General features: G+C 51.1%; 49 protein-coding genes and 1 other annotated feature (2 of these 50 only partly in view). Of the genes, 9 read left to right on the forward strand and 40 right to left on the reverse strand.

Annotated features, from left to right (window positions below; translation table 11 throughout):
• Window positions 1-965, reverse strand: the 5' portion of a protein-coding gene (locus tag NYE70_RS09115; RefSeq protein ID WP_341045726.1) for a class I SAM-dependent rRNA methyltransferase. The gene continues 412 nt to the left of window position 1, outside the view; the window shows 965 of its 1,377 coding nt (coding positions 1-965); it begins with the start codon at window positions 963-965; its stop codon lies beyond the left edge, outside the window.
• Between the two features lie 202 nt (window positions 966-1,167).
• Between NYE70_RS09115 and NYE70_RS09120 the strand changes: the two genes are divergently transcribed.
• On the forward strand, window positions 1,168-2,181 hold the full coding sequence (locus tag NYE70_RS09120) for a Na/Pi cotransporter family protein (protein WP_341045727.1): 1,014 nt from the start codon (window positions 1,168-1,170) through the stop codon (window positions 2,179-2,181).
• 17 nt (window positions 2,182-2,198) lie between these two features.
• Here the strand turns inward: NYE70_RS09120 and NYE70_RS09125 are convergent, their stop codons facing one another.
• From NYE70_RS09125 to NYE70_RS09175, 11 genes are all read right to left on the reverse strand, one after another.
• Window positions 2,199-2,630 (reverse strand): NUDIX hydrolase, encoded by a 432-nt coding sequence (locus NYE70_RS09125; protein ID WP_211019854.1) that lies wholly within the window; start codon window positions 2,628-2,630, stop codon window positions 2,199-2,201.
• Between the two features lie 122 nt (window positions 2,631-2,752).
• Window positions 2,753-4,093: a tRNA (N(6)-L-threonylcarbamoyladenosine(37)-C(2))-methylthiotransferase MtaB gene (mtaB, locus tag NYE70_RS09130; protein ID WP_211019855.1), complete on the reverse strand. Its 1,341-nt coding sequence runs from the start codon at window positions 4,091-4,093 to the stop codon at window positions 2,753-2,755.
• A gap of 2 nt (window positions 4,094-4,095) precedes the next feature.
• Window positions 4,096-4,860 (reverse strand): 16S rRNA (uracil(1498)-N(3))-methyltransferase, encoded by a 765-nt coding sequence (locus NYE70_RS09135; RefSeq protein ID WP_341045728.1) that lies wholly within the window; start codon window positions 4,858-4,860, stop codon window positions 4,096-4,098.
• A 112-nt stretch (window positions 4,861-4,972) separates the two neighbouring features.
• Window positions 4,973-5,659: a site-2 protease family protein gene (locus NYE70_RS09140; RefSeq protein WP_213653815.1), complete on the reverse strand. Its 687-nt coding sequence runs from the start codon at window positions 5,657-5,659 to the stop codon at window positions 4,973-4,975.
• A gap of 3 nt (window positions 5,660-5,662) precedes the next feature.
• Window positions 5,663-6,631: a 50S ribosomal protein L11 methyltransferase gene (gene prmA / locus NYE70_RS09145; protein WP_211019858.1), complete on the reverse strand. Its 969-nt coding sequence runs from the start codon at window positions 6,629-6,631 to the stop codon at window positions 5,663-5,665.
• Between the two features lie 162 nt (window positions 6,632-6,793).
• Window positions 6,794-7,915 (reverse strand): ROK family transcriptional regulator, encoded by a 1,122-nt coding sequence (locus tag NYE70_RS09150; protein ID WP_341045729.1) that lies wholly within the window; start codon window positions 7,913-7,915, stop codon window positions 6,794-6,796.
• Between the two features lie 40 nt (window positions 7,916-7,955).
• Window positions 7,956-9,179, reverse strand: coding sequence for an MFS transporter (locus NYE70_RS09155; RefSeq protein ID WP_211019860.1), 1,224 nt, complete (start codon window positions 9,177-9,179; stop codon window positions 7,956-7,958).
• Between the two features lie 58 nt (window positions 9,180-9,237).
• Window positions 9,238-10,365 (reverse strand): Gfo/Idh/MocA family protein, encoded by a 1,128-nt coding sequence (locus NYE70_RS09160; RefSeq protein ID WP_341045730.1) that lies wholly within the window; start codon window positions 10,363-10,365, stop codon window positions 9,238-9,240.
• Between the two features lie 30 nt (window positions 10,366-10,395).
• Window positions 10,396-11,190, reverse strand: coding sequence for a sugar phosphate isomerase/epimerase family protein (locus NYE70_RS09165; RefSeq protein WP_211019862.1), 795 nt, complete (start codon window positions 11,188-11,190; stop codon window positions 10,396-10,398).
• Between the two features lie 198 nt (window positions 11,191-11,388).
• Window positions 11,389-11,580, reverse strand: coding sequence for a YfhD family protein (locus NYE70_RS09170; protein WP_211019863.1), 192 nt, complete (start codon window positions 11,578-11,580; stop codon window positions 11,389-11,391).
• A gap of 59 nt (window positions 11,581-11,639) precedes the next feature.
• Window positions 11,640-12,008, reverse strand: coding sequence for a hypothetical protein (locus NYE70_RS09175; RefSeq protein ID WP_211019864.1), 369 nt, complete (start codon window positions 12,006-12,008; stop codon window positions 11,640-11,642).
• Window positions 12,009-12,198: 190 nt separating this feature from the next.
• Here NYE70_RS09175 and NYE70_RS09180 point away from each other — a divergent pair, with 190 nt between their 5' ends.
• Both NYE70_RS09180 and NYE70_RS09185 read left to right on the forward strand, forming a co-directional pair.
• Entirely contained in the window at window positions 12,199-12,642 is a 444-nt protein-coding gene (locus NYE70_RS09180; RefSeq protein WP_211019865.1) for a hypothetical protein, read from the forward strand.
• 3 nt (window positions 12,643-12,645) lie between these two features.
• The gene (locus tag NYE70_RS09185; RefSeq protein WP_211019866.1) at window positions 12,646-12,924 is read left to right on the forward strand and encodes a YxcD family protein; all 279 of its coding nucleotides are present in this window, start codon (window positions 12,646-12,648) and stop codon (window positions 12,922-12,924) included.
• A 74-nt stretch (window positions 12,925-12,998) separates the two neighbouring features.
• Here NYE70_RS09185 and dnaJ read toward each other — a convergent pair whose 3' ends face one another.
• The 16 genes from dnaJ to NYE70_RS09265 form a co-directional block, all read right to left on the reverse strand.
• Window positions 12,999-14,120 carry a molecular chaperone DnaJ gene (gene dnaJ, locus NYE70_RS09190; RefSeq protein WP_341045732.1) on the reverse strand — a complete coding sequence of 374 codons (1,122 nt, stop codon included), beginning with the start codon at window positions 14,118-14,120 and terminating at the stop codon, window positions 12,999-13,001.
• A gap of 156 nt (window positions 14,121-14,276) precedes the next feature.
• Entirely contained in the window at window positions 14,277-16,121 is a 1,845-nt protein-coding gene (gene dnaK / locus NYE70_RS09195; protein WP_341045733.1) for a molecular chaperone DnaK, read from the reverse strand.
• Between the two features lie 54 nt (window positions 16,122-16,175).
• A complete protein-coding gene (gene grpE / locus NYE70_RS09200) occupies window positions 16,176-16,772 on the reverse strand; it encodes a nucleotide exchange factor GrpE (RefSeq protein WP_341045734.1) in 597 nt (198 codons plus the stop codon).
• A 67-nt stretch (window positions 16,773-16,839) separates the two neighbouring features.
• Window positions 16,840-17,871 carry a heat-inducible transcriptional repressor HrcA gene (gene hrcA, locus NYE70_RS09205; protein ID WP_211019870.1) on the reverse strand — a complete coding sequence of 344 codons (1,032 nt, stop codon included), beginning with the start codon at window positions 17,869-17,871 and terminating at the stop codon, window positions 16,840-16,842.
• 105 nt (window positions 17,872-17,976) lie between these two features.
• Window positions 17,977-18,444 carry an N-acetyltransferase gene (locus NYE70_RS09210; RefSeq protein ID WP_211019871.1) on the reverse strand — a complete coding sequence of 156 codons (468 nt, stop codon included), beginning with the start codon at window positions 18,442-18,444 and terminating at the stop codon, window positions 17,977-17,979.
• Window positions 18,445-18,576: 132 nt separating this feature from the next.
• Window positions 18,577-19,758, reverse strand: a complete 1,182-nt coding sequence (gene hemW / locus NYE70_RS09215) for a radical SAM family heme chaperone HemW (RefSeq protein ID WP_247681548.1) — start codon at window positions 19,756-19,758, stop codon at window positions 18,577-18,579.
• A gap of 25 nt (window positions 19,759-19,783) precedes the next feature.
• Complete coding sequence (locus NYE70_RS09220) at window positions 19,784-20,110, reverse strand: hypothetical protein (protein ID WP_341045736.1); 327 nt, start codon at window positions 20,108-20,110, stop codon at window positions 19,784-19,786.
• Between the two features lie 90 nt (window positions 20,111-20,200).
• On the reverse strand, window positions 20,201-22,018 hold the full coding sequence (gene lepA / locus NYE70_RS09225; RefSeq protein ID WP_211019874.1) for a translation elongation factor 4: 1,818 nt from the start codon (window positions 22,016-22,018) through the stop codon (window positions 20,201-20,203).
• A 102-nt stretch (window positions 22,019-22,120) separates the two neighbouring features.
• On the reverse strand, window positions 22,121-23,176 hold the full coding sequence (locus tag NYE70_RS09230) for a LacI family DNA-binding transcriptional regulator (protein WP_341045737.1): 1,056 nt from the start codon (window positions 23,174-23,176) through the stop codon (window positions 22,121-22,123).
• Window positions 23,177-23,344: 168 nt separating this feature from the next.
• Complete coding sequence (locus tag NYE70_RS09235; RefSeq protein ID WP_341045738.1) at window positions 23,345-28,171, reverse strand: glycosyl hydrolase; 4,827 nt, start codon at window positions 28,169-28,171, stop codon at window positions 23,345-23,347.
• Window positions 28,172-28,370: 199 nt separating this feature from the next.
• Window positions 28,371-30,455 (reverse strand): methyl-accepting chemotaxis protein, encoded by a 2,085-nt coding sequence (locus NYE70_RS09240; RefSeq protein WP_341045739.1) that lies wholly within the window; start codon window positions 30,453-30,455, stop codon window positions 28,371-28,373.
• A 49-nt stretch (window positions 30,456-30,504) separates the two neighbouring features.
• Complete coding sequence (locus NYE70_RS09245; RefSeq protein ID WP_341045741.1) at window positions 30,505-31,464, reverse strand: acetylxylan esterase; 960 nt, start codon at window positions 31,462-31,464, stop codon at window positions 30,505-30,507.
• An 88-nt stretch (window positions 31,465-31,552) separates the two neighbouring features.
• Complete coding sequence (locus NYE70_RS09250; protein WP_341045743.1) at window positions 31,553-32,575, reverse strand: glycoside hydrolase family 130 protein; 1,023 nt, start codon at window positions 32,573-32,575, stop codon at window positions 31,553-31,555.
• A gap of 35 nt (window positions 32,576-32,610) precedes the next feature.
• Window positions 32,611-33,444, reverse strand: coding sequence for a carbohydrate ABC transporter permease (locus NYE70_RS09255; RefSeq protein ID WP_211019880.1), 834 nt, complete (start codon window positions 33,442-33,444; stop codon window positions 32,611-32,613).
• Between the two features lie 2 nt (window positions 33,445-33,446).
• Entirely contained in the window at window positions 33,447-34,322 is an 876-nt protein-coding gene (locus NYE70_RS09260; RefSeq protein ID WP_211019881.1) for a carbohydrate ABC transporter permease, read from the reverse strand.
• A 125-nt stretch (window positions 34,323-34,447) separates the two neighbouring features.
• Complete coding sequence (locus NYE70_RS09265; protein WP_341045745.1) at window positions 34,448-35,800, reverse strand: ABC transporter substrate-binding protein; 1,353 nt, start codon at window positions 35,798-35,800, stop codon at window positions 34,448-34,450.
• A gap of 251 nt (window positions 35,801-36,051) precedes the next feature.
• Between NYE70_RS09265 and NYE70_RS09270 the strand changes: the two genes are divergently transcribed.
• The 4 genes from NYE70_RS09270 (at window position 36,052) to NYE70_RS09285 (ending at window position 40,697) form a co-directional block, all read left to right on the forward strand.
• The gene (locus tag NYE70_RS09270) at window positions 36,052-37,092 is read left to right on the forward strand and encodes a LacI family DNA-binding transcriptional regulator (protein ID WP_341047558.1); all 1,041 of its coding nucleotides are present in this window, start codon (window positions 36,052-36,054) and stop codon (window positions 37,090-37,092) included.
• Window positions 37,093-37,301: 209 nt separating this feature from the next.
• Window positions 37,302-38,261 carry a glycoside hydrolase family 113 gene (locus NYE70_RS09275; RefSeq protein ID WP_341045747.1) on the forward strand — a complete coding sequence of 320 codons (960 nt, stop codon included), beginning with the start codon at window positions 37,302-37,304 and terminating at the stop codon, window positions 38,259-38,261.
• A 14-nt stretch (window positions 38,262-38,275) separates the two neighbouring features.
• Window positions 38,276-39,469, forward strand: a complete 1,194-nt coding sequence (locus tag NYE70_RS09280) for an AGE family epimerase/isomerase (protein WP_341045749.1) — start codon at window positions 38,276-38,278, stop codon at window positions 39,467-39,469.
• Between the two features lie 55 nt (window positions 39,470-39,524).
• Window positions 39,525-40,697 (forward strand): glycoside hydrolase family 130 protein, encoded by a 1,173-nt coding sequence (locus tag NYE70_RS09285; protein WP_341045751.1) that lies wholly within the window; start codon window positions 39,525-39,527, stop codon window positions 40,695-40,697.
• A 90-nt stretch (window positions 40,698-40,787) separates the two neighbouring features.
• Here the strand turns inward: NYE70_RS09285 and NYE70_RS09290 are convergent, their stop codons facing one another.
• The 4 genes from NYE70_RS09290 to gpr all read right to left on the reverse strand — a co-directional run bounded on the left by NYE70_RS09290 (window position 40,788) and on the right by gpr (window position 45,036).
• Window positions 40,788-41,852, reverse strand: coding sequence for a LacI family DNA-binding transcriptional regulator (locus NYE70_RS09290; protein WP_247681495.1), 1,065 nt, complete (start codon window positions 41,850-41,852; stop codon window positions 40,788-40,790).
• Between the two features lie 102 nt (window positions 41,853-41,954).
• Window positions 41,955-42,494 (reverse strand): hypothetical protein, encoded by a 540-nt coding sequence (locus NYE70_RS09295; protein WP_213653794.1) that lies wholly within the window; start codon window positions 42,492-42,494, stop codon window positions 41,955-41,957.
• 26 nt (window positions 42,495-42,520) lie between these two features.
• A complete protein-coding gene (locus NYE70_RS09300) occupies window positions 42,521-43,855 on the reverse strand; it encodes a stage II sporulation protein P (RefSeq protein ID WP_213653793.1) in 1,335 nt (444 codons plus the stop codon).
• 164 nt (window positions 43,856-44,019) lie between these two features.
• The gene (gpr, locus tag NYE70_RS09305; protein ID WP_290407747.1) at window positions 44,020-45,036 is read right to left on the reverse strand and encodes a GPR endopeptidase; all 1,017 of its coding nucleotides are present in this window, start codon (window positions 45,034-45,036) and stop codon (window positions 44,020-44,022) included.
• A gap of 176 nt (window positions 45,037-45,212) precedes the next feature.
• Between gpr and rpsT the strand changes: the two genes are divergently transcribed.
• Window positions 45,213-45,485, forward strand: coding sequence for a 30S ribosomal protein S20 (gene rpsT / locus NYE70_RS09310; protein ID WP_211019889.1), 273 nt, complete (start codon window positions 45,213-45,215; stop codon window positions 45,483-45,485).
• Between the two features lie 767 nt (window positions 45,486-46,252).
• On the opposite strand, the gene holA is transcribed toward rpsT, so the two are convergent.
• The 6 genes from holA to NYE70_RS09340 all read right to left on the reverse strand — a co-directional run bounded on the left by holA (window position 46,253) and on the right by NYE70_RS09340 (window position 53,638).
• On the reverse strand, window positions 46,253-47,272 hold the full coding sequence (gene holA, locus NYE70_RS09315; RefSeq protein WP_341047560.1) for a DNA polymerase III subunit delta: 1,020 nt from the start codon (window positions 47,270-47,272) through the stop codon (window positions 46,253-46,255).
• A gap of 364 nt (window positions 47,273-47,636) precedes the next feature.
• Window positions 47,637-48,851 (reverse strand): zf-HC2 domain-containing protein, encoded by a 1,215-nt coding sequence (locus NYE70_RS09320; protein ID WP_341045754.1) that lies wholly within the window; start codon window positions 48,849-48,851, stop codon window positions 47,637-47,639.
• Window positions 48,848-49,396: an RNA polymerase sigma factor gene (locus tag NYE70_RS09325; protein WP_211019892.1), complete on the reverse strand. Its 549-nt coding sequence runs from the start codon at window positions 49,394-49,396 to the stop codon at window positions 48,848-48,850. Before NYE70_RS09325 ends, NYE70_RS09320 begins: the two co-directional genes overlap by 4 nt.
• Before the next feature lie 241 nt (window positions 49,397-49,637).
• On the reverse strand, window positions 49,638-52,367 hold the full coding sequence (locus tag NYE70_RS09330) for a ComEC/Rec2 family competence protein (RefSeq protein ID WP_341045755.1): 2,730 nt from the start codon (window positions 52,365-52,367) through the stop codon (window positions 49,638-49,640).
• Between the two features lie 140 nt (window positions 52,368-52,507).
• Window positions 52,508-53,026, reverse strand: a complete 519-nt coding sequence (locus tag NYE70_RS09335) for a deoxycytidylate deaminase (RefSeq protein ID WP_211019894.1) — start codon at window positions 53,024-53,026, stop codon at window positions 52,508-52,510.
• Window positions 53,027-53,044: 18 nt separating this feature from the next.
• A complete protein-coding gene (locus NYE70_RS09340) occupies window positions 53,045-53,638 on the reverse strand; it encodes a ComEA family DNA-binding protein (RefSeq protein ID WP_341045756.1) in 594 nt (197 codons plus the stop codon).
• 119 nt (window positions 53,639-53,757) lie between these two features.
• Here NYE70_RS09340 and comER point away from each other — a divergent pair, with 119 nt between their 5' ends.
• A complete protein-coding gene (comER, locus tag NYE70_RS09345; protein ID WP_341045757.1) occupies window positions 53,758-54,615 on the forward strand; it encodes a late competence protein ComER in 858 nt (285 codons plus the stop codon).
• Here comER and leuS read toward each other — a convergent pair.
• Both leuS and NYE70_RS09355 read right to left on the reverse strand, forming a co-directional pair.
• A complete protein-coding gene (gene leuS, locus NYE70_RS09350; RefSeq protein ID WP_341045758.1) occupies window positions 54,612-57,053 on the reverse strand; it encodes a leucine--tRNA ligase in 2,442 nt (813 codons plus the stop codon). The two genes, comER and leuS, sit on opposite strands and share 4 nt — an antisense overlap.
• Window positions 57,054-57,132: 79 nt before the next feature.
• Window positions 57,133-57,349, reverse strand: a binding site (T-box leader).
• An 82-nt stretch (window positions 57,350-57,431) separates the two neighbouring features.
• Window positions 57,432-57,671, reverse strand: the 3' portion of a protein-coding gene (locus NYE70_RS09355; protein ID WP_211019898.1) for a helix-turn-helix domain-containing protein. 24 nt of this gene lie beyond the right edge of the window; the window shows 240 of its 264 coding nt (coding positions 25-264); its start codon lies off the right edge, out of view; the stop codon is at window positions 57,432-57,434.

The raw sequence follows: 57,671 nt of genomic DNA on the forward strand, positions 1-57,671 counted from the left end.
CCTTTGACTTGGCTGCGCAGGTAGTCAAATGCATCCGCAACTACAAATTCAACACGGTCCTCGAAACCGTTCAGCTCCACATTGCTCTTTGCACTCTCGATCGCATGCTCGGAAATATCCAGGCAGGTTACTTTTTTTGCCCCGTATTGGCACGCATGCAGCGTAAAGCTGCCCGTATGGGAAAAGCATTCCAATACCGTCGCTCCATCCCAATAAGGGAAAGTCACTTCCTTGCCTTTGCGGTTGACCGGAACCCGGCGGGTCCCTCCCTCTTCATCCGGTATTTCCTGCAGCTCTATGCCGCTGCGCGCTCCCCATCCGGTCATGAGCGGCTTGATGGAAGCACGGTTTTCGCGCTGATCAAAGAAATATCCGGTCTTTTGACCCTGCTCAATGTCGACCTTGATCTTCAAACCGTTCTCCGTAACCGTAACATGCCGCGGCGGGTTCCCGAATAACGGTCCTTTAACCTGCTCCAAACCCTCCATTTCCCGAATGGAAACGTCGCTTCGCTCATAAATGCCGACCGGCTGCAGTACAGTAACCAACGCTTCGACAATAGCGTCTCTGCATAGATCCATGCCCAAGGTCAGCAATTGGACCACCAGCACTTCGCCGAAACGGTCAACGATCAAGCCCGGCAAAAAGTCGGCTTCTCCGTACACAAACCGGTAAGCATTCTCATGAACGAAACGCTCCCGGTGCTTGAGGCATTCTTGAAACCGCTCCACGAAAAAGGCGGTATCCATCTTTTCCAACATGACGAAGGAAACGGCCCGAACCGTAATTTGCGATGCGGGATTATAATACCCGGTGGCCAGAAACCGGCGCCGATGATCCAGTACCTGTACCAGACTGCCCGCCGCCGGCTCTCCTTCCACACTCTCAATTTCACTCTTGTAAACCCAGGGATGGCCCTGTTCCAGACGCTTCTTGCGGCTGCGCGATAAAATAACGGATCCCACGATAATCACTCAACTCCTTAACTAGTTTGTTCGTTCAAATTGCTACAGTACTGCCGTTCCTATTCCTGTGGCTGTCATCAGCTTTCTCATCGCCACTATAAGTCTGTACCGTACCCCGCATGGACTTCTGCCAAGAGGCATATATGTAACTTGTATAGGTTGTTCGATAAATGACGGAGCATAAAAAAGGAGGTCTTTACCGATGTTTCACGCCATCGTTTTTCCTGTCACTTTCGGACTGGCCCTCTTTCTGTTCGGCATGAAGGTGATGGAGTCCGCCCTTCATGCCTGGGCCGGCCCTAAGCTGATCCGGGTGCTGCATCTCACAACGAGAACGCCCTGGACCGGACTGCTGTCCAGCACCGTCGTATCCGCAGTCCTTCAGAGCAGTACAGCTCTCACAGTAATGACGATCGGGCTCGTGAACGCCGGGTTGTTGTCCTATGCCCGCACGCTGGGCATCATTCTCGGCGGCAACATCGGAACCTGCCTGACCACCGAACTGATCGCCCTGGATATTTCCAGTATTGGCGTTCCGCTCCTCTTTATATCCTTTCTGGTATGGGCCGCGGCCGTCACTCTATTGGAAATGCTCCCCGGTTGGAGGTCCGCCAAATGGTCCGGCCTGCTCATGCCGCTCCAATTCGGCGCGCTGGCGACCGCCGGATTCAGCCTCATCATGATTGCAATCCGCTGGATGCAATCGACCGGGCCTGCGCTCAAAACCTACGGCATCATCGACTGGCTGCTCGGCCATGCGGGAGACAGCCTGCTTTGGGGCGCGCTCGCCGGAGCTGTGCTAACCGCACTGATCCACAGCAGCGCAGCCACGATCGCAATGACGATGGGCCTGGTCGGCACCGGTGCCCTGCCGCTTGAGCTCGGCATCGCGATGGTGATCGGCTCCAATGTCGGCACCTGCGTCACCGCGCTGATCGCTTCCATCGGCGGAACGCGCTCTGGCAGCTTTGTCGCCTGGTCGCATGTCGTGCTCAATGTGCTGGGCGCAGTGGTGTTTCTCCCGCTGACGCCGCTGCTGGGAACAGCCTCGGCCTGGTTGTCCTCCGATCCGGCGGCACAGATCGCCCATTCACAAACGATATTCAATGTGGTCTGCTCACTTACGGCCCTGCCAATCTGCTATCTTCCGTTTTGGACGCGCCTGGACCGTCCGCCAACGTCTCATAGCACTCCCATTGCACCCCAAAGAACATAATAGGGGTTGTACTAAAACTAAACTTCCAGCTTTAGCATCCGCAGCGCTTTTTCCAAAATAAAATCATTGTTGTCATACCCGGATTTCAGCTGCTTTTCCCAAGCGTCCTTCGGTTCGTACCACGCCACGCTGCGGATTTCTTCCAGTTGGGGCCGGAGCTGGCCGCCCCGGCTTTCTACGAGGTAATAATGAACCTCTTTATCTACGGCTCCGTGAACGGGATGATTGTACGTATAGGCGATAATATCGATAAGGTCATCGATATTGCCGACTATGCCGGTCTCCTCCCGTATTTCCCGAAGCGCCGTTTCCTCTACCGTCTCCCCGGGCTCGCTTTTTCCCTTGGCAAAAGAAAGTCTGCCGTACCTGTCCGTAATAAGCTGAATCTGCAGCCGGCCGGCATTTTTGCGGTAAACAACGCCTCCGGCGGATATTTCCTTGTCCGGCATAATCCTCGCCTCCTTACCCCGTATTACCCCGATTCAAAACAAGGACTTCAACCCCGGCGGGGTGAAATCCCTGTTTATGTCCCATCCTATGTTCCACGGGTCAACCCGCTAACCTCTTAAATCTACGCCAACGCCTGCGCTGTTTCATCCAGAACGCGAACCAATTGGCCCTCGCTCGTATTCGCATCGGCCTTCGTCATCTTGACGCGGCAAATTTTGCCGGCCAGGTCGTGGGAACCGTCGAATTTGATTTGCAGATAGTTGTCGCTGAAGCCGGTTACGAAGCCTTCTCCCCAAACGCCCTTCTCATCGCGCTCGGGAATTACGTCCAGCACCTGTCCGACAAACTTCTCGGCATAAGCCTGTTGCATTTGCTCGGACAAATCGATCAATTCCTGCACTCTTGCATGCTTGATCTCTTCATCGACCTGGTCTTCCATGCGCGCTGCAGGCGTTCCGGTCCGTTTCGAATAAGGGAAGACGTGCATTTCCGAGAACCCGATCCGCTTAATCGCTTCGAAGCCTTCCCGGAACAGCTCATCGGTCTCTCCAGGGAAGCCGACGATAATGTCGGTAGTGATCGCCACATCCGGCATGAATTCGCGGATCTTCTTGATCTTCCCTTCGAATTCCTCGATCGTATATTTCCGTCTCATCCGCTTCAGCACTTCATTACTGCCCGCTTGCAGCGGAATGTGGAAGTGGCGGCACATCTTCGAGGAGCCTTTCAGCACCTCAAGCATACGGTCGTCAATCTGGCTCGCCTCAATAGAACTGATACGAATGCGTCCCAGGCCCTCCACCTTGTCCAATTCCCAAAGTAGGTCGGACAGTCTGTAGTTGTCCAGATCATCGCCGTAACCGCCGGTGTGGATCCCGGTCAACACGATTTCGTTATAACCCGCGGCCACCAATTGGCGAGCCTGAGCTACGACGCTTTGCGGATCCCGGCTGCGGGACAGCCCGCGGGACCACGGAATGATGCAGAATGTGCAGAAGTTATTGCAGCCCTCCTGAATTTTCAAAAAGGCGCGAGTATGATCCGCGAAATCGGGAACGTCCAGTTCCTCGAATTCCCGGGTCTTCATAATGTTGCGAACGGCGTTGATCGGTTTTCGCTGAGCTTGAATTTCATTGACGTACGGAATGATTTTCTCGCGATCCTGCGTCCCGATTACCAGATCTACGCCCGGAATATCCAGAATCTCAGCCGGAGATGTCTGGGCATAGCAACCCGTCACCGCCACGATCGCGTCCGGATTGCGCCGAACGGCACGGCGAATAATTTGCCGGCTCTTCTTGTCCCCCGTATTAGTTACCGTACAAGTATTAATCAAATAAACGTCGGCCGTCTGTTCGAAATCGACCTGTTCATACCCTTCGTTTTTAAATAGCTGCCAGATCGCTTCTGTATCGTAAAAGTTCACTTTGCAGCCGAGCGTGTAAAATGCAACGGATGGCATCCTCACATTCCCCCCATTTCTCCAGATTCATACATGATGCAAGTCAGGGCGGCCATGGCGGCCGTCTCCGTCCGCAGGATACGCCTGCCCAGGCCGATGGATACAGCCCCCGCGGCTTCCGCTTCCGACACCTCGTTCTCGGATAAACCGCCCTCCGGTCCGACGATGACGGCGATGCTGCACGGTTGTCCGGCCGGATGCTTGCCGACGAACGGCTTAAGCACGTCGCGAAGCTGCTGGCCGTGCTCCTTTTCGTAACATAAGCATACCAGATCATAAGCGGACAAGCCCTTCAACAGCTCGCGCCAGGATACCGGAGAATCCACGGCTGGCACGCGGCTGCGATGCGCTTGTTCGGCAGCTTCCTTGGCGATTTTACGCCAACGCGCCGTACGCTTTTCTTCTTTTTTTCCATCATATTGAACAACGGTACGTTCCGACAAAAAGGGTAAAAACGAGGCGGCTCCGATCTCCGTACACTTCTGGATCACGGTCTCCATCTTGTCCCCCTTCGGCAGACTTTGCGCCACCGTCACCCGAAACCACGGCTCTCCCGAAGGTTCGAGCGTTTCTATGATTTCCGCCGTCACTTCCTGCGGATCTATCGCAATAATCGCGGCGAGCGCATCGCGGGATTCCCCGTCGCTGACGATCAGTTTATCCCCCGGCTTGGAGCGCATCACTCTGCCGATATGCTTCGCATCATCGCCGGTAATGGTAACCGTCTTCTCCCCGAACTGTGCGGGCTCTATAAAATATCGCTGCATTCGTCATCATTCCTTGAAATCGAACTAAAAATCACCAAAGACCATCATACAACTTTTGATTTGCGCTTTCCAGTACCTGATCCCGGTAAAAATATCTTATCTCTTCAGTCCCTTAAGCCCCGAATAAAGTGCGGAAGAAAATCAGAAAGTGTGCCGCCAACGAATGGGCCGCATTATACAGCGGAGCAATCGTATATCTTTGAAATCCCGGTACGATTAAGATAATCAAGAAAATGAGCACCGACCACTGTTCAAACTGCTGAAGCTTGCCCAGTACGCGGCGCGGCACCACATCTTCAAGAATCCGGTAACCGTCAAGCGGAGGGAGCGGAATAAGGTTAAATAAGCATAAGAAAAAGTTCATGACGATGAACAAGCTGAAGAAAATATGAACGGCTTGCGATAGTTTATCGTCGCCCATTAAAGGCGAAACAACGCCAAATTGCAGCAATGCCGCATAAATCGCGGCCCCCACGACCGCCAGCAGCAAATTGCTCAAAGGGCCGGCTACGGAGACGATTACGCCCATCAGGCGCGGCCTGCTGAAATTGTCCCGGTTGACGGGCACAGGCCGTGCCCAGCCGAATCCCGCAATCAGCAGCAGAATGATCCCGAGCAAATCGAAATGCACCGCAGGATTCAAAGTGACCCGGCCAAGCAGCTTGGCCGTCGGGTCACCGAATTTGTTAGCGAAGTAAGCATGAGAGAACTCATGAAGCGTAAACGCAATAACCAGCGTGATCAAATAAAAAGGAAGCTGGCTTAGCGGAACGCGCAATATACTATCCAGAAAATCCATCGATTACCTCTTTCTCGCTACGAAAGCGACCCAGTCTTCATCCCGAGCCGTCTGTGCAATTTCAAATCCTGCCGCCACCAAGGCTTCCTCGACGGCTTGTTCCTTGTTCTTATATATTCCGGAGGCGATATAATAACCGCCAGGCTGCAAGGCTTCATACACGTCTTCAATAAACAGCAAAATAATCTCCGCCAAAATATTGGCGACGACGACGCGCACCGGAAGCTGCACATTTACCTGGGCATCGCCTTCTTTTTTAAGGACGGACAGCAGGTCGCTCTCCACCACCAGAATTTGCTCTTCCAACCGGTTCAGCCGCGTGTTCTCCATCGCACTGGACACTGCGACCGGATCGAGGTCCAGCGCCAGTACCCGGGAAGCGCCAAGCTGGCATGCGCCGATCGCCAAAATGCCCGATCCGGTGCCGACATCGATGACTTCGTCTCCCTCGCGGATAACGCCTTCCAGAGTTCGAAGGCAGAGTGAGGTGGTCGGATGCGTCCCCGTACCGAAGGCCATTCCGGGATCAAGTTCAATAATGCGCTCCTCTGGAGACTCAGGCTCATACTGCTCCCAGGTCGGCTTAATGGTCAAGCGGTTGGAAACGCGGATTGGTTTGAAATACTGCTTCCAGTTGTTCGCCCAATCGTCCTCGCTGACATCTCTTACCGTGATCACCGGATTTCCGGGATCGATATCGTATTCCCGAAGCTCTTCGGTCCGTTCCTTCACCTGGGAGACTACTTCCTCCATATCGATTCCTTCGGGGAAATAGCCGCTGATCTTCGCCTCGCCTTCGGGAATATCGTTAGGCGGAATTTCAAACCATTGCCCCAGGGATGTGTCGCGCGGCTTGTCGTTATCGACGTGCTCTTCGATCGTCACGCCCCCCGCCCCCGCTTCATGCAGGAAATTGGAGATCATCTCCACCGCTTCCTCGGTTGTATGTATAGTCAGTTCTTTCCATATCATCGTAAGTTTTCCTCCTTGAATTCGTGCATAAAATCTATTGTACTATAGAATGAAAAGAGTGACAAAAGATGCCCCAATAAACAAAATCAAAAGCGGCCGGGCCAGTGATTGTCTGGCCTGGTCGCTTTATCTTTTCATTGCTTCGCTTCATTAAAGTCAAAATCAATCGATCATCATCATCCGGAACATTTCGTGCAGACCCAGTGTGGCTGCGCCTACGGCCGCTCCGTTCGTCTTCCAGTGGGCGGCCTGCACCGGAGTGGGCTCGGGAACCCCGTGCTCCAGCTCCTGAATGCGAGCCGCCAGCTTGGCGAACAATGCATCTTCCTCTGCAATCCATCCGCTTAGAATAACGGCTTCCGGGTTCATCAAATTCAACATTCTGTTGCAGTCCGCAGCAATGTCATTCACTAGACGTTCCAGTTCATCAGAGACCGGGCTTGTCCCCGACATGCCGAGCCGGGTAAATTCCTGCAAGGTTTGCTCCGGTGTGGCCGTTTCCGCAAAATGTTCAGGGAACTGCAGCTTCAGGCTCTCCGCATAGCGGATCATGCTGAATTGCCCGAGCTCCGGTGTTCTTCCCGCCCGGCCGCTGCTTCCCCGATAAATGTGGTTGTCGATGACCAGCCCCGCTCCAACGCCGTAGTCGATCAGGATATATAAAATGGTACTCAATCCCTGCGCCGTTCCGTTATACCGTTCGGCAAAACCGGCAGCGTCGATGTCGTTCACCAGTTGTACCGGCGCTCCGAGCGCTTCTTCCATGATCGCCCCGAGCTCCAGGCGGTCCAACCCGATCGGGATCGCACCGATTACCGTTTGCTTACTCTCATCGATTCTGCCGGGCACGGAAATACCGATACGCCGCACCTGCTCCAGTCCGATGTCGTGATGCTCCAAAAACGACATCACCGTCCCCGCAAGCTCATCACGGATCTGCTCAGCGCCTAACAGTCGCGGAATTTTTTGCACGGCCTTTAGTTCGCCTTTCATGTCGAGCAAGACGCAGCGCGGATTGGACAGGTCGATGCCTACCACATACCCGCTGTCCGCCTTGATCTCCAGCATTGTCATTTTGCGTCCGACCCCGCTGCCGCTGGTCCCTGTTTCGTGAACAAGTCCTTCTCTGATGACTTCGTCAACCAGAATCGATACGGTCGAAGGACTGAGCTTGGTTTCCCTGGACAGTTCGACCCTGGACACCGGTCCCCGCTCATGGATCAGGTGCAGCAGCAGCGCTTTGTTGATTTCCCGGAGCATTTGTTGATTCCCGATTTTATTCATTACCTTATCTCCTGCCGCTGTTATTCATTTCCCCATTATATCATTTGCCTACGGTTCCGGCTTTGGATTCCAGGGCGGAATCCCCGAACGACTTTCGCGTCAGCCCCAACATGAACAAAAATCCGAAGGCCCCCATCAAGGTTACCAGGGAACTGATCCTGTAAAGCGTGACGGGACCCAAATATTCGAACATCCAGCCGCCGGCCAGACCGGCAATGACGCCTGATATTCCGCCCCAGGTCAGCCCGTACACAGCTTGCCCGGTGGACCGGAACGAATCGGGCACGAGCAGCGAAGTCAGCTGTGTCCCGATATAGTAGTAAGCTCCGAAAGTAACGCAGTGCATCAGTTGAATCCAAACGATTCCGCCGGCCGTTTCCACCGAACTCATCAACAGCCATCTCAGCGAGTAAAGACCGCTGACTACGACCATCCAGGCGATCATCTTGTGCGGAGAAGGCTTCAGAAAACGATCCAGAAGCAGAAAGACGGGAGCCTCCAAAATAGCCGTCGCAAATATCGACCAGCCGACGATCGACGCCGATCCGCCTAAATCCGAAATATAGATGGCTACAAACGTGTTATTGACCGAATTGGGCACGGAAACCAAGATGCCGATCAGGACCAGCAGCATAAAGGGCCGGTTCACGAACACCTGGCGGTAGCCGCTGTTGGAAAACACGTCTTTCCGCTTCCCTTCTCCTCCGGTCGGCAGTAAAAAGGCAAACACCAATGCCAACAGCATCATGGCGTCAAATACGATCCAGAGCCGGTTGATTCCTATCCACCCGATGACAGGACCAAAAGCCGCGGCGCTAAGCGCCCAGCCCAATGAACCCCACAGGCGGAAGGCTCCGAATTTCAGCCCTGTACCTTGGATCGAATTCAGAATCAGGCTGTTGCTTTGCGTATACAGAGGGCTTTGGAAAAGAAAAAACGCAAGCAAGGTTCCATATATGACCGGCTCATTGTGCGTCAAAAAAACGAACTGCATTACGATCAGCGCCGCCGTCAGCGTAATAATCAGAATCAGCCGATTGTTGCGAAGCCGATCCGCCCAATAGGCCCAAAACGGGTTGGCGATCAGGGACACAACCGGGCCGCCCGCCAGGATGGCCCCGATCGCGATATTAGAAACTCCGAGATTCCTCAGGTATAAAGCGAAGAACGTTCCGAAAATGGCCAAGGCACCGTACAAAACAAAATTGAATACTTTTAGCATCAGGTACGCGTTGCGGTGAATCCCGCCGGTACTTTCCGACATCCGGATTGCCCCCTCTCCACGTAAAAACTCCTCTTTTTATACCGCTGCCTAACCGTTTTTACAAAGAAATGGAGCAAGAGACCGAGCGTTGTTTCACTTCGTCCACCGAAACTTCGCGCCCCAGCTCATGGGAAAGGAACAACCCCTCGCTGATCAGCATGGTATTTAACGCAATCTGCGCTGTCGGCAGGAGCGGAACCTGGCCCGACAAAGCTGCGATCCAATGGTGCTGCGACGAAGCGTACGCATCCGGATAAGGACTAAGCCGCTGATGCCGAAGCGCGGCCAATTCCAGATTCACTGTACAGTCCATGTCCAGATCCGCGATCGTAGTATGATAAGAGAAACGGTTCGGCTCCTTCTCGGAGACCGCGCCGGAAAACCTGATCCCGCCCTCCGATCCGACGAGTGAGCTGCCCTCCAGCCCGCCAAGATGAAGGGACCAGGACTCGATAATATCCAAGGTGATCCCTCCGTCCATTTTCACGAACCCTGCACCCATCTCCTCGACGTTAAACCCGCTGGCCGCCCTGCGTTCCTCATTCATGGCCATCTCCTGATACACTTGCCCGGAGATCCGCTGTACTTGCGGGTTTCCTAACAGGTACAGCATCCGGGAGATGTGATAGACACCCATATCGTACATGGCTCCCCCGCCTGCCGTTTCCTTCCGCGTAAAAGATGCGGTGCCGTAGCCGTCCACGAAAGGACGATTGCGCCGCCGGAAGCCGGTTGAGCGGGCGTGATACAGCTTACCCAGCTTTCCTTCGTCTATGAGACGCTTTGCCGCCCATGTCTCCGTGTCGTACAATTTTCCGAGTTGAATATGCAGCATTCGTCCGAATCGTTCCGCATCCTCGACCATACGGAGTCCGTCCGTGTAAGAGCCGGCGATCGGCTTCTCGCAATAGACATGTTTACCGGCTTCCAATGCCGCGGAGGTCACCGGCTGGTGCAGATTATTATGCAGGCACACGTCCACGGCTACCAGATCCTCCTGGGCCAGAAGCTCGCGAAAATCGCTATATACGTTCCGAATCCCGTATTTCTCCGCTACTTGTCTCGCCTCCTCGGCATTAACGTCGCATACGGCTGCCACTTCTACTCCCGGAATGTTCTTGTATTGATCCAAATGCATTTTTCCGATCTGTCCCGCACCTATAAGTCCTATTTTTACATTCTGCATTCTGTTCCTCCTGTTTGTCTCTGCCGCGAATCAGTTATCCGCTTCCGCCAGTCGTTTTTTTACTTGCGCTATGACATGCTCGATTTCAATATATGGATTTGACTGTGCATTATACTCGATTGAATAGTGGCCCTCATAACCGTAACGTCGGAGCATCCGGACGATGTCGGGCGCCTCCTCCGATCCCGCGGTGTTGGCGTCAAAATGGGTATGAATGACCCAAGGGGCCACGATTTCGTTGCCGTCTTCCCTGTCCTGGTCCCATCGGTTTAAATGAACCAAAATTCCGAAATTCGGTTCATCCACCGCTTGAGCGATCCGAGCTAACTGCTTCGGTATAAGGGAGGGACCCATGTGGTTTTCAGGCCCGATCTTTATACCATAGTCGCTGCAAATCCGGCAATATTCCCGGTACTTGGTGACAATCCAATGAAACGCCTCCTCCGAGAATTCTTGTTCACCGTAGCCTCCTGTATCGATCCGGACAGTTTCGGCTCCCAAAATAACCGCCGCCTTTAAATGATTCAATGCGCTCTGGTAAAGCGCCTCACGCATCTCAGGGTCCGGGTCCCATAAATGAGCTGTATCCACGGCAAGATTAATCAGTCTCAATTCTTTCTCATCCAGCGCTTCGCGGACCTTACGCAAGTAGCTCTCATCCGCCAGGGTAAGAATCGGTGTCGTACGCTCTGCAATCTGGGCGTTCCACAAATCAACCGCATCCAGCCTGTAACGGTATTTAACCGTTTCCAGATAACCGAATACATCCATTTTCCCTTCCAAAAACAATTGATTGAATGAATACCCGCCCAACGAGATTTTCATGGGTTATGCCTCCTAGGTAATTAATTATTTCGATGAAAAAATTAATTAACTTCAACATATTATGTTTCCTAGGGACTGTCAAGATCCACTTTAAACTTGATCATAACAAAAACCGCCGGAGCCTTCTCCGACGGCTTGCTTGTCTAATGAGTCTGTTTCCGTGATGAATTTGTAGAGATAGATTAGAGAGTTGCGAAATTATCGCCCGGGCCAGGAGCTGTGCTGGCCCTGCTGCCGTGCATCCGCCCGTTCACTGCGTTCAATGGCTTCCCAATCCTCTTGATCCGCCAGTTCATCCGAAAATTCGACGTCCTCGTTATGTCCGATCGAGAGCCGGGATGATTTTGCCGTTTGTCTTTTCGTCACGCGATCCAAATTCTTTTCGCTCATAAATAAACTCTCTCCTTCCATGGTTTCAGATTTCAATTGTCATTCAATGATATTTCCGGCTACATCAGTCCGCCGGCTTCTTCCACGATTCGCAGCGCTTGGTGGTGGATCCCCTCGTCCACAACAGCTGTAAGTAATATGTCATGACCCGTTGGCCCGCCTTGACCGCCATGGCTCATACCGCTGGCTGCCGGGTCCGCTGCGGCCAATATCCCTGCCGAGGTGTTGGTTATCATTGCATCCTGGGTAATTGCCGCCAGACTGCTCACCTTCCCCGTGATCGGGTTCATCGGATCATAGCCTTCGCCTGCATATCGGCTGAAACGGTCGACAGATACCTCAACGGCCCGCAGCGCATTCAGCTTTCTGGCTACGCCTTCCGCTTCTTCCGGGCTTTTGAAATAAGCCAAAATATTTTTTTCACCCATTCTGATCCCCTGCCTTTCCTAGCTGAAACGTCAAGTGAACCCCTTTGGTGCGGTTCTTTCGTTTAGAATGCTATCTTTTATCCCGGTTTATTCTGTGTGTCTTTAAAATTTGAAACGCTTTGGCAGCTAGTCCGTATTACAGTTATGGCATTAGATCATACTAAAATTCATAGGAGGGTTACCACATCAAATGCTAAAGAAATTAACGATGATCGTGATGGCGTTTACGCTGATTTTCGCCTTCACTTCACCAGCCTTGGTCGATGCAAAACGCGGCGGAGGATTTAAATCCGGCCCACGTTCTTACACGCCGGCCCCCAAAAAGTCGACGACCAGCGATTATCAGAAATCCGGCGATACTTCCAGTACTAAAAAGTCCGGCGCCACGACGGGAAATAATTCTGGCCGCGGATTCTTCAGCGGAGGAGGCTTCATGAAGGGCTTAATGATCGGCGGTTTGGCCGGCATGCTCTTCGGCGGACTATTCGGAGGAATGGGCTTCCTCGGCAACTTGCTCGGTCTCGCAGTAAACCTGCTAGCCATATATGCAGTCATCGCCGTTGTCGTTTGGCTGTTCCGCCGATTTAAGAAGCGACCGCAACCTGATGATTACAACCGCGGAGGACGATATTAAGCTATGGTTCTCAGCATGGACGAAATCATAAACGCAATCTGCATTCATACCGCCGAGCGTACAGGACTTCGTCCTACCGACGTTCAAGTGGAGCTCAGCTGGGATGAAGACACCGGCTATACCGGAGAGCTTTGGGCGGGCGGCAGAAGCCGATATATCGTCGAATCCAATATTCTGGAAGCGATTATGCAGTATGTATATAAGGAATACGGTATCCGTGCTTTTCGCGATGATATCACGCTGGATTTGGATGAAGAAATCACCGCATTTGTCCGGCAGTAATATTCCTTAAAAGGCCCTAAACAAAAAAGCAGCAGTTCGAAGGTTTCCCTTCGACTGCTGCTTTTATATTACGGTCAATCTCCACGGAACGCCCGTTTCATCCGATCAAAAAACGATTGTTCATGCTCGTGCGTATGCTCGCCATCGAGCGCCGCGAACTGCCGCATCAAATCTTTTTGTTCCTCGCTCAGCTTGCTAGGAGTTACAACCACGACCTTGATATGCTGATCGCCTTGTCCGATGCCGCGAAGCTTCGGTACCCCTTTGCCTTTGAGACGGAAATAAGTTCCGGTTTGCGTTCCTGCCGGAATCTTCAGCTTGACTTTCTCCGTCAAGGTCGGAATCTCGATTTCATCGCCAAGCGCCGCCTGCGCAAATGTCAGAGGCACCTCGCAATAAATATCATCACCTTCACGCTCGAAGAAGTCATGCGATTTCACGCGGATAACAATATACAGATCGCCTGCAGGTCCCCCGCGCAATCCGCCTTCGCCTTCGCCAGACATCCGGAGCTGAGCCCCATCGTCTACGCCGGCAGGAATGCGGACATGAATTTTCCGCTGCTTCTTCACTTTGCCGCTGCCGGAGCAGGTAGGACATTTTTCCTTGATGATTTGGCCTTTGCCGCCGCAGTTGCTGCACGCGCGACGGTTGACCATCCGGCCGAACGGCGTGTTCTGCACGACCTCCTGTTGTCCGGAGCCGTGGCAGACGGAGCAGGTTTCCGGCTTAGTTCCGGGTTTTGCTCCCGAACCGAAGCAGGTATCGCAATTTTCAGTCCGCGGGATCGTAATGTCAGTCTCTTTACCGAACACCGCTTCTTTAAATTCGATGGTCATCGTGTACTGCAGATCATTTCCCCGCTGCGGGGCATTCGGATCCCGTCGACCGCCACCGCCTCCGAAAAACATATCGAAAATATCGCCGAAACCGCCGAAATCGCCGCCGTTAAAGCCGCCGCCCATCCCTTGGTTCGGATCGACATGTCCATACTGATCATAGCGTGCGCGTTTGCCCGAATCGCTCAGGACATCATACGCTTCCTTAACTTCCTTAAACTTGGTCTCCGCATCATCCGCCTTGTTTACATCCGGGTGATATTGACGCGCAAGCTTGCGGTAAGCCTTTTTGATCTCTTCATCCGAAGCGCTCTTGCCGAGGCCCAGCACTTCGTAATAGTCCCGTTTTTCAGCCATCCTTCCACCCCCGTTATGACTTGCTTGGCGTGCCGGAACAAAGTCTCCTTAATCCGGCAAAAGGAAAGTCAAAGCACGGAAACAGCCCGCACTTTGACCTTCCCAGTTCACCTAAGTCTATTCACCGGTCAAGTAACCTGTGATTTAGCCCAGTTCTTAGTCCTGCTTCTTGTCCTCATCCACAACTTCGTATTCGGCGTCGACTACATTGTCTTTACCGCCTGCCGCCGATGCTCCTTGAGCGCCTTCAGCCTGTTGTTGATCCTGTGCCGCTTGCTCGTACAGCTTAACGGACAACTGTTGTACGATCTCGGTCAACTTTTCGGATGCCGAGTTGATACTTTCTAGGTTATCGCTTTCCAGCGCTTTTTTCAATTCTTCTTTCGCTGCGTTCGCTTTCTCTGTTTCAGCCGCATCGACTTTATCGCCAAGTTCCTTCAGCGTCTTGTCAACGCTGTAGATCAGTTGGTCGCCGTTATTTTTGGCTTCAACCAGTTCTTTGCGCTTCTTGTCTTCTTCGGCATGAAGCTCGGCGTCTTTCATCATGCGTTCCACTTCGTCATCGCTCAAGCCGCTGGAGGAAGTGATCGTGATCTTCTGACTCTTGCCAGTGCCTTTGTCGGTAGCCGACACGTTGACAATCCCGTTGGCATCGATATCGAAGCTGACTTCGATTTGCGGCACGCCGCGTGGAGCCAAAGGAATGTCGCCCAGCATAAAGCGTCCGAGGGTCTTGTTGCCTGCAGCCATTTCGCGTTCCCCTTGAAGTACGTGGATTTCAACGCTTGGTTGATTATCCGCATAGGTCGAGAAGACTTGCGATTTGCTTGTAGGGATCGTTGTGTTGCGCTCGATCATTTTCGTAAACACGCCGCCAGCGGTTTCAATCCCCAGCGACAACGGAGTTACGTCAAGCAATACGACATCTTTGACGTCGCCGGTCAGAACGCCCGCTTGTACGGCTGCGCCCAAGGCAACAACTTCGTCAGGGTTCACGCCTTTATGAGGCTCTTTACCGGTCAGTTTCTTGATGGCTTCCTGTACGGCAGGAATCCGGGTAGATCCGCCCACCAGCACGACTTTGTTAATGTCGGCAGGAGTCATGCCGGCATCGCTGAGCGCGCGGCGAGTAGGTCCCAAAGTCCGTTCAACCAGATCTGCGGACAATTCTTCGAATTTAGCGCGGGTCAGGTTCAATTCCAAGTGCTGAGGAACGCCGTCAGCAACGGTGATGAATGGAAGAGAAATGGTCGTCGTAAGAACGCCGGACAATTCCTTTTTCGCTTTTTCAGCAGCATCTTTCAAACGTTGTACAGCCGCTTTGTCTTTGCTCAGATCAATGCCTTGGTCTTTCTTGAATTCTGCTACCAGATAATCGATGATGACTTGGTCAAAGTCGTCGCCGCCGAGACGGTTGTCCCCGCTAGTGGCTTTAACCTCAAAGAAGCCGTCGCCGAGTTCCAGAATCGATACGTCGAAGGTACCGCCGCCAAGGTCATATACGAGAATCGTTTGATCTTCGGATTTCTCCATACCGTAAGCCAATGCCGCAGCAGTCGGCTCGTTGACGATGCGCAATACTTCAAGACCGGCGATTTTACCGGCATCTTTGGTAGCTTGGCGCTGGCTGTCGTTAAAGTAAGCAGGCACCGTAATTACCGCCTGTGTTACAGGCTGGCCAAGATAGGCTTCGGCGTCCGATTTCAATTTTTGCAAAATAATTGCGGAAATTTCTTGCGGCGTGAAGTCTTTGCCGTCAATGCTTTCCTTATGGTTCGTACCCATATGTCTTTTGATCGAAATGATCGTGCGGTCCGGATTCGTGATCGCCTGACGTTTTGCCGTTTCACCGACAACGCGCTCGCCGTCTTTCTTAAAGCCTACAACCGAAGGGGTTGTACGCGCGCCTTCCGGGTTCGGAATTACGACAGCTTCGCCGCCTTCCATAACCGCAACGCAAGAGTTTGTGGTTCCAAGGTCAATACCGATTACTTTACTCATAGGAAATTATCCTCCTTAATTGGTTGCTGTTTCATAATTTCTGTTCGGTTCAATTTAACCGCTGACTTTAACCATCGCCGGACGAAGCACTTTATCTTTCAGCAGGTAACCCTTCTGAACTTCTTCCACAACGATACCTTCCTCATATTCATCGCTTTCGACCTGCATGATCGCCTGATGAAACTCGGGATTAAACGGCGTGCCCACCGACTCCATCGGAGTCAAGCCTTCCGCTTTTAATACACCTTCAAACTGGCGGAAAATCATTTCCACCCCTTTGGCGTAAGAAGAAACATCTGCATTCTCCGACACCGTGCCCAAAGCGCGTTCAAAGTTATCAATGACCGGCAGCAATTCGACGATAAGTTTGGAGGAAGCATATTTACCAAGCTCTTCCTTCTCCTTCACCGTGCGGCGGCGGAAATTATCAAAATCGGCCTGCGTACGGAGCAAACGCTGTTTGTGGTCCTCCGCTTCAGCCCGCAACTGGTCCAGCTCGGCTTGCCCTGCAGATCCAGTCTCCTGAACCTCTTCTGCGGACACCTCGGGCTCTTCCACCCGGTTCGGGTCCTGATTCTCAGTACCGTTCACATTAAACTCTTCTTCCACACCCGTCTGGATGTTATCCTGAATCGGCTTTTGTTCCTTCAAGATGTCACCTCCTTAGCTATAAATGTTGCCATGTTGTCTGGTACGCTTAGTTTGCTCATTTTCATTATTAATGCAGCCGGGATAAAAACTTGGTCAAGTCTTTAGATAATATATCCAAAATCCCGATCACCCGGGCATATTCCATACGGGTCGGTCCCAAAATCCCGATCGTCCCTACGGCTTCGCCTTCGATGGCGTAAGTCGCCGTAATCAGGCTGCAGTTAGCGAAAGCCTGGTGGTCGTTCTCAGTCCCGATCCTTACTTGAATGCCGGTGCCCGTCGACGCTGAAATCATCATTTTCATTAAGGTCGGCGTTTCTTCGAATAGGTCGAGTATGCTCTTCACTTTATCGATATCCCTGAACTCGGGCTGATTCAGCATATTTGTCGTTCCGCTGAGAAACAGACGCTGTCCGTCCTGACCGCCATCCAGCGCTTCATCCAGCACGTTCATCAGTTCCTCGAAATGTTCGACATGCCGCTGCATCTCTTGCCCGATTTCGTTGTATAGAGCCGTCTTCAGCTTATAAATAGGTACCCCTGTAAGCTTCCGGTTAAGCAAATTCACAACCTTTTCCATATCGGACACGGAAACTCCAGACGGGATCGAAACCGTTTTGTTTTCGACCTGGCCCGTGCTTGTCACAATAATGGCAACCGCCGTGTTCTCGCCGAGCGGAAGCAGCTGAAAATGCCGCAGAGACGTATGAAAAACTTCCGGCCCAAGCAGGATGGAAGTGTAATTCGTCATATGGGACAGTATCGTTCCGGCATGCTGCACAACCTGTTCGATGGCATTCAATTTTTCCGCGAAGAAAGTCTTCATCATCTTGAACTCGTTTGGCTCAAGCAGATTTAGTGGAGCCAAGTGATCCACATAGTACCGGTATCCCTTATGGGAAGGAATGCGTCCGGCCGAAGTATGCGGCTGCTCCAGAAATCCGAGTTCCTCCAGATCGGCCATCTCGTTGCGGATGGTAGCCGGGCTATACCCGACGTCCCCCCGTTTGGAGATGCTTCGGGATCCCACGGGTTCCGCCGATCGAATATAGTCATCTACAATAGCCGTCAGAATCATTCTTTGGCGTTCCGTCAACATGGAAATCCCTCCTGTTTACTGAATGTTTGAAGCTCGTTAGCACTCTAGTCTGTTGAGTGCTAATCACTAATACAAAAATACCAAACCAACCTGACGATTGTCAAGTCAGTTCAGTATCTTAAGTACGGCTATTTCATCGCAAGCATGCTGCTTGGCGCAGTTTACGCAATCCGTCCAAACCTTTTCGGGAAAAATTTCTTTTTCCACTACGGTAAATCCGTTCTTCAAGAAGAAAGAAACTTCATAGGTCAAAGCCATTACCTTGAAAAGCGAGCGTTTCTTAGCTTCATGCACAAGCTGCTCAACGAGCATGGATCCGAGTCCCCGGCCCTTATAACCTTCCGCAATGCCAAGCGACCGGATTTCCACCAGTTCTTCACCCAGCTTGCATAACGAACCGCAGCCTACGACGATGCCGTCAATTTCAGCGACGACAAAATCGTGGATCTGCCGTTCCAGCACGGCGCGGGAGCGCGGCAGCATAATCCCTTGACGGCTGTAATTCTCAATCATTATATAAAGCGGCTCGACATCTTCAATTGTCGCTTGTCTGCACACGGCTACGGCCTGCATAGTCTCTCCCCCTCGAACCCATCCTAAAAACTGATATGAATAAATATACATGATGGCGTATAAAAGTTCAAGAGAGAAAATGCGTAATTATCTGCACAAGCTCACAATTCCAATGCAGAGCCGATCACCCGATTACGTCGTCAATGCGCCGATAAACTCGGCAAACACCTCATTGCCGAACAGAACTCCTTTTTCGCTGAGACGATAACCGCCATGATCTTCATGCATCTCCAACAAACCCGCCGAGGTCATCTTATGCAACTGATTATGGAACGTTTCCTCCAGCGTAACCCCGAATTGGGCGGTAAAATCGGCCATGCGGATTCCATCCAGCATGCGAAGGCCGACCATCACGAAATCTTCCATGGCCTCTTCCTTAGATACGGGGAATTGGTCCAGTCTCGGGAGCTTTTGCTTGGCAGCTTCGACATACGGATTGACGCCCTTGATATTCATATGGCGCTGCCGTTTGACATAACCGTGGGCTCCGGCGCCCAGCCCATAATAATCCTCATTTCGCCAATAAGTAATGTTATGTCGGCTCTCATAGCCCGGCTTGGCAAAATTGCTGATCTCATACTGCTTGTATCCGGCGGCCTTCATGCGCTCCATAAGCAGAAGGTACATTTTCAGTTCATCTTCCTCACCCGGAAGCGGGAGCTGATTTTTTTGGAAAAGCGTATGGAACAGCGTGTTTTCCTCCACCTTCAGGCTGTAGATCGAATAATGCGGCAGCCCCAATTCCAGCGCCCGGCCCACGCTGTACTCCAGCATTTCGACCGTCTGGTTCGGCAGACCGAACATCAGGTCGATCGACAAATTATGGAGTCCCGCCTCGCGGGCATTCTCCAGGCTGCGGTAAACATCGTCCGTATTATGAATCCGGCCGATTCCCGAGAGCAGCTCATTTTGGAACGCCTGAACGCCGAAGCTGACCCGGTTGACGCCGCCGGCCTTCATGACCGCCAGTTTTTCGGCATCCGTCGTTCCCGGATTGGCTTCCATCGTAAACTCGATGTCCTCCGCCCAGTCCGGAAAGTTTTTGCGGACCGATTTCAGGAAGAACTCCATCTCCTGCGGGTTAAGCACCGTCGGTGTACCTCCGCCGACAAAAATCGTCTTGATTTCACCGGGAGGGGTTGCCTGTACGGTCAACTCCATCTCTCGATCCAACGCCCGCAAATAATCCATCACGGGCTGATCCTTCAGCACGTACGAATTGAAGTCACAATAAAAGCACTTGTTCGTGCAAAAAGGAATGTGTATATAAACCGCCTTGGGAGCGGCATTGTTTTCTTTCCCAAGCTCAGGCATTCCCTGGCCCTGCTGATCTGTGATCTCATTCATGGTAATGCCTCCTAAATATTGCTTCGCTACATTTAATGCAGCTCTTGGTATAGCCTTTTTCCATAGCGTTTAGCTGTGGATCTTCATCTATAGTGGTTAAGTGGCTGACTTCTTCTTCCCGCACCTGGGCCCATTGGATATTTCCAATGAAAATAGAGATCCATTGGCCAATTTGCCCTTTGGAATGGATATTTCCAATGGAGATCCCTAATTTCACGCCCAAAAGGGGAATTTCATAAATTTCATTGGAATTTTCCAATGAAACCCGCCAATGGGCTAAATTAAGATGTTTTTCATTGGATATTTCCAATTCAATCAACAAACCGGGCTGAATACGTGATTCGGCTCTTACAAGGAAAGGAAAGCCCGCAGGCTTTCCTTGGATCGTCGATCACGCCGACGCGCATTTTTATTTGTCGTCTATTTTCAGTACCGCCATAAAAGCTTCCTGCGGCACTTCGACATTGCCGACTTGCTTCATGCGCTTCTTACCTTCCTTTTGCTTCTCCAACAGCTTCCGTTTCCGCGAAATGTCACCGCCGTAGCATTTGGCAAGGACGTTCTTGCGCATCGCTTTGACCGTTTCGCGAGCGATGACCTTCGTTCCGATGGATGCCTGGATCGGCACCTCAAACATTTGCCGCGGAATGAGCTCACGCAGCTTCTCGCAAATGATCCGGCCGCGATGGTATGCACGTTCCCGGTGTACGATAAAGGACAAAGCGTCAACCTGTTCGCTGTTGAGCAAAATATCCATCTTCACCAGATTGGACTGGCGGTAGCCGGACAGCTCGTAATCGAATGAGGCGTATCCCTTCGTACTCGACTTCAACTGATCGAAGAAATCATATACGATTTCAGCAAGCGGGATCTGATAAGTGATCGTTACCCGCGTCGTATCGAGGTATTCCATATTCACGAATTCGCCGCGTTTCCCCTGGCAAAGCTCCATTACGGTCCCTACGAAATCGTTAGGAACGATAATGGCTGCCTTCACATAAGGTTCTTCCACGTATTCGATCTTCCCGACCTCCGGATAGTTCGAAGGGTTATCGATCGAAATCGTCTCTCCGTTCGTCAGGGTGACCCGATAAATTACGCTCGGTGCGGTTGTAATGAGTGGAATATTGAATTCGCGCTCAATGCGCTCCTGAATGACGTCCATGTGCAGCAGGCCGAGGAATCCGCAGCGGAAACCAAAGCCAAGTGCGCTAGACGTTTCCGGCTCGAAGCTGAGCGAGGCGTCATTAAGTTGCAGTTTCTCCAACGCTTCGCGAAGGTCGTTATAATCCGAGGTTTCGATCGGATAGAGACCGCAGTAAACCATCGGGTTGATCTTCCGGTAACCCGGCAGTGGCTCTGCGGTCGGATTCTTCGCGTCCGTAACCGTGTCCCCGACCCGGGTATCGCCTACATGCTTGATGCCGGCAACGATGAACCCTACGTCTCCGACTTTCAGCTCGTCCACAATCGTCATGCTCGGTTTGAAAGCACCGACCTCGATGACCTCAAAGGTTTTTTCCGTCGCCATCATTTTTATTTTCGAACCGGACTTGATGTTTCCGTCAACGACGCGCACATAAACGATAACGCCCTTATAAGGGTCGTAATGCGAATCGAAAATCAGCGCTTTGAGCGGCTGGTCCGGGTCTCCCGTAGGAGCGGGAACCTTCTGGACGACCTGCTCCAGAATTTCCTTGATGCCGATACCCGCCTTCGCCGAAGCAAGCACGGCTTCGCTGGCATCCAGCCCGATCACGTCCTCGACCTCCTGCTTCACCCGCTCCGGATCCGCACTCGGAAGATCGATTTTGTTGATGACTGGCAATATTTCAAGATTGTTATCCAGTGCCAGATATACGTTGGCCAGGGTTTGAGCTTCGATGCCCTGCGCCGCGTCCACCACAAGCAAAGCCCCTTCGCAAGCGGCCAGGCTTCGGGATACCTCATAAGTGAAGTCGACGTGTCCCGGTGTATCGATCAAATTAAGCAGGTACTCTTCCCCATCGTCTGCGCGATAGGTCAAGCGTACGGCCTGCAGCTTGATCGTGATGCCCCGTTCGCGTTCCAGATCCATCTTGTCCAGAACCTGCTCCTGCATTTCCCGCGAGGTCAGCGCCCCGGTATATTCAAGTATCCGGTCCGCCAGCGTCGATTTACCATGGTCTATATGAGCGATAATACTGAAATTCCGTATCTTCTCTTGTCTTGCTCTAATGTCAGTCATCCTTACCCCCACCACAAATCCTTGAAGTACAATCAATTTATTATATCAGTTGCAAAGGGTTGCATCAATCGGTGAGACCGCTAAGTGCACATTTCATCCCAATTATGACTCAGGCGGGTTCGTAATCGAATCCCGGTAGATGATGGAAGCCGACATATAAATCGTCTCCTTCGGAAACTCCGGGTGGTTCATATGATTGAACAGAACCTGCACTGCCCGTTTGCCCATCAATTCTTTTTCAACATTTACTGTAGTAAGCCGAGGCTCGGACAAAAAAGCATCCTCAATATTATCGAACCCCGTAATGGATACTTGATCGGGAACGCCAATATTCATACTTCTTAAGGCGCTTACCGCGCAGGTCGCGATGGCGTCATTGGCGCAGACTAATGCGGTTGGGAACTCCCCTTGCCCCTTCATATCCTCCAGAATGGACCTTATCTGCTCCGTATGCTCAACCCTTGTCTCACCTTGAAGACCTGTGAGCTGCTGCTGCTTCGGCACTTCCAGCCCGGCTTCCTCCATCGCATCCTTATAGCCCTTCCAGCGGCTGAGGAAACTCAATGAATAATCCGTATTCCCCACAAAGTAAATAAAGCGATGCCCTAAAGAGATTAAATGATGCGTGAGTTGGGAGGAGCATTCCCGGTTATCGGCAAACAGTTCGCTGGCCTTAACCAGCGGTTCCTCATGATCAATCAGCACGATGGGCACCTGAAGCCTTCCGACCTCTTGAAGCACTTGGGGACTGACCTGACCGACCCCGATAAAGCCTTGTATATTGTCCTGATGGACCAGGGATAAAAAACTGTCCGCGGTCTGATCCGTAATCACGACAGCCCTGGCATTACTTTCCTCCAGCTCCTGGGTGATCCCGTCCACGATCCGTCCCCAATATACCGAATCCAGAAGCTGATAACGCACATTAGGGAGCAGCACCACAACCGTTGTTTTCCCCGTTTCATCCCCATCCGGCGAACCTCCGTCAACCCCTGATGTGCGTGCCTGAAACCGGTAACCCAGCTTTGCGGCCATCTGCAGCACGCGTTCCCTGGTCGCCGTATTGACGCCTCCTTTGCCGGAAAGCGATTTTGAAACGACATATTTGGATACTCCTGCCGCATCCGCCACATGCTGCATGGTTACTTTTTGGCTCATAACATTCTCTCCAGACATCTTAATGCTATTTGTGGAAACATTGCTTGATTCACAACATTATAGCATTGAAGCGCTGTATAGTTCTATCTCCGGTTCAAAACTAATACAAGAGGAGCGAATCCTCCGATCTAACGGGGAATCCGCTCCTTTTGATGAAACTGTAAGTTATTAGTTCTTGAAGCCTTTTATCTCGTCAATATACAAGGTCCCGTTACCTTCGGAGATGCCGCCTGGCGTCACGATTTGAACCCCGATGACTTTCCCTGCTTTCAGGTCCTCTTTGTTGAACGGTTCTTTAGCGATGTACCCATATTCAGAAAACACGAATCTTAATGTAGTAAAGCCTTTTCCGTCTACGGTTAATTCACCCGAATCCATCCAAATCCAGTCATTTCCCATTTTGATAAAAAGCTTCGCCTTCACGTTCGGTATTTCGGAATCGATCTTTACTTTCGCCTCGATGCCGTCAAAAGAGCTCAGGTCCATGGCGCCCGTTTTGCTCACCGCCATAAAGTCGTTTTCTTTTCCTAAAGTGAAGTCAGCCTTTAATACATTCCAGTCCTGTCCATCCTCGGAATATACGCTCTTAGTTACGGTTACATTACCTGCTTCCTTCGCCCAGCCTTCCGCATCCTTGTCAAAACCGAAAACGAGTTGAGGCTGCGCCTTAGTTAAGACAACGTCTTTCAAATAGAGGTTAGCCGTTCCGCCGTCGTTTCCGATCTCCTCAACTTTGATGCCGATCATTTTAATATCCTTCAGATCAACTCCAGCTGCTGCCGCTGCTTCCGGCAAGGAAATCGTCAAGGCGGTGTAGCCGTTCGCATCGACGTTTGCCGGTGCTCCGCTATCGGTCCAAGTCCAGCCTGCTCCGCTCTTCATGAACAGACGGGCTTTCGCCGTACCCTTACTTAATTTCACGCGGGCGGTAATGCTGTCCAGTCCATTCAGATTCAAACCGGACGGCGATTTGGAAATCTCGAATTCTTCATTAGAAACTCCTGAGTTATTTTTACCCGTGTTCACTAAAGGAAACTCGATAGCGAGCGCCGCTTCGGTTGTATCAAACTTTGGAGCCAGCGCTTTGGCCGTATTGCCGTCAAGTTTCCATCCTTCGATATCCGAAGCGGATTTAAATGCATAAAATACTCCAGGCGACGTCCCGCCCGGTTCCTGACCTTGGCCAGGAATTTCCGGAAGGCTGTCGTCCTTCACCGCACGAATATCGTCAAAGTACAGAACACCGCTATGCTTGCTTTGATCCATCGAGTTTACATAAATGTTGAAGCCGGTCACTTTTTTCAGGCTTTCCTTGGAAATTGGCCCTCCCGAGCTCCAGGAAGCCACCTCAAAGTCGTTGAACGAAATATTAAGTTCCTTCTCGCCCGCGGCTTCCAACTCCGGATACGCTTCGTATGCGGAGCCATTCATATGCAGCTGGATGACCAGTTTGAGCGGCTTGCCATCTTTGGCATAAGCGCCTGTCTCGCCCGCGGCTACCCACAGATGCAATGCATTGGTATCGGACCAATTCACGGTACCCAGATTTTTACCGATCCCCGTATATCCGGCAGAATCAATGTTGTATTGGAGCTTCATCCCGTATTCGCCGGACAATTTGTGATCCTGGTCCAAACTCACGCCGATATCGTCTCCGCCCGCTTTCGGGTATTTCGCCGATACGGCTTCGCTCGATCCGCCGTAACCTTCGAAATCATCCACAAGGGAAGTATCGAGGATCGGAGCCGTATATGCGCTGAACAGACCCAGGTTATCCATATAGATAGATTCGCTGCCGCTTTGCTGCAACGCGCTTCCTATCAATGAAACCGCCAGGCCGGATGCTTTACTAGCAGCCTCGGCATTGTTTAATTCAATGACAGCATCATATTTGTAGTACGCTTTACCAGCAATCGTTACTTGTTCCAGTTCGTTCAATGTCTTTTTCGTGGCATTCATTCCGTATTTATGGTCCCAATCTTCGGGATACATCGCGACCGCCTGGATTGCCGCTCCCGTACCCGTTCCCGCAAGGGATACCGGAATGAGCGCGGACAGCTTTAAGCGCTTGACTTTAGCCAAATCAACATCCGACAAGGCCTTGTCAGTCAACTGCAGTTTCAACTCCTGCCAGGTGTCTTTAACCTCCAGCCCCGATACCTGGAATTCCAGCTTGCCATCTCCATCGACTACACTATGACCGAGACCCAGTGTTATTGTTTCAGGCCAGGTTCCGTTGTTCTTAACTGCATCAAGGGTGTCAGCCGTATCAAAAGTGAATTGCTTGATGGCCAACTCGCGAACTTTTACGAACACGGAAACGGTTTGCTCGAGGATGGCTCCGCCGGTTGGATAAGCCCGAACCGTAATCTCAGCCGTGCCGCCGTTCAGCGCCGCTTCGGGAAGCCAAGCCGCAGAATAATATCCGTCGGCGTCCAGCTTCATCTCGATTTCCGTTCCAGCGTTTCCTATACTATAGGTTACTTTGGAAGGTACCGTATTCAACACCTTGGCACGAATGACCGCAGGAGCTTCGCTTACCGTTCCTACATGCGTAGGAGTCACGATGTGCATGAAAGGTTTTTCACTCGCGGCGATGACGGTACGGCTATAAATATTCGCGCCCTTAACGTCTCTGGAGAAAGACGTGTAAGGATCGTTATAAAATTTGATAAAATCAGGCAACAGCTCATGGCTGCCTTTTCCCGGAACGTCCTTATACGGTACGAACAAATTGTTGCCTTCGCCAAAATTGGCCCAAGTCAGCATATAGGATATTCTTTTGGCATCAGGATCGCTCTTGATAGCATCCGTGATTTTTGTAAACCAGTTCAGCTCGTTGTTTCCGGTCGTTTTCATCCCAGCGGCGCTGTAGCCGTATTCCGACAAAGTCGCAACCTTGCCGCGGCTGTCCGCCAGCTTCGAAATCATGGCCAGATCCTTCACAAGCCCGTTCAAAAACCCTTCGCTGCCTGCATTTTCCTTGTTGTCATACTGGTCCATACCGAGAATATCAACAAACTCGTCTCCCGGATAGGTAGTCAAATATTCATTCGCATTTCCGTTAAACGGTCCGTTCGGTGAATATACATACAGGAAGTTGCTTACATTCTTCACATCCCGTAAATATTCCACTGTGTAACGGTACAATTCCACGTACTCGCTCTTCGTCGTCGTGGCCGCTCCCCACCAGAACCAGCCGCCGTTTTGCTCATGGAACGGACGGAACAATACGGGAATCGGTTTGCCGTTATCGTCCTTCAACTGATTGGCGAAAGCGGCGATCCGATCCAGATATTCGCGGAATTTGCCGTTTGCGTCGCCGCCCGGCAGAATTCGAGCTACAACGGATTGTGTAGCATCCGCGGTATTACTCGTATCATTGAAGGTGCCCCCCGTGACCGGATTGTACGGATGCGTGCTCAGCGTCACGATTCCGCCGAGCTCATATGCTTCCTTCATCGCTTTGGAAAGCGCGATGCGGCTCGCTTCGTAATCTCCGGATACACCCGGAGGATTCTCAAGCCCATCCAGGCTAAGCGTGTCCCAACCGAATACTACCGGATAGTCTCCAACTGAATTGTTTACGTCCGATATGGTTCGGCCTTGATCGTCTTTCCCGGCAAAAGAAACCGTGGTATCGTGCTGATGCCCGAATAAAACGTTCTTACCGCGCGTTTCATTCAGGTACTCAAACAGCGATTTCGTCTCAGCCGTCGCCTGATCATCTACCAGATTCACGCCTTTTACTCCAGGCGTCCCCGGATCGGTCCCCGAACCGCCGCCACTCCCTGAACCGGAACTCGAGCCGCCGTTGGCGGCACCGCCCGGATTAGGCGTAGTACCTGATTGCGTGATTACCTGTAATTTCCCGCCTTGAAGAGCGTATTTCTTGTTCTTTTCAGCGGTCTGACCGTTAATCTCGACATTATCAGCCAATACCGTGATTTCACCGATGCTGCCTTGTCCTTCCAGCGTAGTACCGGCCGCTCCGCTGCCGATTGTGATACTGGAGACTGCGGTACCGTTCCCCAATTCCAAAATAGCCGCAGTGTTAAAGTCAGCATGTCCCAATCGAGTCGTTCCCGACAGGACGATCCTTACCTTGCCGCCGATACGATTAGCGATCAGGTTCGTTATTTCCGAGTCGGCAATATGTATCGACTGGTCTCCGCCTCCCGATACAAACGCCGTCCCCTGTACTTTTACCTGATGCAGTTCGGCATCCCCGTTACCAATTCCAGGAGTCAGGTACAGATTTCCGGAGATGCTGCTGTCCTTCAAAATTACACCGGTCCGGTTAATCATGACATGGCCGGCAGCTTCTCCGCCCGTAACGGTTCCCGCGCTATGATAAAACTTGCTCACCAGATGATTCAGCACGGTAACGAGCTCTGCCCGGGTCATAGGCTGGTTCGGGCGGAACGTGCCGTCCGGATAACCGGAGATGGCCCCGCTTAACGCCGAAACCGCTTTACGGGCATATTCGCTGATATCTTGTTCATCTTGGTAGTTCGTAGGTTTAACAGCGCTTTCATTTGTTAGTGAGAACGCTTTCGAAATCAAGGTTACTGCATCCTGCCGGCTTACATTAGCAGTCGCTTTGGCCAAGTTGCCGGGAAATCCTTCATAATACCCCGCGCCACTCGCAATCGCCATAGAGTCGCTGTACCAAGCCTCCGCAGGAACATCCGCAAACGGCTTATCTGATTTCGCTGAGAAACCAAACATCCGGTTAATGATCGTGGCCAATTCGGCCCGGGTTACCTTTTCATTCGGATGAAAGAACCCGTCCGGATAACCTTTGACTACCCCATAGCCCGTCCATTGATCGATGCTGGACTGCGCCCAATGCGCTCCACTCTGAACGGCAATGGTCTGAGCCTTCTCCACCGTCGTACCGGCGGCTTGAATGGAACCCATCGGCACCGCTAACTGCAGCGTCAAAACTGCTGCCAGGAGGGCGGCTGTTCCCCCTCTTCTAATTTTCTTCAAAAACCTCACCCCTTCAGTTCATAATGAGTGCAATAAAAAAATGAGCACTAACCTCCCTTCAGGTACTAATATTTTTGTCTACGTCATAAATATTAGCATCAAGAAGCAAATAAAACAATAAAGTTAGCGCTAATTGAATAATATAATTATTATGTTTTGATAATATTTAGATAACAAACAACACAAAAGCCAATTTGAATTAAAACTTAAAAACCGACAATTTTTCTTTAAGCTTCGCCGAGGCCTGCTCCAGCTTTCCAGATAAAAGGACAAGCATTTCGCTGACATCCTGCTGCTCTCCGCTCAAAGAAGCCACTTCCTCGGAAGTCGCGGAGGATTGCTGCGCTACGGCGCTTACGTTGCCCATCGACTCGGACAGCACGGACTGGGAATCATACAACCGGCCGATCGAGTCCGTCACCGTGTCCAAGCGTTCTATAAACGCCCTCATCTCCTCACGGACGGCAAAGAAAATCTCGTTCGTCTCTTGAACCGTATCCCTCTGCCTTCCGAATAACGGTGTCACTTCGGACAGAGCGGCAACCGTCTCATTCATTTCATGCATGATGCCGTCCGCAATCGTGGCGACCATCTCGATCGATTGCCTGGATTGCTCGGCCAATCCGCGGATTTCATCGGCCACGACCATAAATCCTTTGCCCGCCGCCCCCGCTCTCGCCGCTTCGATCGTCGCGTTCAGCGACAATATATTCGTCTGTTTCGTAATGTTTTGCATGACATCCAATACCTGAAGCACCGATGAGGTCGTCTCTTTCAGACCGTTTACCCTCTCCACCAAGGCTCCGGTCTTTTGTCCGGTCAAACCGGTCTGGATTTCCAGCGCCTCCAGTTGCCCGATTCCCCGTTCACTGGATTCTCCGACACTGATCGCCGAGTCCCCCATCTCCCGGTTCACTTCAATGAATTGTCGCATCTGCCCGGACATTTGCTCCGTCAGCTCGTTGCCGCGCTCCGCTTCCTGGGCCAGATTCGTTGCTCCGATGGCGATCTGTTCGGTAGCCGCTGCGATTTCTTTGGCCGAGACCGCCGTTTTGCGCGAAGCTTCGCCAAGCTCCCTGGCCGTGTCCAGTACTTCCAGCGCCGTCTGGCCGGTCTGATCGACTAGCCCCGTAATCTGTTCCATCATTTCATTAAACGAAAGGGACAATTCTCCGATTTCATCCTTGCTTCGGGAGCTCATCCGCACCGTTAAGTTACCTTTGGCGGCTTCACGCATTAACATCTTCATATTAATGAGCGGACCGGCGATCGTTCTGGCCATCCAAAAGCCAACGGCGACTGCGATCAGTGCTACGATCAATGCGGATAAATAAGTGGTCATTAGGATTTTCTTGGCATCCTTAATCAGTTCATCGACAGGGATGACGCTGATCAACCGCCACTTCGCAGAACCTAGCGTACTGAATACGGTTAAGCTTTTGTTCCCGTCCTCATCCTTCCCATGCAGGCTCCCGCGTTCCTGCTCCGGATCCACGTTACCCATAACGGCATCATGCCCCGCTTGCCCGGCCTCGGCCGAGGAAGCAATCAAATCCCGGTCCGCGGAAATTAGCTGAACCACCGACTTGTCGCCGAGATTTATCTTTTTCAATTCTTCGCTCAAAACGGAACTTTTAATGTCGGCTACGATGACATAGCTTGTCCCGACCGAACCCGGCAATGCCTTCGCCAAACGGAACAACGCTGAAGGTCCTTGCCCCTGCCCGCCTTCCTTTTCCGCCATCCAGACCGTTTTGTCCGTTGCCAGCGCCTGTTCGAACCACTCCGCCTGCTTGGCGCCCTCAAAGAAAGCATCATCCTTCATCCCGGACGTTACGTTTTCCATGACATCATTTTCAGGAATCAGATATACGCCCAATACTCCAGGGTTAGAAAACGCCCAGTTTCCGAGCGCCGAAGTTAGCTTCTGCTTGATGATGATTTGTTGTCTGGCTTCGGTACCGCTTAACGATCCTTGCCGTACCAGATCCTGTATTTCATTACTGAACATCGATTGCTGAAGCGAATCCTCGTATCGTTTGAGCACCAGCTCCAGCTTCTCCGCCGTCTGATTGACCGTTTGCTGGTTAGACAGCTCTGCGTTACGTTCAATCGTGTTTCTGGACATTTGATAAGAAACTATACCCAGGCTCAAAACGAAGACCAAAGTGGCTACGAAAAAAATAAAAAACAAACGTGCTCCTACCGACTTCGATGGATGAATTCCAATTTCGCGAAATCGGGTATAAGGACTTTTTGTATGATGCGGTTGATGGATCTTCATTCCAATTCCCCCTTTGAACCTGTTCCTTCATGATAGGACTTGCTTCTTATTACATCTTCAATAATTCCTGCATAACTCGGTCGCCCAAATAAGGCAGGTACTCATGACCATATTCATGGTATACGACGAGTTCCTTGTCCGATTGAATCTTGTTATAGGTTGCAAACTGCGTATAAGGCGGGCAAACCGTATCGGCCAAGCCTGTCACAAATACAACCCGGGCCCGGATCCGGTCCGCAAGGTTCTGAATATCGATATAGCCGAGCTTGTTGAAAACTTCATCCTGCCGCTGATGCAGCGGATCCATAAACCGGAAATAATAAGCGATTTCTTCGTAAGCGGATGACGTAATCTCCATTTCCCATGCTTTTTTATAATCCGTCAGGAAAGGGTATACAGGAATCGCCAGACTTACTCTAGGTTCCAATGCAGTGCAAGCTACCGTAAGCGCCCCGCCTTGGGAACAGCCGTGCACCGCAATTTTCTTCTCATCTACCTGATCCATGGACATTAATATCCGGACGGATTGCACCAAGTCGAGAAACACGTTACGGTAATACAATTTATCGGGATTTTCCTCATCGATACCGCGGATGATATGCCCCTTCAACGTCGTGCCTTTTGTAATGAAATTGTCTTCGGACATCCCTCCCTGTCCCCGGCAATCCATCGCGATCACCGTAATACCGTGGGCGGCGTAGGACGCTTTATCGGACCAGTCTCCGCTGCCCGTATGGTAACCGTGAAACAGAGCGAGCCCGGGTCCCTTTTCGGATTGGAGTTGTTTTGGCTTGGCAAATTTCGCATGCACTCTGGCACCGCCAACACCGGTAAAATACAGATGGTAGCACGCGGCAAGCGGCGTCTGGAAATCAGCCTCCACCAGTTCGTAATCGAGCGGTTGAGCGTCTAACTCCTTCAACGCCCGATCCCAATAGGCATCAAAATCGTCCGGTTTCGGACTGATCCCGGTGTATTTCAGCAAATCTTCCACTTTATCGTTAGCCATGGTTGTCTCCTCCTAATAAGACAAAAACGGATAATTCCATAAGAGTTATCCGTTTTCGCTGACTATTATTACTTGATGTGATTAGTGATTACATAATTCCGATTTCGGAGTCGTCGCCTACTTCTTCATGCGTTGCTTTTACATAATCAACGATTTCCTGAACCGTGGTGTAGGCAACGCCTACATACGTATCCGCCGCCCCGTAGTAGATGGCGATTTTTCCGGTTTCCGCATCAGTTAAGGTCGCACAAGGGAAGATAACGTTAGGTACGAACCCGCGCTCCTCATACCATTCTTCCGGCGTAAGGACGTAAGTGCTGGAACGGTATTTGACTTTGGACGGTTCGTCCTTGTCAAGGATGACGGCGCCCATGCTGTATACGAGCCCGTTGCAGGTTCCGGTAACTCCGTGATAGAACATCAGCCAGCCTTCGGAAGTTTCGATCGGAGCGGGACCGCCGCCGATTTTAACTGATTGCCACCAGCCTTGTCCGCCTTTTGTCATAACATGCCGATGCTTGCCCCAATAGACGAAGTCCGGGCTTTCGCTCAGAAATACATCGCCGAATGGCGTATGTCCGCTGTCGCTCGGGCGGGAGAGCATCACGAAATTGCCGTTGATTTTTTTCGGGAAAAGCACGCCGTTCCGGTTGAATGGAAGGAATGGATTTTCCAGACGTACAAAGGATTTAAAGTCGGTCGTCTTCGCCACGCCGATGGATGCTCCGTAAAAATCTGTGCACCAAATGATATAGTAAGTATCTTCGACCTTCACCAGGCGGGGATCATAGGCATAGTTCGGTTGAAAAGGCTTGCCTGCCTCGTCTACGAAAGGAATGCGATCCTCTTCAATTTTCCAGTCCAGCGCGTTATCGCTCCAGCCCATATGCAAATGAGGGCGGCCATTGATCGTTTCGGCGCGGAATACACCGACAAATTTTCCTTCATACGGAACTACGGCACTGTTAAAAATACGGGCGATGCCTTTGGCCGGATTTCTTTTTACGACCGGATTTTCGCTATGTCTCCAGACAGGTCCTACTGCACCTTCCGGTTTGTCTTGCCAAGGGATATTCGGCAGGTTCTCTCCAATAATGTTGACTGTAGTCATGATGCAATCTCCTTCCATAATGAAAAAATGTTTTTTTATTTAACCGAGCCTTGCGCAAATCCGTTATAAATATATTTTTGAAGGGCCAAGAATACGATAAGAATCGGAAGAATCGTAATCATAATGCCGGCGCAAATGACTTCCCACTGGGAACCGTATGGGCCTTTAAATTTAAACAATGCGGTCGAAAGAACCTGAAGGTCCTCACTCGGCATATAAAGGAAAGGCGTATAGAAATCGTTATAAATATTTACGCCTTTAACGATGATTACCGTAACGATGGCCGGAGCCAGAAGCGGCAGGATAATCCGCCAGTAGATCGTAAAATAGGACGCTCCGTCCAGCATGGCCGATTCATCCAGCGATTCCGAGATGGAATCCAAAAATTGAATGAAAATGTAAACGGCGATGATATCGGTCCCGAGATACAACAAGATTGGAGCAAACCGGGTATCCACCAAATGAAAGAAGTTGATGATCCGGAATGTCGCGACCTGTGTAGTTACACTTGGAATCAAGGTAGCCAACAGAAATGCGCCCATCAGAAGCTTGTTACCCCGGAATTTGAAACGATTCAGTACGTACGCGATCATGGACCCGATGAGTGTAGCCCCGATGATCGAAATAACAACGATAATGACCGTGTTTCCGAAACCTAGCAGCATTTTCCCGTTGATAAACGCTTTGGAATAGTTAGCGAAATTAAGCCAGTTATCCGGAGGCGTCAATGGACTGGTATCGCCGTATTCCTTATTCGTCTTAAAGGAGGCAAACAGAACTACAGCGATCGGAATCAGAGCAGCAAACGCGCCAAGGAGCAAGCTTACGTACTTTACAATGCTCGCCGCCGTATACTTAAGTCTGTACATGTTTACTTCTCCTCCTTAATCAACAAGCGCTGCAGTAAAGTCACGATGATGACGATAAACAACAGAACGACAGCCATGGCCGAAGCAAGGCCCAGCTTGTTGTATTTGAACGCTGTGGTTACGGTCTGGATAACGAACGTATTACTTCCGTTCGATCCGCCGGTCATAATATATGGAATGTCGAAGGCGCTGATGGCTCCGCTAATAGCCAAAATCAGATTTAACTGCACAATACTCTTGATGCTCGGCAGAATAATGTGCCGGAATTGATGCCAGCGGTTGGCACCGTCAATTTCTGCGGCTTCATACACGTCTTTGCCGATCGAGGAGATCGCGCCCAGAAAAATAATAAAGTTGAAGCCCATGTATCTCCAGAGAGATGCTCCTGCAAGCGAGATATTAATGATCTTCGGATTCAGCAGCCAGCCTTGTGTGTAAGCACCCAAGCCTATGGACTGCATCAAAGTATCAAGCGTACCGTCCGGTCTGAAGAAGAACAGGAAAATAAAACCGATGGCCACCCCGTTCAGCAGGTAAGGGAAGAACAGGACGCCTTTAAAGAAATTCTTGAAGCGAACATTGAAGCTAAGTATCGTTGCGAAATATAAGGCCAGGGCCATCTGTACAAAGGAGCCCGCGAAATAGTACAAACTGACTTTAAATACGGTAAAATATTTAGAATCCGTAAAAATCGTTTTGTAGTTTTCCAAACCTACATAATCATAGCTTTTGCTGTAACCGTTCCAATCGGTAAAGCTGTACTTGAACATATTAAATACGGGCAAATATGCGAAAGTAAACAATAACACGACCGGAATTAGCGAGAAGGCGACAATGATGACCTTCCGCTGTGTTTTGTAGCTTAAATTTTTGAACACCACTCACACCTCCAATAATCTTGCTGCATATGGTCTCTGTCTCTACAAGTCAAATATAAGGGAAACGCACCTAGCGCGCGTTTCCCATTTTTTTATTTCCGGGTGTCAAATACTTGGTCGGTCTGTTATTCTTTCGTTACTTTCGCGCGGGATTTCACCCATGCGTCGTTCAGATCCTTCATGATGTCATCATAGGATTCGTTCAAGTTGCCGATGCCTGCTTCGATAATGCGTTTCTTGAATTCAGGCTGCCAAAGACCAATTTCTGCATCCTTGTCAATTTTGTCGACCAGGCCTTCTTGACCAGGCTGGGAAGGAGTTTGCAGTTCGAATTTCACGTCAGATCCTTCAAATTGTTTCAAGGTTGCAGGAAGCGGAGCGCCGACAACCGGGCTCATACCGCCGGCTTGTTCTGTAGGATAGTTGGACTCGTTAATGAACCAGTCGATCCAAGCACGTGCCGCATCTTTGTTTTTGCTGTGTTTGTTAATACCGACTGTGTAATCGTCAGCAAGCGGCATGATTACTTCGCTTGCATTCGTAGGGAATGGCATATAAGCGATGTCGTCCGGATTTGCGGCCAAGCCTTGAACTTGTCCAATCGCCCAGGAACCGAGTACCATGGCACCGATTTTGCCGTTCGCCATATCAGCTTTCGAAGCTTCCCAGTTTGTTGTTGTTGGGTCTTTTTCGATCAAACCTTCTTTTGCAGCGTCATACATTACTTTATAAAGTTCGTAGTGTGGCTTGCCGGCTACAAAGTTATCGTCCGTGTTCGGCTGTTCCACGTTTACATAATCCACGCTGCCTGCTACTGTGGTCAGTACGGCTTCCCACTGTGTCAAAGGCCAGCTGTCAGCATAGTTCGTGTACAAAGGAATCGCATCGCCTTTATCCTTAATAGCTTTCAAAGCGTTCAAGAATTCTTCAGGTGTTTTAGGCGCTGTTGTAATGCCTGCATCCGCAAACACTTTTTTGTTGTACAGAATGCCTGAGAAGTTCACGGCAGTCGGAATTCCGTATACTTTACCATCCACGGTTCTTTCTTCCAAACCGATATACTGTTTGCTCAGTTCCGACAATTCGCCAAGCGGCTCATAAAAATCAGGAGAATCCTTCAGCGGAATGCTGGTCGGCAAGAGCAAAACATCGCCGTAATCATCGGAGTTCATACGAACCGTGATTTGGCCTTCGTAATCGGACAAGGCCTGGAAGTTTACTTTAACGTCAGGATATTTTTTGTTGAATTCTGCGGCATAGTCTTTGAACACCGTATCTACAATATCTGTTCTCTGCGTGAGCACGGTAATTTCTCCGGCGATTTTCTTCTCTGTTTGTTCCGACGAAGAATTGTTCGCCCCCGTGTTGTTTGCAGGCGTGTTGTTTTCCGCCGCGTTATTGCTCTTTCCACATCCTGCCAGCATTGAGAGTACGAGTACCAATGCCATGAAACCAAATAGTGCTTTGTTTTTCTTCACTTCATTAACCCCTTTCAACTTAACTATTTAGGTTATCGATAAACTACTTTTTCATTCTATCTTGAATACGCTTTCCCGTCAATTACGAAATTAATATTAGTTAATTAATTAGTTTATGTGTTAAGTTAATTGTAGCTTAAATAGAAACATCGGAGTCTGTCTCTTTATCTTTATTAACGATAAATGTATACTGATTTTATATTAGTTAAGCTGATTCCGGATAAAGTTTAACAGGACGGTGAATGAAGTTAATGAAAAGTAATATTACGATGAAAGATATCGCCAATAAATTAGGGGTAAGTAGCGTAACGGTATCAAAAGCGCTAAACGATAAAGAAGGAGTCAGCGACAGCCTGAAGATTACGATCAAAAAAGTCGCCGGTGAAATGGGTTACCGTTTTAATTCCGCGGCCAAATCCATTAAGGATGGACTTTCCTATAATATAGGGGTCATGATTCCGCAACGTTTTACGGGCATGAACGATTCTTTTTACCTCCGGGTTTATCAGGAAATTGCTATTCATCTGGATCATTACGGCTACTTTGGCATCCTGAATATATTGAGCAGTGAAGATGAGGAGCAGTTGAACTTTCCGCGGGTTTACAGTGAAAATAAGGTCGACGGGATTATTATTTTGGGCCAAATCAGCAAGAAATATATCGAAACCGTTCAAAATATGGACCTGCCTAAACTGTTTCTGGATTTCTATGACGAGCATGCGGCGATCGATTCGATCGTCACGGACAATTTTTATGGAGCCTATGAATTGACCAACTATTTGATCCAGAGCGGACACCGAGATATTGCTTATGTAGGCAACATATACTCTACAAGCAGTATCCAGGACCGTTTTCTCGGTTACTACAAATCTTTGCTTGAGCATGGTTTAGCTTTTGAAGACCGGCTGTTGCTAAATGATCGCGACGAGCGCGGCTATTATATCGATATCGAACTTCCGGAGAAAATGCCGACCGCCTTCGTCTGCAACTGCGACCAGGTAGCATACAACTTATGTGAGTTTTTAAACGCTTCGGGATATAAGGTGCCTGAAGATTGCTCCGTAGTCGGCTTCGATAATGATCTCTATGCTACGCTTACCTCCCCTCCGCTCACTACGGTGGAAGTGGATATCGAGCAGATGGCGCGGACGGCCGTCAAATCGATTATGGACAAAGTGTCCAACCCGAACCGCCGGAACGGCCGGGTTCTCGTACAAGGCAAAATTATTTATCGGGATTCCGTTCGTACGTTAGAAGCTGACCAAGTAAAAATAAATAACAAACACAAATAAAATTCCAAATCATAGACCTATCGCAAAAACCGCCGGTTATATCGGCGGTTTTTGTTATGTTCGGGTTCGTAAGATCCAATCACTCAAAAATTAAAGTGTTGAAATCATCGGGTGTTAGACTTATATTTAACATAAGGTAGCTAATTTGTTATATAAAATTATAACAAACAATAACAAACATCATGATCACAGCTAAGCGAGGTGTTGAAATGAAGCAGCTAGATGAATATGTAGCTGGTATGACTTGGGGTTTCATGGGCGTCCGGGGCAGTTGGGCTAACGACGAGGCTTCCGCATCCATGGAGACGATGGCAAAGACAACCGGTGTCAACTGGACAGCCATTGCTTTCTCCGCGCTCCAGGCTACGGCGTTTTCTACAGAGATTCCATATTGGAATGAGCCTACCGTAACCGATGATGAAGTTAAATGGGCCATTCAAAAGGCCAAATCCCTTGGGCTTAAGGTTTGCCTGAAGCCCATCGTCAATTGTGCCGACGGCACTTGGCGGGCGCATATCAACTTCTTTGATAAAGACGTGCCTTGCGAACCGAAATGGTCCGATTGGTTCGCCTCCTACCGCGATTATATTCTCCATTTTGCGCAAATCGCCGAAGAGACCGGTTGCGAGATGTTCTGCATCGGTTGTGAAATGGTGCAAACCGACCGGCGCGAGGCCGAATGGCGCCACCTCATCTCGGAAGTAAGAAAGGTATACAGCGGTCTTGTTACCTATAACTGCGACAAATATCAGGAGGATAACGTCGGCTGGTGGGATGATCTCGATCTGATCAGCTCCAGCGGTTATTATCCGATCGATGACTGGGACCGGCAGCTGGATCGGATTGAAAGCGTTGTACGGAAATACGACAAGCCGTTTTTCTTTATGGAAGCAGGCTGTCCGAGCCGCACCGGATCATCCGCAATCCCGAATGACTGGACCCTTCAAGGGGCGACCAATCACGCCGAACAAGCGGATTTTTACCGCACGATGTTTCAGAAGAGCGGTGAACGCGACTGGGTACGCGGCTTTATGCTCTGGGATTGGCCGGCAAAACTGTATGAGAAGAGCGAGGCGGCCGATGATGACGGTTACTGCGTTTACGGAAAAGAAGCCGAGGCGGTAATATTCGAGGCCTACGCAGCCAGAAACGGCATGAAAACTAAATAGGAGGTTGTTCCTGCGTGAACAAACAACAGTGGAAAGAAGAGCTGCAGCACGAATTAAACGATAACATTCTGAAGTTCTGGATCGACAACAGCATCGATTCCGAGCATGGCGGCTTTATTGGAGAAATCGATCAGCAGCTTCAGGTGGACAGCAAAGCGGATAAAGGGCTCGTACTGAACTCCCGTATTCTATGGACATTCGCCTCCGCTCACCGGTTGCATCCTTCTCCGAAATATCTGGAGATGGCGGAACGCGCCTACGATTATTTGCTGAATCATTTCCTGGACCGGGAGCATGGCGGTTTGTTCTGGATGGTGGACTATCTGGGACGCCCATCTCAGGATAAAAAACAGGTGTACGGCCAGGCCTTCATGATTTACGCCTTAGCGGAATATTATCGTGCAGCCGGAAATCAGGAAGCATTGGATCTTGCGATCGAGCTTTATCATCTGCTGGAGAAATACAGCTATGATCCGATCCATAAAGGCTATGTTGAAGCGTTGTCCCGGACCTGGGAGCAGACCGGCAACCTCAGCCTGAGCGACAAGGATTTGAATGAGAAAAAATCCATGAACACTCACCTTCATGTGCTGGAAGCCTACACTAATTTATACCGGGTATGGAAGTCGCCTGAGCTCAAACATAGCTTGAACGAGCTCATCGAAGTGACTTTGGACCATATTATCGATTCCGAAAGCTCTCATTTCCTGCTGTTCTTTGATGAGGCATGGGATGTAAAAAGCCATCATATTTCCTACGGCCACGATATTGAAGGCAGCTGGTTACTCGTGGAAGCCGCCGAAGTGCTTGACGATCCGGGTGTGCTTAAGCGCGTTATTCAGACAGCCATTGCAATGGCTGAAGCCGTGCATGCCGAAGGTATCGATAAAGACGGCGGCATATGGAATGAGGCCGATCCAAGCGGCCTAACCGACACGAACAAAGACTGGTGGCCGCAAGCGGAAGCCATGGTCGGATTCTATAATGCCTATCAAATGACGCGTGACGAAAAGTTTGAGGAAGCAGCCGTAAATTCCTGGAAGTTCATTCAAAACTATATCGTCGATCGCAACGGCGGCGAATGGTACTGGGGCGTTGACCAATCCGGCACCCCATTGCCGAACGAGCCGAAAGTCAGCCCTTGGAAATGTCCTTATCATAACGGCCGGGCTTGCCTGGAGATGCTTGAAAGACTTGACCGTCAATAAGAATTCAGCAAGTCAGTACAAAACCAATTAATTCATTATCCTTAGGAGGCAAAACATGAGCTTATTTGAAGAAAGAAAGAACCTGTTGACCGAACGTTACGAATCCTTGATCACCCGCCGCAATGAAGTCGTTTCGGGCGGCAATGGCATTTATGACCGTTACAAGCACCCTATTCTGACAGCAGAACATGCTCCGCTGATCTGGAAATACGACTTCAATCCGGAAACCAATCCATATTTCATGGAGCGCATCGGAGTCAACGGCGTATTTAATCCGGGAGCCATTCAATTAAACGGAAAGTTTTATCTTGTCGCGCGTGTGGAAGGCGTAGACCGCAAATCGTTTTTTGCGATCGCCGAGAGCGACAACGGCGTAGACGGCTTCCGCTTCTGGGACAAACCCGTCGTGTTGCCTGAAACGGACATACCTGATACGAACGTTTATGATATGCGGCTGGTTCAGCATGAAGACGGCTGGATCTATGGCTTGTTCTGCACGGAGCGCAAAGATCCGGACGCCCCTCGCGGCGACCTCTCCAGCGCAGTTGCCCAATGCGGCATCGCCCGGACTAAAGATCTGATCACCTGGGAGCGCCTGGCCGACCTGAAAACTGCTTCCCCACAGCAGCGTAACGTCGTGCTTCATCCTGAGTTTGTGGATGGCAAATACGCCTTCTACACCCGTCCGCAGGACGGATTCATCGATACGGGTTCCGGCGGCGGCATCGGCTGGGGTCTGTCCGATACGATCGAAAACGCCGTGATCGAGAAGGAAATCATCATTGATGAGCGCTTCTACCATACGATCAAGGAAGTCAAGAACGGTCAAGGCCCGGCACCGATCAAAACCGAACGCGGCTGGCTGCATATCGCCCACGGGGTTCGCAACACTGCGGCCGGGCTCAGATATGTCTTGTACGCCTTCCTCTCCGATCTTGAGAAGCCTTACGAAGTTACGCATCGTCCGGGCGGACACCTCATCGCTCCTGAAGGCGAAGAACGTGTCGGAGACGTATCGAACGTAGTCTTCTGCAACGGCGTCATCGCTACTGATAACGGCGAAGTGTATATTTATTACGCTTCTTCCGATACGCGTATTCATGTGGCTGCCACAACTGTAGACCGCCTGTTGGACTACGTGGTGAACACACCGGAAGATGCTATGCGTTCCTTCGCTTGCGTGGAACAACGCATCGGGCTGGTTGAACGTAATTTGTCCCTGAAGTAAACATTATTAATAAAACAAGGGCCGATCCACGCAGTTATCTGCGGGACCGGCCCTTATTGCTTGTTTCGAATCTACAGGTTATTCTCCCTCTTATTGCTCCACCGAAGGAGCCGCACTGGAATCACGGTGAACCAGCTCAGCGGCTACCAGCACCTTCTCGTATACTTGTTCCGGATGCTCGATTCGTTCGATCAGCTTACGGACAGCCCTGCGCCCCATCGCTTCTTTAGGCACATGTACCGTTGTGATCGGCGGTTCGTTGCGGTAAGCGTCATCGATATTATCGAAGCCCGTGATCGTGATCTGGCCAGGCACGTCGATTCCGACCTTTTTCAGAGCTTGTCCCACACGAATCGCAATTGAATCATTGGCGCATACCAAGGCGGTCGGTAACTGGCGTGATTTCTGCCGGGCCATAATCCACTCTTCGAAATCAGGCACAAATTCACCTGTATCCACACCGCGAAGCCGCAGCATCGGATCACTGATCTCTGGCGTCTCCAAATCATTCTCTTCCAGCGCTTCCCGAAATCCGGACCAACGGTCGCGGAAGCTGCGTGAAAATTGAATGTTTCCTAAAAAGTGAAGCCGAGTATGTCCGAGGCCCATCAAATGATTGCACAAACGGAAAATGCTGTCCCCGTTGTTTGCGAATACCGTGTCCGTCGGAATAAGGGCGTCCTCATGATCCACCAGGACCATGGGAATCCCGAGCCGGTGCACTTCAAGCAAAAGCGAAGAATCGATTTGCCCTACTCCGATCATTCCCAGAATTCCATCCGGATTCAACACATGGATAAAATGGTCTACCCGGGATTCCGAGACGATGACCATGCCAAGGCTGCGGGCCTCCAACTCCTCCGAAATCCCCTCCAGTATTTTGCCCCAATACAGCGAATCCTTCGTCTGAAAACGGATATTCGGCATCAATACGATGACCGATTGCTTCCCTGTAAAGGAAGTAGACTGCTGAGAAATGGGTTGGTTTTTCATATAAGCATTTTTTTGAGCAAAATAACCTAGTTGTGAGGCCGCTTGGATTACCCGGTTCTTCGTGGTCTCATTCACCCCGCCCTTGCCTGATAGCGCCTTGGACACGACAAACTTGGACACTCCCAGGTGGTCGGCGATTTGCTGCATCGTAATTTTCTTCAACTGACAATACCCCCGCAAACAATAACTGTTTGTTCAATGTGCTCATTCCATTATAACAAAGTCAGCTGCGGTGATACATTGGAATTTGGACGGTTCGTAAAATTATTCCGTAGAAGGCCCGAACCAGGAAGCAAACCAGTGAATCCCCTTGCGGGATACCTGTTGAAGCAGGTTTGCGGTCTTGTCCGCAAAGCGGTCTACCGCGGGAGGAGCCGGTTGAGGAAGCAGTAAATCACCAGGCGTCAGGGCCGCTCCGCCGTTAGCCCCATCAACGTATTGCCTGCCGTCGGCGGCGTATTGCCCGTTATTTGGGTTACCGTAGTTATAGCCGTTATTATAATCATTGCTATATCCGTTATTGTACCCCGTTCCATACCCTCCGGCGTTGGCATTACCGTTGGCATACCCGGGAGCCATGTTCTGATTCCCCGCCTGTCCGGCCGGTGTTCCATTGTAAGCCCCGGCCGAGCCGACCTGGACACCGTTATATGGAGATCCATTGGACCAGGCATTGGTTGGCCATGCTCCGTTTTGCGCGAGACCGGATTGACCCGCCCCCGAATCCGAGAGCTGCATCCCCAAAGTGACGCCGGCCACGAGCAGAATCCCGTACAGCATGCCCTTCCTCAACGTTTTCGCCATGAAGTCCGCTCCTCCCCCTGAAATGGTTACGAGTTTTTATGGTTGGAACCGGCGGCCGTCTTCGCCGCCGCCTTTTCCTTTACCTGTTCCTGCGAGCCGCTCTTGGTCAAAGAACCCGCCTTCTCCGCATCCTGGCTTTCCCAATAAAGATCCGCTATGATGCCGGCCAGCACCTTGGAGGTCCGCTGGAGCTCTTCCTCCGTATTATCGATTCCGCCGATTTCAATTAAGATACTTTGCGGGGATAAGGACTGATTGTATTCCCCATTACCCTGGGAGCTGGTTTTGCCCCATATGCCGCGGGAAATGCCCGGATGGGACTTCTCCAGCCGTTCATGAATCGAACTTGCGAAGGCTTCATTTTTCCGCCAGTTTTCATTCGCGTGACCGATAATAAAGTAGACTTGGGCGTAAGTCTCTCCGCCAATCTCCGTTGTAGTCTTCTCGTGACGCTGCGAATCTCTGTGAATATCGATAAAATATTGCAGCTGCCCGTTCTGAGCCATGGCAGTCTTTACGGTCTCTCTAGAATATTTATATGAATAATTGTAATTGTAATTACTTACGGTAGATGCATAATTCTGAAAAGAGTGCAGCGTCGCTACCCCTTTATGTTCCAGGGCATTAGCAAGGAATTCGCCGACGAGGCCAACGTTCTTCTTCTCCTCCGGGGAACTCGGATTATCTCCGGTCGTCCCGAGGAGCGGATTATATGATTCCTGCGGATGGGAATGATAGATCATGACTATATTTTTGTTTCCCGGCTTAATAGCAGGATCCTCCTCCGTCTGATCTTGTCCTCCGGCTTTGGGGTCTGTCGTGCCCTTATCGGGTGGAATCTGTCCCGCAGGATCCTCATCCGGCGGCTGGTTCCCCGCATCCGGTTCTGGATGATCGGGTGCTGAGCCTGCGGCTCCAGTCCCCGGACGGTAATCCTCCGGCGCTTGCACCGTCGTATTGCCCGAACCGGTCCGCAGCAGAATGGGACTGTCCGCGCCGAGGCCCGGTACTTCGCGGGCGACCAGGCTCTTCGGATCGGCCGGATTCACGTCAGTCAGCAATTGAAATACGAACTGGGACATCTGTTTGCCTGAAAAGGCGGGCGTTTGTTTCTCACTGACCGAATGCGGCAGTTCCATGCCGACCATTTCGATAAAAAACCGGCTCGACAGGGAAGCAGCCAACCCTTTCATGGAAGAAACGGGAGAGGTGTTCAAGTTTTTCTCGGCAATCCCTAAAGTGCCGAGCAGAATAAAAAATACGACCGACAATACCGACATCAGCAGAAAAGTTTGTCCCATCGCCAGCACGTTCATAAAGTTCCGCTTTATTTTTCCGATGTTCCACGCTCTGAATTTCATTTCGTCATGTCCTCCTCCAGCCGCTAAACCTTAGGCTTGAATCTCTTTACTCCAAATCTATGAACCTAGTGGAAAGTTTAGAACATCGAATTCTCACAAAAAAAAGAAGTCCGCTAGATTGCGAACTTCCTGGGAGGGAGGAGACCCATTTTGTTAATGAGATGTTAATGAGTATAGGTAGCGACGTTATCGGGGTTGACGGCATCATGCAGCGCCAAATTCAGCCCGCTCGCGATGACATTCGCAATGTCTTCGATAAATTCATCGATCTCCTTGGGGGTTACGATCAAATCATGGCCGAGCGGTTGAAGAACCTCTTTGACGAGCCCTAGGCGTTCGCCTTCGGTAAGCTCGGTGAGCAGCCCGAGAATCTGCTTCGTTTGCGGTTGCTGTCCGGCGCCGCTCTCCTGATCGAAATGAGTCTTCATCAAATCGAAAACATTGTTCACAATCGTGGAAGCGTAGCAGACCGTCGGCACACCAATCGCAATGCACGGAACGCCCAAAATTTCTTTGGTCAGCCCGCGGCGTTTGTTTCCGATCCCCGAACCCGGATGGATGCCGATATCGGCAATCTGAATCGTCGTATTCACCCGCTCCAGGTTTCTTGCCGCCAAGGCATCAATCGCTATAATGAGGTCGGGTTTGGTCCGGTCTACAATCCCCTGGACGACTTCGCTCGACTCGATGCCCGTAATCCCGAGCACTCCCGGCGCGATCGCGCTGACGTCCCGGTATCCCGGGGATACCTGATCCGGAGTCAATTCGAAGAAATGGCGGGTCACCAGCACATTCTCGACTACGAGAGGACCGAGCGCGTCCGGGGTCACATTCCAGTTGCCGAGACCGACGATCAACACTTTTGCCCCTTCGCTGATGCCGATTTTGGGAAGGAACACGCTGAACTCTTTAGCAAAAGTAGCCGCTACCTTTTCCTGAAGATCGCTGTCCTGGGTACGCAATCCGGGAACCTCGATGGTGATGTAGTGTCCGACCATTTTGCCGATCTGTCTGGACGCCGCTTCATTCGTTACATCCAGACGGGTAACCTTGATGCCTTCGTTCTCGTCAATCTGTTCGTTCAACCCGGGTACCGGCCCGCCGTAAGCGGTCTCCGCCATCTCTTTCGATTCTACGGCCAGGTCGGTCCGGACGGAATAGTCCCGCAAATCCAAATTCATGTCATAATGACCTCCTTTTCCTCGGTTGCCTTTAGTTTGCGGGAGAGGCGAAACTATTATGCACTCCCACTGATCTTAGTTTCGAGGAACTCATTGCATTTTGGCGGGGGTCATGATAAAATATTTTAAGTTGTGAATCATCTGGGATGATATATGCTTTACAGGAGGTGAATGCAATGCCAAACATTAAATCCGCTATCAAACGTGTAAAAACAAACGACAAGCGCCGCGCTCTGAACGCTTCGCAAAAGTCCGCTTTGCGTACGGTTGTTAAATCTGCCGACACCGCTCTTGCGAACAACGAAGTGGAAGTAGCTAAAGCCGCTTTCGCCGCTGCTACCAAAAAGTTGGACAAAGCTGTTACTAAAGGTTTGATCCACAAGAATGCAGCAGCCCGTAAGAAATCCCGCTTGGCTAAAAAATTGAACGCCCTTACGTCCCAAGCGTAAGCGTCGCTATTTATAAACTTAAGCTCAAAGAGACCTGAACGATTTCGTTCAGGTCTTTTTGATGTTATTTGCAAAACACACGTTCAGCATCGGATTATAATTGCGCATGATCGGCTGGCGGAGTGGATGGAAGGAGCGGCTGACATAGGGAACGGAGGAACGGAGGGAGCGGAGGGAGTGACTGGAGCTATCGAACCTTGGTGTAGCAAATCAATGATGCGATGATGCCCAGCATTGGTCAATAGAGCTTAAGTTCCCCACTCGCGGCGGCTGCTTAGGGATTATAAGCTTCGCGTGTTTTAAAGGTCGCTGAGTACGACGTTGCTGGTGGTGAGTTTGGTGAGTTTGGTGAGTTTGGTGAGTTCGGTGAGTTTGGTGAGTTTGGTGAGTTTGGTGAGTTTGGTGAGTTTGGTGAGCTAATTAGTTGCTATTTAGTTACTTCATTAGTTACGTTGACTCGGTATGATGCACTCTAGTAATTCGGTTCTCAATAGCCCCCCCAAAAATAACTGTATTATGTACAGTTAAATTTCTGCATTTAAGTTAGTTTTGTAATTTAGCTGTATTTCCTACAGTTAATTGTACAGGTTTTGCACTTCACAGGCTATTTCGGTGAAATTAGCTGTATGTTTTCCAGTTAATTCCACCGAAATAGTAAAAAGCCACGAAATAACTGTAGGTTTTCCAGTTAAATCGCAGCTTCAATCGTTTTAAACAGTTTTGGTCCTCATCAGCCCAGTCCTGCTGGTCCTCTGACCGGTCCGGTCCTATGCCCCCAGCTTCAGCAGGAATATCTCCAGTCCTAACACTTTGTCGATGCCGCCGCTCTTCATCTGGTAGTCCAGTTGGGCGAGATCGGAAAGAATACGCTTCAGCTTTGCCTGTTCGAATTTCCGGGCCTGTTCCCCGGCAATCTTAACCGCGTACGGATGCAATCCCAATTGGGAGGCAATTTGCTGCTGGGAATAGCTTTGACGTGCCAAATCTTTAACCTGCAGCATGATCCGGAACTGCCTTGCGATCAGCGCTGCAATTTTGATCGGCTCCTCGCGTTGTTTGAGCAGCTCATAAAAAATATCCAAGGCCTGCTCCAGTTTGAGTGCAGCAATATGCTCCACCATCGCGAACACATTTTGCTCTGTAGTACGAGCCACCAATTGGTTAATGACCGCGATATCGATCATGCCGCCCTCGCCGGCATACAGGCAAAGCTTGTCTACCTCGACGGCCAATGCCGCCATCTGCACCCCGCAGGCCGCAACCAAGGCCTCAGCCGCTTCGCGGCCGATCCGGCGGCCGCGCTTCTCTACTTCGCGCACAACCCACTGCGTCAGTTCGCTGCCGCCAAGCGGCATGAAAGACAGCACCGTGCCGGCAGCCTTCATAGCCTTTACGATTTTCTTACGCTCGTCCAGCTTCTCACCGTTTACAACAAACACGATGACGCTATGCTCGGCGGGATTATCTATGTAAGCCAGCAAGGCTTCCACCTTATGTTCTATTTTCCCGCCCTCTTTCCCGGCGGTAAACACCGCGGAGTCCCGGACGACGATCAGCTTGCGCTCCACCAGAAAAGGAAGCGTCTCGGCTTCCTCGACGACAGCTTCCACTGGGGTCTCGGCCAGATCAAACGACGCCATGGCAAAATCCCGTTGATCCCGGTCCACCACCTGGTCTTGCAGCATGCCGGCAAACTCCTGAATCTGGTATTTCTCCGTACCATAACATAAATATAATGGGGAGACCTGCCCTTGTTTGATTTGCTTTACCGCCGTTTTCACGTCCATGCGGCATCTCCCTTCCTCTTCAACGATTTCAAGCGTGTTCTTGAACAATCTCTCTAATATCATGATACTGTGAATCATCCAAATAGTCCAAGGTACAGTACTTGGAATATCAAGCAAAGGACCCGTAAACGGAAACAAAGGGACCTCTGCGCGCGGCGAAAGGTCCCTCTGTCCCGGAGCATCTATATAAACGCGGGCTGAAAAGCTCTAGAAACTTTCCCGCCGGCGGTCATACGACGATCAGGGTCAATCCTGTCTCTATTTATCTATATAACCTATTCCATATCTCCCGAAAAGGTGACAGTACCTGCAGCCTATTCTTAATTTCGGTTAAAATAGGCAGAACCGTTTGGTTTCCGGTCCATCATGGCTGATTCGCCGTTGAATTGCCAGTGCCGTTACCGTTGCCGGTACTTGTGTCGCCTTCCGTTTGTTCCGGATGCACAATATGCGCCGCCGAAACTCCGTCCTTTTCTGTCTCATAGGTGAATGTTTTGCCGTCTTCGGACCATTCTCCTTTAACCCAGTTACCCTCCACAAGTTGCTTCACCAGAAGCTTACGCTCCCCGGAGTCATTCCGGTACACCATTACATGTTGGTCGCTCAATTCAGCCGTATACAATCCGTCCGGAGAAGACCATTGATTAGACTCTATAAAATTGGCAATCCCCATCAGGCCGGTATCCGCAAATTCCTCGACAGGCGTCTTCTCGGGAATTGCTTTTAAGCTGGCTTTTTCATCCCCTGTGGCCGGTGCTCCATCCTGCTGAGCTGCAGGTACGTTCTCCGTCGGCGTTGTGGTATTGCTCGGCCCGTCAGCTTTCGTCGAAGCCGGAGTCTTATCTCCCCCACCGCTCGCCGGGGGACTACCTTTACTGGAGTCAGCCGCATTCCCAGCCTCGTTCGGGGCGGTCGTTTGCTGCGTCTCCCGGTCGGAACTACCGTCTGCGTTATCAGGCGACGACCTTAAACCCTCACTGGCTTCGGGCGTATTCGGGTCTTCTTGCGGAGTGGAACCGGCAGCACCGCTATCCGCCTGGTCCGAGAAAAGCTTCGCGCTTTTTTCCGTTTCCGGCGCCGCATTATCGGACGAAGAAGAATCTTCAACCGCAGATGAGCTTGTGTCGTAAGCAACCTGCGGTGCTATTTCCGCATTAGGAACCGTGCGAGGCTCGTATTGATAAATGAACACGCCTAGAATCATGGCCGCAGCTAATCCGAAAGCGCCTGTAAGGTAGGCTCTGCTGCGCCGAGGCGCCCGTTCCGGGCGAGAGCTGCGGCTCATTTCGGACGTAGTCTTGGCGGCTACCATCGTACCTGGAACATCTTCAGCCGCACTGCCTTCCTGCCGAACCCGATCGATCTCATCCAATTGAGGAAGAATCGAATCTACCAGACTAAAGCGAGGCGTCACTTTCGGAAGCTCTTCGAGTTTTGCCGAAATTTCGTTCAGCAGGGCAAACTTTTCCGAGCAATCGGGACAATTTCGCATATGTTCAAACAGAACTGAACTTTCTTCCTCGTTCAGATCGTGGTCGATATACCGATGCATCCATTCCACCGCCTCCGGGCATTTCATCCTGATACACCACCTTTCTGATAATCTTGGAGTAAGTGTTGAAGCTGCTGCCTGGCCCTGAATAGATATGATTTCACCGTATTCAGCGGCAAATTCAGGCTGTCAGCAATTTCGCTGTAAGAAAAATCTTGCAAATACCTCAGAACGACGACCATGCGATGATGCTCAGGCAACTGGTCGATCGCTTCGCGGATGTCCTGTGCCAAATAACCGGACATAACCTCCCTTTCGACGCTCTCTTTTCCCTGGAAAACCAGTTCATGTTCTTCAATCGAAACCGTAGGTTTGTTTCTCCGGAATTTGTCGATACAGATGTTGGTGACAATCCGCTGCACCCATGTTTTAAATTGGGCCTTTTCTTCATAAGAATCGATTTTGGTATAAATCCGAATCAACGCTTCCTGGGCAGCATCCATCGCATCCTGCTCATTGTTCAAAATGTAATAAGCTGTCCTGTACACGTGAGTCTCAATTTCTCGCAATAGGGTGATTAGAGCGTCGCGATCGCCCGTTTGAGCAGCTCTGATGAGTCCTTGCTCCACCACAAAGGCTCCCCCTTCCTTGCAACCTTACAGACGTGATCGTCCATCGATATGTTGCAATGTTGTTACTATTATTTTGAGTAAAATATAGGAAAAAAGTCTGAAGTTCTAGTACCTCTGTCTTCAATCTCACCTAAGAATACCAAAAAAAAGAGGACGCGTCATCCGCGTCATCCATAGATTGGACATCATCCTATAGGCAAATGGAAGATTCGTCTTTCTCACAATGAAAAAAACCTCCGGTTTATCGGCTTAGTTTGGTTCTAATAAAGATCATTCCGTCAGTAACTCTCATTTGAATTTCGCCCATCTGATCCGTCCGGTATATGGCGCTTCCCGATTCCGTAAGACGCTCCAGCACCCCCGGGTTGGGATGCCCGTAGCTATTATACTGGCCTACGGAAATGACGGATACCTTCGGCCTCAGCCAGTCAAGCCACTCCGCGGACGTTGAGGTCTTGCTTCCGTGATGCGCCACTTTTAAAACATCGGCATGGGGAGCCGACCGTCCTTTGCTTCCCGAGACCTTATTGTCCAGAACGTTGAGTTCCGCCGAAACATCCATATCTCCTGTAAACATAAAGGAGGCCCCTTCCATTTGAAGCAGAAAAACAAGGGACCGATGATTCTGATTCTTCACATACGGGATACCGGTTAATACCGGTTCATTCAAAGGTGACAAGAACTCGATCGTTGTCATTGTATCCGGCCGAAGTTTCATGCCATCATATGCCGCATAAACCGGAATGTTTCTGTCGTCCGCCGCCTCCATCAGCTTCTTCATGGTAGCGGACTCTGCAAGACTCCCGTTAAAAATGAGCGCTTCCACCGGGAACTGTTCCACGACCGCTTGCAGGCCGCCGATATGGTCCTGATCGCCATGGGTCAGCACGATAGCATCCAGGCGGTGGATGCCCCGTTTTTTGAGCAGCGGAACGACTGTTTTGGCCCCTACTTCAAAAGGCTCCCTGCGATCACGCCAGGCATCTCCCGGTTTACGAAACGATACGGTTCCTCCTCCATCGACCAAGATATGGGCTCCGCCTGGCGTCGTGATCAGGGCGCAGTCGCCTTGACCGACGTCGATGAACTGAACGTGGCCGGTGCCATTTGCATATTCCGGTCGATACCCGAGAATAAGCAACACCGCCACCCCCGCCAGCAGAGCAGCGGATACCCCTATTTCCTTCCAGGGCCTTTTCGCATGAGAAGACGCAGGTAAGAACGCTCCTATCTTTCCGCCCTGATGCGGAGGCAGAGGAACCGTATCCTCGAAAGAGGCTAAGGAAGTTCCCCTGAAGGAGGGATGGGAGGCTGAGTCATTCGGAAGCTGAGGATAGGATCGCGCTCCCCGGCGCAACAGAACATATATAAGTATGTAAAAGGCCCCGATCCAAATGAGGGAAGGCGACTTCCAAAACGTCATAAATCCGCTGCGGTCATTCAGCCACTCCGTGCCAAGAAAGCTCAGGGAATTGATAAGGCGGACCGGGTAGGCGATAACTTGCCCCAACGGAATCCAGATTCCGCTGAGAAGCAGTGCGGCAGTCCCCAGCGGAAGCGCAACCAGGCTGACGAGAGGGACAATCACCATATTTGCCGCCAGCGACAGCAGGGAAAACTGATTAAAGTAGTAGATCGTCACGGGAAACGAAACGAGCTGGGCGGCCACCGTAATGGCTGTCGCTCCCCGCATCCGCTGAGGGAGCCAGCGAAAATAAGGCGATAACAACGGCACGAACAGGATCAAGCCCGCCGTAACGGCAAATGAGAGCTGAAAGCTGACATTAAGCAAGTAATAAGGCTCCCACAGCAGCATAAGCAGGGCGGCAGCCGACAGGACGTTAAGTCCGTCCTTCAGGAGCCCCTTCCGCAGGAGATAAAGACCTAGCATCGTCATAAGTCCCGAGCGGATGACCGAAGGCGAGAAGCCCGTCAGCAGTACATAGACGGGGACAAAACCAAGGACGACCAACAGTGAGGTCTCCCGCGTCACCCGGCACAAGCGGAGCAGGCCGAACAACAGGCCTACATTAATCGCAACATGGCTTCCCGAAATCGCCAAAATATGAGTCAGTCCCAGATTGGTGAACTGGGCATATTTCTCCGGCTCCAATTCATCCGCCAGCCCGATAATCAATCCCTTCATATATCCTGCCTGCCACCCCGGAAAAAGCGTCCCGACCCGGTTCCCCAGTCCCTCTCTCAAGCTGTCGACCTTACCCAGCAGGGTCGCGTAAGTAATGCCTGCTTGTGGTTCAATTGTGATGCCGGAAGCTCCCTTTGTTTTTAGAATCCAGTGAATCCGCAGGTTCCGTAAATAATTCCGATAGTCAAAGCCTCCGAAATTTCTTGCGGTTCCTGGGCGCTCCAGCGTTCCCGACATAGACAGCTTCGCCCCGCGTTTCCAAGCAGCTGCTACTGCAAGCACTTCTTGGGAAGACAAACGGACCTGTACGGCTACCTTTTCCGTGCTGTCATATTTAATCCGCCGTTCCTCTTTGGATCTCTCTGCGCCAGAAGTCTCATCTCCTAACGAAAATCCGCTCAGTTTGAGCGTAAAATCCGCACGGTCGCCATCTATACTTACCGTTGAAATGATAGTGCCTTCGACATTCACAACCAGCTCAGCAAGTTCAGCAGAATTAAGTGTCCCGCCAGAACCCGTTGTTTTCGTCGAATCCCAACCCGCTATTTCGCCCGGCTGATGAACTTTGTTTATTTGCTGCAGCTTAGGTTCGATACCACTCACATTCCTGCCATCATTGTAGGCCCAATAAGCGGCCCCCAGCGAAAATGCGATCCAAAGGATCAACAGCCGGCTCCAAGTGAGCTTCCTCAAAACGGCAAACAAAGGAGCGATTAATGTGATGCCGCCCCATAACAACCAGAAGGTTTTGCCGTTGTATAAACAGGCCAGCCCGCTCCCGGCGATCCAGCAGCATGCTATGACTACCAAGGGTCTGCGTTCCATTGGACAGCCCTCCACTCCTTAATTGGTGAAGCCTTAAAGAACTCTAGAATAAAGAACTCTTGAAATACAAAAAGAACCCCATCTGCCTTAGCAGATGAGGTTCTTCCTTCATCCTGAAAAGTTGTACCGCCAAACTGTCTTCAGTTCTCGATTTCCATGACCGTTTCCTGCGGCGGATCATAGGATTCCAGACGCCGGAATACAATGCCCTTCTGATCCATCATCGCCGTCACTTTCCCCGTATCCTTGGGATAGGGCCGATGGAACACGATCTCCGTAATCCCGCTGTTGGCCAGCATATTGGCGCAAGTCCAGCAAGGCTCGTCCGTGACGTACACGCTGGAGCCTTCCCGGTCGATGCGGTCGGTAAACAGCAGCAGGTTTTGCTCCGCATGGATGGTGCGGACGCAGCGCTGTTTTTTGATCATCGTTTCCTGCCCGTTTACAACGGCAAGCTCATACTCTTCCGCGATCATACAGCCGGCTTCGGAACAATCGGGCACTCCCGAAGGGGCGCCGTTATAAGCCGTCCCGAGCAATTTCTTGCCCTGAACCAGCACCGCGCCGACATGCCGGCGGCTGCACCTCGAACGGGTGGATACCATATAGGCGATATCCATGAAATACGTATCCCAATCTTTGCGTTGATCCGGTTTCATCCCTGCATGTCTCCTAACTTACAGCCCGATATGAGGCTTCATTTTTTCCAGCATTTTATCGCCGATCCCTTTCACCTTCGTCAGCTCATTCACCGACTTAAACGGGCCGTGCGCGTTCCGGTAGTCAACGATCGCTTGTGCCTTCTTCTCCCCGATCCCGGGAATTTCCTGCAGCTCTATCGTTCCGGCGGTGTTGATGCTAATCAGTCCGCTTTGGTGCTGCTGCTGAACCGCTGCCGCCGGGGCTCCGGCAGAGTCGCCGGTTATTCCCGGCACCGGGCTGTCCCCGGGTAGCGCGTTAGCTTCGGGTACATGGGATATTCCCTGTACCGTTTGATCTGTGCTATTCTGCGCCTTTTGTCCGCCTTCGCTTCCATTCCCGGATAGCTGCACCGTGTTTTCGTCCTCGCCGCCAGCCTGCTTTGCCGGTTCAACGTATCCTCCTGCCGCTGCTGAGCCGTCGTCCTTTAGGGACATCGCCGAGGCGACGCTTTCGTTTACCGGAATCCAGCCCTCAATTCCGGAAGGCTTGGCTCCGCCAAGCGCCAGCAGCATTAACCCCGCTCCGACCACTGCAGAGACGACCGATAAAATGATATGCTCTCTTTTCAACCTGAACGCCCCTATCTTAAAAGAATCTGATTCGGATAGGTCATGAAGATCCATTCAAGATGCATACATATATAAAAGGTTGTTCAAAAACAAGGTTACGCACGGAAGGGGGAACCGGGATGAAAGTTGCTTTCATCGGAACAGGATCGATGGGAAGCTTGCTGATTGAAGCTTTCCTGCGTTCCGGTGCGTTGCACCCGAATTACATTTGCGCCAGCAATCGCTCCCGACAAAAGGCGGACGCGCTGGCCAACAGGCATCCCGGACTTCGTGTTACAGGCAGCAATGCCGAAGCCGCGAACGGGAGCCAAATCGTATTTCTTTGTGTTAAACCGCTTGATTATCCGGCCGTCATTGAGGAGCTTTCCGGAGTTCTCGATGAGCGGCAAATCGTCGTGTCCATAACAAGCCCTGTGCAAATCGGCATGCTGGAGGAACGACTTTCGTCCAAAATCGCAAAAATCATTCCCAGCATCACCCACAAGGCTCTTTCCGGAGCCTCGTTATGCATTTACGGGAGCCGAATATTGCCGGAGGACCGCCTCCTGCTGGAGCAGCTTATGTCCTCCATCAGCATCCCGGTCTCCATCCGGGAGACGGAGACTCGCATCGCATCGGATATCGCCAGCTGCGGCCCGGCGTTTATCGCCTTTTTTCTGCAGCAGTGGGCGGAAGCCGCTTCGCGGCAGACCGGAATAGGTCGAGCCGAAGCGCTTCGGCTCGGGGCCGAAATGCTTCACGGCACCGGTAAGCTGCTGACCGAAGGAGGCTTCACGCCGGAACAGCTGCAGCGCCGCGTAGCCGTGCCCGGCGGAGTAACCGCCGAAGGCATTGCCGTGCTGCAAAGCGGCCTCGAGCACGTCTTTACCGGTCTGATTGAAACGACACACCGGAAATACGACGAGGACCTTGGCAAGCTGAATCATCTCTTCGGCTTGCAGCCGGTACCAGGAGCTGACGCCGTGGAACCTGATTAACCTACGACGATATTCACCAGTTTTCCAGGGACGGCGATCACTTTGCGGATCGTCTTCCCTTCTACCGCCTGCTTCACGTTCGGAAGGCTCAAGCTATGCTCTTGCATGGCTGCCTGATCCAGGTCCTTGGAAATCTTCGCCCGGTCGACGATTTTGCCGTTGACCTGGACGACGATTTCAACTTCCGCATCCACCGTCCATGCTTCGTCAAAAGCAGGCCAAGGCTCATACGACACGGTTTCCTGATGGCCAAGCCGCTCCCACAGCTCTTCCGCCAAGTGCGGTGCCAGCGGGGACAACATTTGAACGAAGTTCTCGGCAGCCGCTTTTGGAACGGCGTCGGCTTTGTAAGCTTCGTTAATGAAGATCATCAATTGGCTGATCGCGGTATTGAAGCGCAGTGCTTCAAAATCCTCGGTTACTTTCTTGATGGTCTTGTGCCATGTCCGCTTGAACTCTTCGCTTCCGTCTCCATCCACGATCTTACTGCTCAAACTGCCGTCTTCGGCCACGAACAAGCGCCAGATCCGGGACAAGAAACGATGCGTTCCTTCCACCCCGTTCGCATTCCAAGGCTTCGTAGCTTCCAGCGGTCCCATGAACATTTCGTACATCCGCAAGGTGTCCGCCCCGAATTCGTTGACGATTTCATCCGGATTGATGACATTGCCGCGGGATTTACTCATCTTCTCGTTATTCGTTCCGAGAATCATTCCCTGGTTGACCAGCTTGTGGAACGGTTCTTTCGTCGAAACTACGCCCAGGTCGTACAGCACCTTATGCCAGAAGCGGGCGTACAGCAAGTGAAGGACCGCATGCTCTGCACCGCCGATATAGAGATCAACCGGCAGCCATTCCTGCTGCTTCTCTTTGGAGCACAGCTCTTTATCGTTATGCGGATCGATATACCGCAAGTAGTACCAGCAGCTTCCCGCCCATTGCGGCATCGTGTTGGTTTCGCGGCGGGCCGGCAGCCCGGTTTCCGGATCGGTCGTGTTGACCCATTCGGTCACGTTCGCCAGCGGCGACTCGCCCGTACCGGACGGCTTGATCGCGTCCACATCCGGCAGAAGCAAAGGAAGCTGATCTTCAGGCACCGGCTTCATCGTACCGTCTTCCAGATGCAGAATAGGAATCGGCTCGCCCCAATAACGCTGGCGGCTAAACAGCCAGTCGCGCAGACGGTAGGTCACTTTGCCTTTCCCCTTGCCGCTCTCCTCCAACCAGGCGATCATTTTCTTGATCGCTTCCTCGTTGCGAAGTCCGTTAAGGAAGTCGGAATTGACGTGTGGTCCGTCTCCGGCATAAGCTTCCTTGGCAAGATCGCCGCCTTCAACCACTTCAATGATCGGAAGATCGAATTGCTTCGCGAACTCATAGTCACGCTCATCATGGCCCGGTACGGCCATAATTGCGCCTGTACCGTAACCGGCCAGCACATAATCCGCAATCCAGATCGGCAGTTTCGCGCCATTTACCGGGTTCACCGCATAGGCACCCGTGAATACGCCGGTCTTTTCTTTGGCCAGATCCGTACGTTCCAAATCACTCTTGCGTGCAGCCTGATCTTGATATGCCTTAATGGCATCGCTTTGAGCCGACGTAGTAATCTGAGCCACAAGCTCATGCTCAGGAGCGAGCACCGCATAGCTGGCACCGAACAGCGTATCCGGACGGGTCGTAAATACGGTCAGCGATTCTTCATGGCCTTCAATGGCGAATACAACCTCCGCCCCTTCGGACTTGCCAATCCAGTTGCGCTGCATATCCTTGATGCTTTCGGACCAGTCGAGCTCCTCGAGATCTTCCAGCAAGCGCTCTGCGTATTCCGTAATTTTCAGCACCCATTGGCGCATCGGCTTGCGAATTACCGGATGGCCGCCGCGTTCGCTCTTGCCGTCGATAACTTCTTCGTTCGCCAGCACCGTACCGAGCGCAGGGCACCAGTTCACCGGTACTTCCGCAACATAAGCGAGGCCTTTTTTATAGAGCTGGATAAAGATCCATTGGGTCCATTTATAGTAATCCGGATCCGTCGTGCTGATCTCCCGGTCCCAGTCATACGAGAAGCCGAGCGATTTGATTTGGCGCCGGAAATTGTTAATGTTCTTGACCGTAATGTCGCGCGGGTGCTCGCCTGTATCCAGAGCATGCTGCTCCGCCGGCAAACCGAAAGCGTCCCAGCCCATCGGATGGAGTACATTGAAGCCGCGCATCCGTTTAAAGCGGGATACGATATCCGTTGCCGTATAACCTTCAGGATGACCTACATGAAGGCCTGCACCCGAAGGGTAAGGAAACATATCGAGCGCGTAAAACTTCGGTTTGCCCGCATCCTCCCGGGTTTTGAAGGTTTGATTTTTGTCCCAGAATGCCTGCCATTTCGGCTCAATGCTCTGGGCTTGGTAAACGTCATGATGCACGTTTTTGTCAGCCATGGTTTGAGTCCTCCCTAGAAATCTTGTTCATTCATTTCACCTGAATATAAAAAAACCTCCCGATCCATAGCGTATCATCGCTAGGGACGAGAGGAAGTTTCCCGTGGTACCACCCTAGTTAGCGTCGAACATGCTTTGTCCTCCGCTCCCTTTACACCCTTAACGCGGGTACAACGACGATGTTTTGCATCGTAACTCCGAGGCGAGTTCATTTGATCTCTCCAACCGGCTTGCACCAAAGCACCGGCTCTCTGGATGGTGAAATTCAAACTAATAATCCTCTTCAAAGTTTACAAATATCCAATTGAATCACCAATCATTATATAAAAATGAACCGGCTGAGTCAATGGGGAGTCAAGAAATGCCGCAGCGAATCAATTAACGCTTCACTTTTAGCGCGTCCTTGATTTGCGGAATCGATAAACCGTCCGCCTTCATCTGCTTGATCCGGAGAATAAGCTCTACCGTACTCTCTCTGGGATATCTTCGCGTCAGGTTTTCCTCCGCCTGCTCAAACGGCAGCATGCCTTCTTCCGTGTAAAATTTCAGCGTACTGTACCTTGCTCCGGTCAGCCGCGTCAGTTCGCCGATCGATACGTATTCGGAAGCCAGAATCGC

This window comes from Paenibacillus sp. FSL R5-0407, from assembly GCF_038009185.1.
In the GTDB taxonomy this organism is placed as follows: domain Bacteria; phylum Bacillota; class Bacilli; order Paenibacillales; family Paenibacillaceae; genus Fontibacillus; species Fontibacillus vini.

What these genes read in the sequence shown, in the direction of transcription:
- NYE70_RS09120 (WP_341045727.1), top strand. Translation starts at nt 1,168, where the DNA reads ATGTTTCACGCCATCGTTTTTCCTGTCACTTTCGGACTGGCCCTCTTT.
- NYE70_RS09125 (WP_211019854.1), bottom strand. Translation starts at nt 2,630, where the DNA reads ATGCCGGACAAGGAAATATCCGCCGGAGGCGTTGTTTACCGCAAAAAT.
- mtaB (WP_211019855.1), bottom strand. Translation starts at nt 4,093, where the DNA reads ATGCCATCCGTTGCATTTTACACGCTCGGCTGCAAAGTGAACTTTTAC.
- NYE70_RS09135 (WP_341045728.1), bottom strand. Translation starts at nt 4,860, where the DNA reads ATGCAGCGATATTTTATAGAGCCCGCACAGTTCGGGGAGAAGACGGTT.
- NYE70_RS09140 (WP_213653815.1), bottom strand. Translation starts at nt 5,659, where the DNA reads ATGGATTTTCTGGATAGTATATTGCGCGTTCCGCTAAGCCAGCTTCCT.
- prmA (WP_211019858.1), bottom strand. Translation starts at nt 6,631, where the DNA reads ATGATATGGAAAGAACTGACTATACATACAACCGAGGAAGCGGTGGAG.
- NYE70_RS09150 (WP_341045729.1), bottom strand. Translation starts at nt 7,915, where the DNA reads ATGAATAAAATCGGGAATCAACAAATGCTCCGGGAAATCAACAAAGCG.
- NYE70_RS09155 (WP_211019860.1), bottom strand. Translation starts at nt 9,179, where the DNA reads ATGTCGGAAAGTACCGGCGGGATTCACCGCAACGCGTACCTGATGCTA.
- NYE70_RS09160 (WP_341045730.1), bottom strand. Translation starts at nt 10,365, where the DNA reads ATGCAGAATGTAAAAATAGGACTTATAGGTGCGGGACAGATCGGAAAA.
- NYE70_RS09165 (WP_211019862.1), bottom strand. Translation starts at nt 11,190, where the DNA reads ATGAAAATCTCGTTGGGCGGGTATTCATTCAATCAATTGTTTTTGGAA.
- NYE70_RS09170 (WP_211019863.1), bottom strand. Translation starts at nt 11,580, where the DNA reads ATGAGCGAAAAGAATTTGGATCGCGTGACGAAAAGACAAACGGCAAAA.
- NYE70_RS09175 (WP_211019864.1), bottom strand. Translation starts at nt 12,008, where the DNA reads ATGGGTGAAAAAAATATTTTGGCTTATTTCAAAAGCCCGGAAGAAGCG.
- NYE70_RS09180 (WP_211019865.1), top strand. Translation starts at nt 12,199, where the DNA reads ATGCTAAAGAAATTAACGATGATCGTGATGGCGTTTACGCTGATTTTC.
- NYE70_RS09185 (WP_211019866.1), top strand. Translation starts at nt 12,646, where the DNA reads ATGGTTCTCAGCATGGACGAAATCATAAACGCAATCTGCATTCATACC.
- dnaJ (WP_341045732.1), bottom strand. Translation starts at nt 14,120, where the DNA reads ATGGCTGAAAAACGGGACTATTACGAAGTGCTGGGCCTCGGCAAGAGC.
- dnaK (WP_341045733.1), bottom strand. Translation starts at nt 16,121, where the DNA reads ATGAGTAAAGTAATCGGTATTGACCTTGGAACCACAAACTCTTGCGTT.
- hrcA (WP_211019870.1), bottom strand. Translation starts at nt 17,871, where the DNA reads ATGTTGACGGAACGCCAAAGAATGATTCTGACGGCTATTGTAGATGAC.
- NYE70_RS09210 (WP_211019871.1), bottom strand. Translation starts at nt 18,444, where the DNA reads ATGCAGGCCGTAGCCGTGTGCAGACAAGCGACAATTGAAGATGTCGAG.
- hemW (WP_247681548.1), bottom strand. Translation starts at nt 19,758, where the DNA reads ATGCCTGAGCTTGGGAAAGAAAACAATGCCGCTCCCAAGGCGGTTTAT.
- lepA (WP_211019874.1), bottom strand. Translation starts at nt 22,018, where the DNA reads ATGACTGACATTAGAGCAAGACAAGAGAAGATACGGAATTTCAGTATT.
- NYE70_RS09230 (WP_341045737.1), bottom strand. Translation starts at nt 23,176, where the DNA reads ATGAGCCAAAAAGTAACCATGCAGCATGTGGCGGATGCGGCAGGAGTA.
- NYE70_RS09240 (WP_341045739.1), bottom strand. Translation starts at nt 30,455, where the DNA reads ATGAAGATCCATCAACCGCATCATACAAAAAGTCCTTATACCCGATTT.
- NYE70_RS09245 (WP_341045741.1), bottom strand. Translation starts at nt 31,464, where the DNA reads ATGGCTAACGATAAAGTGGAAGATTTGCTGAAATACACCGGGATCAGT.
- NYE70_RS09250 (WP_341045743.1), bottom strand. Translation starts at nt 32,575, where the DNA reads ATGACTACAGTCAACATTATTGGAGAGAACCTGCCGAATATCCCTTGG.
- NYE70_RS09255 (WP_211019880.1), bottom strand. Translation starts at nt 33,444, where the DNA reads ATGTACAGACTTAAGTATACGGCGGCGAGCATTGTAAAGTACGTAAGC.
- NYE70_RS09270 (WP_341047558.1), top strand. Translation starts at nt 36,052, where the DNA reads ATGAAAAGTAATATTACGATGAAAGATATCGCCAATAAATTAGGGGTA.
- NYE70_RS09275 (WP_341045747.1), top strand. Translation starts at nt 37,302, where the DNA reads ATGAAGCAGCTAGATGAATATGTAGCTGGTATGACTTGGGGTTTCATG.
- NYE70_RS09285 (WP_341045751.1), top strand. Translation starts at nt 39,525, where the DNA reads ATGAGCTTATTTGAAGAAAGAAAGAACCTGTTGACCGAACGTTACGAA.
- NYE70_RS09295 (WP_213653794.1), bottom strand. Translation starts at nt 42,494, where the DNA reads ATGGCGAAAACGTTGAGGAAGGGCATGCTGTACGGGATTCTGCTCGTG.
- NYE70_RS09300 (WP_213653793.1), bottom strand. Translation starts at nt 43,855, where the DNA reads ATGAAATTCAGAGCGTGGAACATCGGAAAAATAAAGCGGAACTTTATG.
- gpr (WP_290407747.1), bottom strand. Translation starts at nt 45,036, where the DNA reads ATGAATTTGGATTTGCGGGACTATTCCGTCCGGACCGACCTGGCCGTA.
- rpsT (WP_211019889.1), top strand. Translation starts at nt 45,213, where the DNA reads ATGCCAAACATTAAATCCGCTATCAAACGTGTAAAAACAAACGACAAG.
- holA (WP_341047560.1), bottom strand. Translation starts at nt 47,272, where the DNA reads ATGGACGTGAAAACGGCGGTAAAGCAAATCAAACAAGGGCAGGTCTCC.
- NYE70_RS09320 (WP_341045754.1), bottom strand. Translation starts at nt 48,851, where the DNA reads ATGAAATGCCCGGAGGCGGTGGAATGGATGCATCGGTATATCGACCAC.
- NYE70_RS09330 (WP_341045755.1), bottom strand. Translation starts at nt 52,367, where the DNA reads ATGGAACGCAGACCCTTGGTAGTCATAGCATGCTGCTGGATCGCCGGG.
- NYE70_RS09335 (WP_211019894.1), bottom strand. Translation starts at nt 53,026, where the DNA reads ATGAAACCGGATCAACGCAAAGATTGGGATACGTATTTCATGGATATC.
- comER (WP_341045757.1), top strand. Translation starts at nt 53,758, where the DNA reads ATGAAAGTTGCTTTCATCGGAACAGGATCGATGGGAAGCTTGCTGATT.
- leuS (WP_341045758.1), bottom strand. Translation starts at nt 57,053, where the DNA reads ATGGCTGACAAAAACGTGCATCATGACGTTTACCAAGCCCAGAGCATT.